The organism is Paenibacillus sp. MCAF9 (genome assembly GCF_052114265.1).
Taxonomy (GTDB): domain Bacteria; phylum Bacillota; class Bacilli; order Paenibacillales; family Paenibacillaceae; genus Pristimantibacillus.
This window is the reverse complement of record NZ_JBFREL010000026.1, coordinates 1-57,671: the sequence shown is the minus strand read 5'-3', so window position 1 is coordinate 57,671 and position 57,671 is coordinate 1. Positions and strand designations below refer to the sequence as shown.

The 57,671-nt window shown below is 45.9% G+C and carries 42 protein-coding genes and 2 pseudogenes (1 of these 44 running past the window's edge); 7 read left to right on the top strand and 37 right to left on the bottom strand.

What is annotated here, in order from left to right; all coding sequences use genetic code 11:
* The 5 genes in view from araA to AB4Z45_RS25925 are tightly spaced (at most 35 nt apart) and all read right to left on the bottom strand, a layout consistent with a single transcriptional unit that may run on beyond the window.
* Window positions 1-791, bottom strand: partial view of an L-arabinose isomerase gene (araA, locus tag AB4Z45_RS25945; protein ID WP_441912471.1) — the 5' portion only. 709 nt of this gene lie to the left of the window's left edge; the window shows 791 of its 1,500 coding nt (coding positions 1-791); the start codon lies at window positions 789-791; the stop codon falls past the left edge of the window.
* Between the two features lie 24 nt (window positions 792-815).
* Window positions 816-1,856, bottom strand: coding sequence for an aldose 1-epimerase family protein (locus AB4Z45_RS25940; protein ID WP_441912470.1), 1,041 nt, complete (start codon window positions 1,854-1,856; stop codon window positions 816-818).
* A 23-nt stretch (window positions 1,857-1,879) separates the two neighbouring features.
* Window positions 1,880-3,034, bottom strand: coding sequence for a Gfo/Idh/MocA family protein (locus tag AB4Z45_RS25935; protein WP_441912469.1), 1,155 nt, complete (start codon window positions 3,032-3,034; stop codon window positions 1,880-1,882).
* Window positions 3,035-3,039: 5 nt separating this feature from the next.
* Window positions 3,040-3,876 carry a class I fructose-bisphosphate aldolase gene (locus AB4Z45_RS25930; RefSeq protein ID WP_339208100.1) on the bottom strand — a complete coding sequence of 279 codons (837 nt, stop codon included), beginning with the start codon at window positions 3,874-3,876 and terminating at the stop codon, window positions 3,040-3,042.
* Window positions 3,877-3,911: 35 nt separating this feature from the next.
* On the bottom strand, window positions 3,912-4,787 hold the full coding sequence (locus AB4Z45_RS25925) for a class II fructose-bisphosphate aldolase (RefSeq protein ID WP_441912468.1): 876 nt from the start codon (window positions 4,785-4,787) through the stop codon (window positions 3,912-3,914).
* A gap of 281 nt (window positions 4,788-5,068) precedes the next feature.
* Between AB4Z45_RS25925 and AB4Z45_RS25920 the strand changes: the two genes are divergently transcribed.
* Complete coding sequence (locus AB4Z45_RS25920; protein ID WP_441912486.1) at window positions 5,069-6,553, top strand: FGGY-family carbohydrate kinase; 1,485 nt, start codon at window positions 5,069-5,071, stop codon at window positions 6,551-6,553.
* A gap of 428 nt (window positions 6,554-6,981) precedes the next feature.
* On the opposite strand, the gene AB4Z45_RS25915 is transcribed toward AB4Z45_RS25920, so the two are convergent.
* The 5 genes from AB4Z45_RS25915 to AB4Z45_RS25895 all read right to left on the bottom strand — a co-directional run bounded on the left by AB4Z45_RS25915 (window position 6,982) and on the right by AB4Z45_RS25895 (window position 12,812).
* On the bottom strand, window positions 6,982-7,722 hold the full coding sequence (locus AB4Z45_RS25915) for an S-layer homology domain-containing protein (protein WP_441912467.1): 741 nt from the start codon (window positions 7,720-7,722) through the stop codon (window positions 6,982-6,984).
* A gap of 304 nt (window positions 7,723-8,026) precedes the next feature.
* Window positions 8,027-8,896 (bottom strand): YitT family protein, encoded by an 870-nt coding sequence (locus tag AB4Z45_RS25910; protein ID WP_441912466.1) that lies wholly within the window; start codon window positions 8,894-8,896, stop codon window positions 8,027-8,029.
* 937 nt (window positions 8,897-9,833) lie between these two features.
* Complete coding sequence (locus AB4Z45_RS25905) at window positions 9,834-10,157, bottom strand: hypothetical protein (protein WP_441912465.1); 324 nt, start codon at window positions 10,155-10,157, stop codon at window positions 9,834-9,836.
* A gap of 72 nt (window positions 10,158-10,229) precedes the next feature.
* The gene (locus AB4Z45_RS25900; RefSeq protein WP_441912464.1) at window positions 10,230-11,213 is read right to left on the bottom strand and encodes a formylglycine-generating enzyme family protein; all 984 of its coding nucleotides are present in this window, start codon (window positions 11,211-11,213) and stop codon (window positions 10,230-10,232) included.
* Window positions 11,214-11,354: 141 nt separating this feature from the next.
* Window positions 11,355-12,812, bottom strand: coding sequence for a sulfatase family protein (locus AB4Z45_RS25895; RefSeq protein ID WP_441912463.1), 1,458 nt, complete (start codon window positions 12,810-12,812; stop codon window positions 11,355-11,357).
* Between the two features lie 226 nt (window positions 12,813-13,038).
* On the opposite strand from AB4Z45_RS25895, the gene AB4Z45_RS25890 reads away from it, so the two are divergent.
* The 4 genes from AB4Z45_RS25890 (at window position 13,039) to AB4Z45_RS25875 (ending at window position 17,916) form a co-directional block, all read left to right on the top strand.
* Window positions 13,039-13,842 carry a helix-turn-helix domain-containing protein gene (locus AB4Z45_RS25890; protein ID WP_441912462.1) on the top strand — a complete coding sequence of 268 codons (804 nt, stop codon included), beginning with the start codon at window positions 13,039-13,041 and terminating at the stop codon, window positions 13,840-13,842.
* A gap of 706 nt (window positions 13,843-14,548) precedes the next feature.
* Window positions 14,549-14,710, top strand: coding sequence for a carbon storage regulator (locus AB4Z45_RS25885; protein WP_076269473.1), 162 nt, complete (start codon window positions 14,549-14,551; stop codon window positions 14,708-14,710).
* A gap of 478 nt (window positions 14,711-15,188) precedes the next feature.
* Complete coding sequence (locus AB4Z45_RS25880) at window positions 15,189-15,389, top strand: carbon storage regulator (RefSeq protein WP_441912461.1); 201 nt, start codon at window positions 15,189-15,191, stop codon at window positions 15,387-15,389.
* A gap of 157 nt (window positions 15,390-15,546) precedes the next feature.
* Window positions 15,547-17,916, top strand: coding sequence for a flagellin N-terminal helical domain-containing protein (locus AB4Z45_RS25875; RefSeq protein WP_441912460.1), 2,370 nt, complete (start codon window positions 15,547-15,549; stop codon window positions 17,914-17,916).
* 282 nt (window positions 17,917-18,198) lie between these two features.
* Here AB4Z45_RS25875 and AB4Z45_RS25870 read toward each other — a convergent pair whose 3' ends face one another.
* The 17 genes from AB4Z45_RS25870 to AB4Z45_RS25790 form a co-directional block, all read right to left on the bottom strand.
* A complete protein-coding gene (locus tag AB4Z45_RS25870; RefSeq protein WP_441912459.1) occupies window positions 18,199-18,906 on the bottom strand; it encodes a response regulator transcription factor in 708 nt (235 codons plus the stop codon).
* 18 nt (window positions 18,907-18,924) lie between these two features.
* Window positions 18,925-21,066 (bottom strand): ATP-binding protein, encoded by a 2,142-nt coding sequence (locus AB4Z45_RS25865; RefSeq protein WP_441912458.1) that lies wholly within the window; start codon window positions 21,064-21,066, stop codon window positions 18,925-18,927.
* A gap of 467 nt (window positions 21,067-21,533) precedes the next feature.
* Window positions 21,534-22,082: a hypothetical protein gene (locus tag AB4Z45_RS25860; RefSeq protein ID WP_441912457.1), complete on the bottom strand. Its 549-nt coding sequence runs from the start codon at window positions 22,080-22,082 to the stop codon at window positions 21,534-21,536.
* A 281-nt stretch (window positions 22,083-22,363) separates the two neighbouring features.
* Complete coding sequence (locus AB4Z45_RS25855) at window positions 22,364-22,603, bottom strand: hypothetical protein (RefSeq protein WP_441912456.1); 240 nt, start codon at window positions 22,601-22,603, stop codon at window positions 22,364-22,366.
* A 36-nt stretch (window positions 22,604-22,639) separates the two neighbouring features.
* Window positions 22,640-23,308 (bottom strand): TOPRIM nucleotidyl transferase/hydrolase domain-containing protein, encoded by a 669-nt coding sequence (locus AB4Z45_RS25850; RefSeq protein ID WP_441912455.1) that lies wholly within the window; start codon window positions 23,306-23,308, stop codon window positions 22,640-22,642.
* 342 nt (window positions 23,309-23,650) lie between these two features.
* Window positions 23,651-24,679: an S-layer homology domain-containing protein gene (locus AB4Z45_RS25845; protein ID WP_441912454.1), complete on the bottom strand. Its 1,029-nt coding sequence runs from the start codon at window positions 24,677-24,679 to the stop codon at window positions 23,651-23,653.
* A gap of 53 nt (window positions 24,680-24,732) precedes the next feature.
* Window positions 24,733-24,858, bottom strand: coding sequence for a hypothetical protein (locus tag AB4Z45_RS25840; protein ID WP_441912453.1), 126 nt, complete (start codon window positions 24,856-24,858; stop codon window positions 24,733-24,735).
* A 33-nt stretch (window positions 24,859-24,891) separates the two neighbouring features.
* Window positions 24,892-30,717 (bottom strand): sugar-binding protein, encoded by a 5,826-nt coding sequence (locus AB4Z45_RS25835; RefSeq protein ID WP_441912452.1) that lies wholly within the window; start codon window positions 30,715-30,717, stop codon window positions 24,892-24,894.
* Window positions 30,718-31,159: 442 nt separating this feature from the next.
* On the bottom strand, window positions 31,160-31,897 hold the full coding sequence (locus AB4Z45_RS25830; RefSeq protein ID WP_441912451.1) for a carbohydrate ABC transporter permease: 738 nt from the start codon (window positions 31,895-31,897) through the stop codon (window positions 31,160-31,162).
* Between the two features lie 91 nt (window positions 31,898-31,988).
* Window positions 31,989-32,873, bottom strand: coding sequence for a carbohydrate ABC transporter permease (locus tag AB4Z45_RS25825; RefSeq protein ID WP_441912450.1), 885 nt, complete (start codon window positions 32,871-32,873; stop codon window positions 31,989-31,991).
* 76 nt (window positions 32,874-32,949) lie between these two features.
* On the bottom strand, window positions 32,950-34,317 hold the full coding sequence (locus tag AB4Z45_RS25820) for an ABC transporter substrate-binding protein (RefSeq protein WP_441912449.1): 1,368 nt from the start codon (window positions 34,315-34,317) through the stop codon (window positions 32,950-32,952).
* A gap of 202 nt (window positions 34,318-34,519) precedes the next feature.
* On the bottom strand, window positions 34,520-36,127 hold the full coding sequence (locus AB4Z45_RS25815; RefSeq protein ID WP_441912448.1) for a response regulator: 1,608 nt from the start codon (window positions 36,125-36,127) through the stop codon (window positions 34,520-34,522).
* Window positions 36,128-36,202: 75 nt separating this feature from the next.
* Window positions 36,203-37,999, bottom strand: coding sequence for a cache domain-containing sensor histidine kinase (locus AB4Z45_RS25810; protein ID WP_441912447.1), 1,797 nt, complete (start codon window positions 37,997-37,999; stop codon window positions 36,203-36,205).
* Window positions 38,000-38,153: 154 nt separating this feature from the next.
* Window positions 38,154-38,282, bottom strand: coding sequence for a hypothetical protein (locus tag AB4Z45_RS25805; protein ID WP_441912446.1), 129 nt, complete (start codon window positions 38,280-38,282; stop codon window positions 38,154-38,156).
* A gap of 113 nt (window positions 38,283-38,395) precedes the next feature.
* On the bottom strand, window positions 38,396-44,491 hold the full coding sequence (locus tag AB4Z45_RS25800) for an endo-1,4-beta-xylanase (protein WP_441912445.1): 6,096 nt from the start codon (window positions 44,489-44,491) through the stop codon (window positions 38,396-38,398).
* Window positions 44,492-44,818: 327 nt separating this feature from the next.
* A complete protein-coding gene (locus AB4Z45_RS25795; RefSeq protein ID WP_441912485.1) occupies window positions 44,819-45,196 on the bottom strand; it encodes an endo-1,4-beta-xylanase in 378 nt (125 codons plus the stop codon).
* Window positions 45,197-45,837: 641 nt separating this feature from the next.
* Window positions 45,838-47,226 carry a family 4 glycosyl hydrolase gene (locus AB4Z45_RS25790; RefSeq protein WP_441912444.1) on the bottom strand — a complete coding sequence of 463 codons (1,389 nt, stop codon included), beginning with the start codon at window positions 47,224-47,226 and terminating at the stop codon, window positions 45,838-45,840.
* A 175-nt stretch (window positions 47,227-47,401) separates the two neighbouring features.
* Here AB4Z45_RS25790 and AB4Z45_RS25785 point away from each other — a divergent pair, with 175 nt between their 5' ends.
* Entirely contained in the window at window positions 47,402-48,253 is an 852-nt protein-coding gene (locus tag AB4Z45_RS25785; protein ID WP_441912443.1) for an AraC family transcriptional regulator, read from the top strand.
* A gap of 271 nt (window positions 48,254-48,524) precedes the next feature.
* Here the strand turns inward: AB4Z45_RS25785 and AB4Z45_RS25780 are convergent, their stop codons facing one another.
* From AB4Z45_RS25780 to AB4Z45_RS25750, 7 genes and pseudogenes are all read right to left on the bottom strand, one after another.
* The gene (locus tag AB4Z45_RS25780; protein WP_441912442.1) at window positions 48,525-49,646 is read right to left on the bottom strand and encodes an NADH-dependent flavin oxidoreductase; all 1,122 of its coding nucleotides are present in this window, start codon (window positions 49,644-49,646) and stop codon (window positions 48,525-48,527) included.
* Window positions 49,647-49,872: 226 nt separating this feature from the next.
* Window positions 49,873-50,898 (bottom strand): LLM class flavin-dependent oxidoreductase, encoded by a 1,026-nt coding sequence (locus tag AB4Z45_RS25775; RefSeq protein ID WP_441912441.1) that lies wholly within the window; start codon window positions 50,896-50,898, stop codon window positions 49,873-49,875.
* A gap of 103 nt (window positions 50,899-51,001) precedes the next feature.
* Entirely contained in the window at window positions 51,002-51,166 is a 165-nt protein-coding gene (locus AB4Z45_RS25770) for a hypothetical protein (protein ID WP_441912440.1), read from the bottom strand.
* A 36-nt stretch (window positions 51,167-51,202) separates the two neighbouring features.
* Complete coding sequence (locus tag AB4Z45_RS25765; protein ID WP_441912439.1) at window positions 51,203-52,180, bottom strand: TIGR03571 family LLM class oxidoreductase; 978 nt, start codon at window positions 52,178-52,180, stop codon at window positions 51,203-51,205.
* Window positions 52,173-53,297 (bottom strand): NADH:flavin oxidoreductase, encoded by a 1,125-nt coding sequence (locus AB4Z45_RS25760; RefSeq protein ID WP_441912438.1) that lies wholly within the window; start codon window positions 53,295-53,297, stop codon window positions 52,173-52,175. Before AB4Z45_RS25760 ends, AB4Z45_RS25765 begins: the two co-directional genes overlap by 8 nt.
* A 166-nt stretch (window positions 53,298-53,463) precedes the next feature.
* The gene (locus AB4Z45_RS25755; protein WP_441912437.1) at window positions 53,464-53,766 is read right to left on the bottom strand and encodes an ArsR/SmtB family transcription factor; all 303 of its coding nucleotides are present in this window, start codon (window positions 53,764-53,766) and stop codon (window positions 53,464-53,466) included.
* Window positions 53,767-54,038: 272 nt separating this feature from the next.
* Window positions 54,039-54,354, bottom strand: a pseudogene (locus AB4Z45_RS25750) (DEAD/DEAH box helicase); the annotation flags it as partial.
* 314 nt (window positions 54,355-54,668) lie between these two features.
* Between AB4Z45_RS25750 and AB4Z45_RS25745 the strand changes: the two are divergent.
* Window positions 54,669-55,115: a GlcG/HbpS family heme-binding protein gene (locus AB4Z45_RS25745; RefSeq protein WP_441912436.1), complete on the top strand. Its 447-nt coding sequence runs from the start codon at window positions 54,669-54,671 to the stop codon at window positions 55,113-55,115.
* 127 nt (window positions 55,116-55,242) lie between these two features.
* Here AB4Z45_RS25745 and AB4Z45_RS25740 read toward each other — a convergent pair whose 3' ends face one another.
* The 3 genes and pseudogenes from AB4Z45_RS25740 to AB4Z45_RS25730 all read right to left on the bottom strand — a co-directional run.
* On the bottom strand, window positions 55,243-56,382 hold the full coding sequence (locus AB4Z45_RS25740) for a zinc-dependent alcohol dehydrogenase (RefSeq protein WP_441912435.1): 1,140 nt from the start codon (window positions 56,380-56,382) through the stop codon (window positions 55,243-55,245).
* 152 nt (window positions 56,383-56,534) lie between these two features.
* Window positions 56,535-56,621, bottom strand: a complete 87-nt coding sequence (locus AB4Z45_RS25735; RefSeq protein ID WP_441912484.1) for an IS3 family transposase — start codon at window positions 56,619-56,621, stop codon at window positions 56,535-56,537.
* Between the two features lie 696 nt (window positions 56,622-57,317).
* Window positions 57,318-57,521: pseudogene (locus AB4Z45_RS25730) on the bottom strand (amino acid permease); the annotation flags it as partial.
* Window positions 57,522-57,671: the final 150 nt, after the last annotated feature.

The window sequence follows — 57,671 nt, the reverse complement described above, 5'->3', positions numbered from 1 at the left end:
TTTAATGCTATCTCGATACGTGCTTGTTCCCGAATCGCATCACGCTCGGTGCCTTCACGTTGGCCGTTCTCTGTGAAGTCATAAAGCTCTGTGTACTCATCCATCAATTCCTTGACTTGTCCATCCGTGACATCCTGCACACGTTCCGCCAGATCACCTGCAGGATAACCGTTCACCGACCAACCGAACCTTATTTGTCCTTCTACTTTATCGCCTTCCGTGACGGCGACATAACGCATGTTATCACCGAAACGAGCGATCTTCATCGTTTGGCTTTCCGTAAAGCCGGCAGCCGTTCTCATCCAAGAACCGATTCTGCTCCGTACTTGCACGTCTTTCCAGTGACCTGCAATGATTTTACGGGCTATGCCAAGACGGGCTCCAATAAATCCGAATTCTCGGTCGCCATGTGCCGCTTGATTCAAATTCATGAAATCCATGTCAATGCTGTCCCATGGAATATCTACATTAAACTGCGTATGAAAGTGAAGCAACGGCTTACGCAGTTGGGTAAGGCCTGAGATCCACATTTTTGCTGGCGAGAACGTATGCATCCAAGTAATGATTCCCGCACAATGATCGTCTGAATTCGCTTCCAGACAGACACGACGGATAGCTTCCGGCGTTGTTACGACTGCTTTAAATATGATTTTATAAGAAAGAGCATCGTCTTGATCCAGCCCAGCGACCATTTCCTTCGCGTTGTCCTCCACTTTCGACAAAACTTCTTCACCATACAGTCCCTGACTTCCGGTTACGAACCAAAATACATAAGGCTTAGTCTGCAGCATACCTTTATCCTCCTTAGAATGTGTTTAAACAAATCGCAATTCCAATCGATAATCGACGGTTTCACTCGGCTCTAATATACGGAGCGATCCTCTCTCCCTTTCATCCGTCCTTCCTCTCGTCCAGCAATTAGACGGCTCCAGTCCGAGTACATGCTCACCTGACCCTGGCATTCGCCACTGAACGAATTTCGGAAGTGTGACAGGATCCCATTCCAATTCTACCGATAAGCCATGTGAATTGGTGTTTGCAGGACGAATCGGGAATGAGGGACTCTGAATACGTGCAAAGACCGCATCCTTGCTTTGATCAGGTTTATGATAATACACTTGTTCTCTAAAGGTAGGATCAGGGGATTGCCATAATCCCATCCTTCTCATATCCATATCACTGTCGCGAGTTGACGTTCTTCCTTTGGGAAGTTCCACTGTTGTGTCCTCGGCAAGCAGCGGGAACCCGAAGTTGAAATGATATAGCATCATATGAGGCGCAGGACGGAATCCAACGTTCTGAACGGAATCTAGGATCGTTATGCGATTTTCACCTAAATGGCTAGTTATTGTTCTAGTCAGGCGTAGATGCTCTCCAAAAATCGTGGTCTCCTCTATGACTCCACGGACTCGCAGCACATAATCATCGCCCGCCCATTCAGACCAAGATGAAATTTGACGTGCTGGCGTATGATGAATTCGGCCATGAAGACCGTAAGCACCGTCGCTGTCTTTACCCGGCGATCCAACCTGTGATAATCCGCAGGTCATAAGCAATCCACCAGATGCTGTTCGCAGCCATTCCGTTTCTCGCTGATCGTAATAAGAAGGGTGAGGCTCTCCATTGCACGAGGTCCAACTAACTGGTATGCCATGCATTTCAGCAAGTGAGATGTCCATTCCCTTGCTTGGCGTTACCCAGTAACATAACCCCCCTCCGGTTCGCACTCGGAATGTGTCTACTCCCGCTTCAGGCCCTTCACTTCTTGTATAACGTTCAACACCGCCAATTTGCTCAATGCGGCCAACTCTCGCTTCCAGCTCGCGACGTTTCCATTTCCTTCCGTAAAGCTCCACGTTTTCATCCCCCTTAAGCAGTGCTATTCCCAGTTCAGCGAAACCGTATTATCTGTTTTCTCTGACTCCAAAGCCGCCGTGAATAGTCGATGGCTCATGGCAGCTTCTTCAGGTTTCGCACATTGGAAGGAAGATTGGTTGTTTTTTCCATTTGCGATCTCATCGCAGAAAGCTGCCCACATCTGTAATATCGAGTCCGAGAAACCGAATTCGAAAATACCTCCAGTAATCGTTCCATAGGTTGATTTATATGGAACATCTGAAATATGCCATGCCTGCTCGCCCCCTGGCTCGTATGGAAGGAATGCGACTTGCTTCGGGTTCTTGGTCGTGAACTCTGCAGAACCTTTTGTGCCGTTAATGCGGATAAACCAAGTATTGGCATGACCTGGAGCAATCCGTTTCATGGAAAGCACCATCGGGAAATTATACTTATCTGTTTTGACGTCACATGCCAATATCGCATTATCCCATGTTTCACAAGCGGCCATGCCGCCTTTACCATCCGGACGTTCCTGCACGATTTTACTAAGCAGTGACCTTACGTTAGCTGGCTTCCAACCGAAGCGGAACGGCAGATGTGCGACGTGCATGCCCAAATCACCCATGCAGCCGTATTCACCATTAGTTCCGATACGACGCTTCCAATTGATTGTTTTGTTCGGATCGAGGTCACTGCTATGCCAGAAGCCGGCTTCAACCTCGATAATTTGTCCGAATTTTTCTTGATTAACCCATTCGACAATCAGCTGTGCTCCAGGGAAGAATGGAAATTCAGAGGAGCAGCGAACGATCACGTCCGGATTCTCCGCGATTGCTTTCATAATTGACTGATTGGCTTCTGCATCGATGCCAAATGGCTTCTCACCAAGCAAATGTTTTCCAGCTTTAATGATATCTATATATAATTGCTCATGCAGGTTATGCGGCACTGCGCAGTAGACAGCATCCACTTCCGGATCCGCAATGAGCTCGCGGTAATCGGAAGTGGTTTTCTTCACGCTAGGCACGTTATTCTCGAACCATTCTGTCGCAGGCAGATGCGCATCGCATACATGTGTAATCTCAGGAATATAATCCACATTGCTCAAGTGGCACCAACGCGCTGAGGCGCTTGCAAATTCTTTTCCCATTAATCCACAGCCGATAACGCCGAAGCGAATGACTTTTTTCGCCATGCCGATTACGCTCCTTTCAAAATAGCTAATGCTTGCTCAGGCGTCGCGCCTTGGTGAACTACAGCCATAAATGCGCGAGTCATCGCCTCTGGATTATTATGTTGGATGACATTGCGTCCATATACAATTCCTGAAGCTCCCTGCTGCATAAGCGCGTAAGTTCTCGACAATATTTCTTCGTCAGAAGCCCGTCCGCCGCCACGCGGCAATACCGGCTTGCCTGATGCCGCTTCTACAACCTTATGATAATCCTCTACGTTATCGCATGGATCGGCTTTGATGATATCCGCGCCAAGCTCCGTACCTTGACGAACAAGCGGAACGATCTTCGTAATGTCACCGTCGACCATATAGCCGCCTTTTTGCTCATTCGGAAGCATAACGAGCGGTTCAACCATAAGTGGCATGCCATAACGCTCGCATTCCGTTTTCAGCTTTGATATATTTTGCACGCATTGACGATGAAGCTCCGGTTGTCCCGGCAGAAGCAGCAGATTTACAACGACACATGCTGCGTCCAGGCGAACTGCTTGTTCAACCGGATTATGAATGAGTTCACTGAATAAGTGTGAAGGAAGCTTCGTGCCGTATACGTTAGCAACATCTGTACGCAGCACGAGTGAAGGCTTTTCTTTGCCTGGAATAGCTTGAAGATGCTCTGCTTGACCAACGCTAAGCTGTATCGCATCGGGATTGGCACGTACAATGGTCTCGATTGCTGCTTTCATATTCTCAATGCCAGCCAAGAATGAATATTCATTGAAAAAGCCATGATCGATCGCGACATCAAAGCACTTGCCTTGTTCACTAAATAAACGATTTAAACGAGCGGTAACGGACATATTTGACACACCCCATATACTTGTTTTATTGGTGATTACGCTTTGTTGCTGCTGCGGAACGTGCGCATAATATGCTGCGCATCTTCTTTAAAGTCCTGAATGACATTCATCATGAATTCGTGATAGAAAGTCTTCTCTTCGGACTGGATAAAACGTTCTTTAGCCCGGTCAACAACCTTAAGCGCCATCCCTGTGTAATAATTAATTTTAGACGCACCGTGATCGATCGACTTATGGAAGTCTTCCTCCGACAATCCAGACCCACCGTGCATCACAATCGGAACACCTGCCGTATTCCGAATTCGCTCCAAGCGCATTAAATCCAAAACTGGTTTTTTCATATAAACGCCGTGCACAGTACCGAATGCAGCGGCAAGCGCATCAATACCGGTTCGCTCAACAAACTCCCTTGCTTGCTCGGGATCGGTATAAAGCGAAGTATCGTCAATGATGGAATCATCATCTTCACCTTCCGCGCCGCCGCTTTTTGGCCGAGTTACGTAGCCAAGCTCTCCTTCCACCGAAACGCCAAGCGTTTTAGCAATCTTCACGACCTCTGCGGTTCTGCGAACATTTTCTTCATACTCATACTCCGAACCATCAAACATGATTGCGTTAAAGCCTAAATGCATCGCATTCGTTACCGCGGAGAAGCTCTTTCCGTGATCGAGAAGGATGCTGACCGGTACCTTGGCACGGTTCATCGCTTCTACCATAATGGGTGCAATCTGCTCGAGCGGTGTATACTTAAAATGAATTTCAGCATGGCATAGGATGACTGGCGACTGTTCATCCTCAGCGGCCTCAATGATTCCGCGAACCATATCTAAATTTATCGCGTTAAAGCATGGGACCGCATAGCCCCTACGAGAAGCATCCCGCAGCATTTCACCCATGGAGACTTTAGACAAATTACCTTCCACCTTTCTATCAGTCTATATTATTTAATGTTCGTTTCAAACATATTATAGTTAATTCCTATGTAATAAGCAACCATGAAGTTTAAATAATTAAATTCGTTTTTTTCGAATATAGTATTTGGAACAGCAAAATTCCATTAATATCGCTGTATATCAAAGTTTTCAGCTATTTTGTTTAAAAGATTATTTTCAAAATTTCTATTATACAAACAAACAAAAATTGTTTATAATGAACATACACTTATTATTGGAGGGATTATAAATTGTCACTAATGGGACTCGACATCGGAACGACTGGATGTAAGGCTTCGCTCTTTGATGAGGGCGGAACTCTTCTATCAGCCGCGTATATGGAATACCCTTTGGAACAGCCTAAACCAGGAGCTTTTGAGCTAAATCCAGAACGAGTCTGGGAGTCCGTCAGACGGGTTATCGCGGATGTGCTCTTAGCTGTTCCCGGCGTCAATGTTCACGCCCTCAGCATTTCTTCCTTGGGCGAGACGGTTGTTCCCGTCGACCATCATGGAAATGTATTAAGCAATGCCATTTTGTATACGGATTCAAGAGGTATAGAGCAAGCTGCAATCATTGAACAAAAAATCGGTAAGGAACGGACGATGGAGCTTACCGGAGTCCCGCTGCATCCGATGTTCTCCCTTCCGAAGGTCATGTGGATCAAACAATACCAGCCTGAGATTTACCAAAAAGTATGGAAGTTCATGCCGTTTGGCGATTTCATCGCTTTTGTACTCACGGGTATTTCGGTTACAGACTACACGTTGGCCTCTCGCACAATGGCCTTTAATGTGTCCAAAAAAGAATGGGACTCTGATATGTTTAATGCCGCCGGAATTGAAGTACACAAATTTCCTGACCTCATTCAGTCTGGTCAAATCATTGGCCCCATTCGCAATGAAATAAGACAATCGCTAGGCTTCCGTTCAGAAACGTTAGTTGTAGCCGGCGGCCATGATCAAGCCTGTGCAGCTCTCGGTGCAGGAATACTACATAACAATCATGCGGTGGACGGTATCGGGACCGTGGAATGTATTACGCCTGCCTATTCTTCACCAATTCTGAATACGAAGATGCTCCAGTATCAATTCAATTGCGCACCGCATGTCATTGAAGGTTTATATTTGACATATGCCTTCAATTTTACTGGCGGTTCCCTTATTCGGTGGTACCGAGACAAGTTCGGTCAAATCGCCGAAGCAGAAGCCCGCAAATTAGGCATTAACGTTTACGACTATTTGAATTCAACATCTGCAGCATCGCCTACCGATTTGCTCGTGATTCCTCATTTTGCCGGATCGGGTACGCCATACATGAATCCCGAAGCAAAGGGTACGATTTATGGATTATCATTTGATACAGATTCCACCCATCTGTACCGAGCCTTAATGGAAGGTGTTACGTATGAAATGCGCTACAACCTCGAATGCCTTGCGGAAGCGGGCATTCCTATTGAGTCGCTGCGCGCGGTAGGCGGTGGGGCTAAATCCGACCTGTGGCTACAGATTAAAGCTGACATTATGAATTGTCCTGTAGAGAGATTAAACGTTAGTGAAGCTGGAACGATGGGTAACATCATTCTCGCTGGAAAAGCTTCAGGGGTTTACCAAACTTATGAGGAAGCCGTAAACATACTTGTCAAACCGCTGCGGATATTTTACCCAAGTGAATCTAATACGTCCCTCTATCAGGATCGCTATGAGAAATACAAAGTACTTTCACGAGCGATTTCAACCTTATAATTTTGATAATTAAACATTCCAGGTAGCAGCAACCAGGCTGCTAAATCTGGAATGTTTATTATTTTAAGTTTTATATTGTATTCATTGAATGCAAACCTTAATTGGGCGAAAGCCATCAGCGTGAGTCCTCTTCGCCTTACAAAACTCATAGGTTCTAATCGAATGGCATCCAATGTTTGGTACGAAATTCGCCCCGCTTCGTGCCCTCCCGCGAACCAAACTCTCGGGTCGGAATCCATATAACAACTCATACAAGAAATGGTCAGAGTCTGCCTAAATCGATAATGAAGGAGTATCATTCCATGAAGCTGGCTCCAAAGAGGAACACTCACTTTTATAAAAAAGTTAATACTCATTAAAGTCAAAAATAAGCGATCCCCCATGATCAGGGAGATCGCTTATTTTTGAGAAAACCGATTTTGTAGATCTTATTTTGTTCCTGGTATTTGTAGACTTGTTGACGATGGTGATCTTTTTGAGTTTGTTTCTGATTCTAGATCTGGTTGTGGCGATGGAGCGGGATGTGCCTTAATGTATTCGAGTACATTGTAGATTTGTTCCGCTGCCTCAGCGCGAGAGATTTCAGCTTTAGGATGGAAGTTCCCTTGTTCATCTAATTTCACTACGTTATAAGCAAGCGCGCGCTGGATGGATCCATCATAATCAACGGTTATATCCGTGCTATCGTTAATCTGGGCAGGAACAAGCTTAATCTTTGGTAGATTGCTATGCGTTTCAATCGTGCTAATAAGCTGGTGAGTGAACTCTTCACGCGTCCATTTCTTGTTAAGATTCAGATCGGCTGGCAGTACGACTCCATTAACGCTAGCCGTAATTAAGGCATTCGCATACCAGGCATTGTTGTTTGCGTTTTTGAAATAATCCGTAGCTTTAGGTTCTACAAGGAATCTTACTAGATCTAGATTCAGATTCGCAGCATTAACAATAAGCTGAATACCCTGTGCCGCTGTGATGGTTTCATTCGGGGCAAATAAGTCGTCTGAAATACCATGGACTAAGCCTTGTTCTTGTAAGGCAACAATTTTATCCTTTACCGCGATATTCGTTATATCCGAGAAAGGGTTAGCAGCTGCATAGCTGTGACCTACAAAGGTTAATGATAATGCGGTAATCGTGGACATCGTAATCATTTTGAATTTTGTTTTCATTTCTTTCACCTCGTAGAGTTTTTAGTTAAAATTCAATTATTCTATTCGTTGTTTCTGATCTCGCCCTTACATTAGAAATACAATCGAAGGGCCTATTATTTTTCACACTAAAAATTTTTTTATGGACGATAGATTAAAAAAGAGTGCTAAGGCTATCGCCGCACTCGAGATGAGCTAGTGAAGGCAAAATAAAAAGGAATGAGCCCGGTACAGTACCGAACTCATTCCTTTTCATTTCGCCTAATAAAATAACCTGTCCAACTTTTTGGAGTCACTTCAAAAGGGGATTAGAAATTAAAATATTTTAGTGGATGTCCTTTTTCTTAAAGCTGCCACCTTTTACTTCTGCAACCTCATACACCATGATGAAAGCATTCTCGTCAATCTCACGAATAATTTCTTTCATTTTCCGCTCTTCCAGACGGTTAATGACGCATGTGATTTCTTTAAAATGCTCATTTGAATAGCCGCCTTGCACCACACTATACGTAGCGCCGCGACCCAAGCGATCGCGAATCGTTTCAATCATGCTTTCAGGATGCTTGGTAATGATCTTAAACGTTTTAGCTCCGCTGAGGCCTTCTTCGACGATATGTATCACCTTGGAAGCTATAAAATAAGCTATACCCGATAGTATAGCACCCTGCAAGCCAAATACGGTCGAGACGACGATAAATACGAATACGTTCAGGAATAAGATAAGATCGCTTGTACCGAAAGGAAGCTTCCGGGAAAGCAATACCGCCAGCATATCAATGCCATCCAGTGCGCCGCCGTTCCGAAGAGCAAGACCCATTCCCAAACCGATAATGATGCCTCCGACAACAGTGACGAGGAGCGTATCACCTTCTACGATCGGAGTAATATGGTGCATAACGACGGTACCCACGGCCAGTGAAGCAATACCGATCACGGAATATATCGCGAAGCTTTTTCCAATCTGTTTATACCCTAAATATACGAACGGTATATTCAGAATCGCAATGAGAAGTCCCAAAGGCAACCCGAAAAGATTCGATCCTACGATGCTAAGACCCGTCACGCCGCCGTCCGATACGTTGTTCGGAATTAATACTGCCTCAAGGCCATAGGCCGTAATAAAAGCACCAATGACAACGATGAGTCCTCGCAGCACCGCGACCAATACTGCTGTCTGTTTATTTTCTTTCTTCATTTTAAACCTCATTTCCTAGTCTCGTTTCTGTAACTTCACTAAATGTAAACATTTTTCCCTTTAAAATTCTAAATATCTATTTGCCTAAAGTCAATTATTACATTCCTATAGCGGCTCGTCCACCCTATGCAATCCATATCAAAACGCAACCGAATAATAAAAAAAGTGCAAATGCGACCTCGAACTAGATTTCTAAACCTACTCACCATACAAAAGCCTTTAAACACCCGATATGCTGTGTTTAAAGGCTTTAATTATTATGGATTCCGCTGGGTTCGAACCTTTGACTTCATCGTTGCCAATGGGATTGCAGCGTTATGTATTTGAAGTGAAATGTGGATAAGTTCAACTCATCACTAATATCAGCGCTAGAAATAAATTGGAGTTTAATAATGGATAACATTTGTTATTCCTGTATATTAATGAACGACTCCACTTGCGAGAGCTAAAATTAAAAAATACATAGGAGGAAGCTATTCATCTTTAAGCAAAACCGACCGCTCCTAATTCATTAAATCATAAGTGGGCTATTTGACATTACCAAGGAAACTGATTGGAAGGCAAATAGAGGAACACCATAAATAATGACCATCAGCATGGGGGAGCCACAGCATCTCTTGACCTCTATGCATATTACGGGTATGGATTCTGGCTAATGCCTCCGCAACCCTTGGCGACCAATTTACACCAGGTGGAGGAGATTTAACACTTCCCAAATCTTCTATCGCCATCCATCTAGGTTCATCTGTTTCTAAACTTAGTCGATTACATTTTTCTAACTCCTCACTTTCTCATTATTTTTAAAACAAAAAAGGACAGAAATGAACATATCGTTCATCTTCTGCCCCCATAGGGAATTGACTAACGGATAACATGATTTCTCCATTCAAACAATTGTCAAAACAAGGCAGTAGGTACAGCCGACATGTCCGCGACCTCATACACCTTCAGATGCGAATACAGCAGCAGTAGCTTCGCTTTTTCGATTCGGAAAATATTCAAATAAGTAGCAAGCGGCTCTTTCTTTCATCTCGATTATGATGCCTTGACCATTGCTCCAACAGTTGAAAAAACAACCCTGAATTAGATCGATATCCTTCTCATTCTCCAGCGCCAACCTCTGGTAATCAGGCATGATATTTTCCAGTTGATTATTTAATTTATTGGAGAAAATTCGCAGCAGGCTCGCCTGCGCGCCGAACGCTTCAGCACAAGAGCGACGACAAAAAATCCTCCGGTTAATCGTGATTTTAAACTCCATGATCACATGGCATAATATTCACCGTTACCGTGAGGGTATTAAGATACTCCATTTATTCCGTTTCGATAGCCGTTAAGTTACTTTAGGGACTAGGTCCGCGGCCACGCGGAAGCCAATGTTGCCCGTTGAGCTGTCTTGTGTATTGCCGCTTCTCGCCGCTACCCTGTAGCGGTTGCAGTAGGAGCGATGGCACAGATACGAGCCGCCTCTCATCGACCTTTTGCCTGTATCATGTGTGTATCGTGGATTCACAGAAGACGTTTGACGGTGATAGGCAGGACTGAACCAATCCGCACACCATTCCCATACATTTCCTGCCATATTATACAGTCCGTAACCGTTCGGATCAAACGACTGAGCAGGAGCAGTACCGATATAACCATCGCTTGCATTATTTTTAATTGGGAACTTTCCCTGCCATATATTGCACATATGCCTACCGTCCGGCTTGAGCAGGTCCCCCCAAGGATAGGTCCTGCCTTGTAAACCGCCTCGTGCCGCATATTCCCACTCCGCTTCCGTCGGCAGTCTTGTCCCAGACCAGGAGCAGAACGCCGCGGCATCATTCCAAGAGACATGAACGACCGGATGATCCATACGACCCTCAATGCTCGAATCCGGCCCTTCCGGGTTGTTCCAATTTGCTCCATCAACGACAAGCCACCAGGGGACTTGCCGAGGTACATTTTTAACCCTGATGTTCGTTTCGTCTGATACCAGCAAATGGAAGACATATGACCATCCATAGCTTTCTGCTTCAGTTCGATATCCGGTTGCATCCACGAATGCCCGAAACTGCGCGTTCGTCACGGGGCAAGTCGAGATTTTGAAGGCTTCGAGTTCCACCCTCCGAACCGGACCTTCACCATCGCTTGGAAACCCTTCGCTAGTCATTGTTCCCATTTCGAAGGAACCGCCTGGTATGATAGCCCAATCCAAGTCGATGTGATCCGGCTCCGGAACGGCAGTTAGTGACGGTGCTTTGACCGCTATAACACTGTGCTCAATGTTCGCTTGCAGCCTGCTTGCCGCACAGCAGGATTTCATTTGTTCCACTCCTTCGTCTCCCTCCACATGAAAGCCACCAGAAATCCTTCAAATCATTTTTTCACTAAAGTGAACAACTCTCTCATGAAAATTGATTTAAAAGGACTGCTGGCGTTTCTTCAAACATTAATTTTTTCAACATTTTCACTGCTAATTCTCTTGTGGATGTCTCTTTCTCAATTCCTCCACATAACGTCCTCTGCCCGACTCGATAAGTCTTTCGGCATATTCGCTGAGATTGCCCTTGGCATGATAAGGCCCGCCTTCTCGTATGACGGTCCAGAGCGGGTCAACATCGTGCTCCATCGACATCATCATCTGATCATGCCAGTCGAGCAGGCGGTATGCAGCCTCTCTGCATATGTCAGGGCGGGCGGGAGCCAAGTTATGCAGCTCATGAATGTCATCCTTGATATGAAACAACATCTCTTTGTCGAACAAATGATAGCCATCGTGGTAGGTTCGGATGTAGAGCCAATCGTCGAACCTTACGCTGCGCTGGCACACATGTGCACATTGCGAAATAATGAGGCTGTCGCGTCCCGTATCTTCACCCGTCAGTATCGAGTCGGCATAACTGCGGCCGTCCCAGCTCGGCGCCTGCTGAAGTCCCAGCAGCTCCGCCATCGTCGGCGGCAAATCCAGATGGTAGTGAAGGCCTTTATCCACATGACCGGCTTTGCAGCCCGGCCAGCGGATGATCATTGGGATCCGGCATGTCGCTTGGTCTGCCGTACCATGCTCGCCATAGATGCCAAGCTCGCCCATATTCTCTCCGTGATCAGCCGTTATAATAATTACGGTATCGTCCAGAATGCCTTTCTTCTCCATCGCGTTCAGAATCATACCGATGTTATCGTCCATATGGCGCACACCGCAATCGTACCCGTCGATCATACGGCGGAGATCATTGCGGTCCACAAGCTCCCCGGGATGACGGGGATATTGGGGCGAGACACGGTTGTTATACATGTTGATCTCGTGCGCGCTATGCGGTCCCACCTTTTCCCGGTGCGCTGCAAATATATCATCGGTAATCCACTCCGGGAGCGGATCGTCCTTGAACGGGTTCCCGAATTTCTCCGGCGCACGATATGGCGTATGCGGGTCCCAATAATTTACGTAAAGCATCCAATCATCCTGCTCGGCATTACGCTCAAGCCACTCGAGCACGACCGGCGTCACCTCCTCGGCCGACTCCATGCCGCCCTTGCCCGTATTGTAAATTTCATTGAAGCCGGCATAGAACGTCCAGGCGGTGTGCCTTTCTCCGAACGGGCTGACAAGTGAGGTTTTCATCCCCGCGCTGCGGAACAGCGAAGGGAAGCTTTCACTGGCCAGCCTGCTGCGGAAATCGCGGGATTCGCCTTCATGGCGCACATCCGCAGCTGTCCCTCCGTGACCGACAACCCCGTTATGAATGCCGAATCTCCCTGTCATAAGCGCCGTTCTAGAGGGGAAGCACGGTGCATCGGACGTGTAATAATTATCGAAGCGGACTCCTTCGGCGGCGATCCGGTCAATATGAGGTGAAGTATTCCTATGGTATCCGTAACAGCCAAGATGGTCAGGTCTGGTGGAATCAAGATCAAGCAGCAATACTCGCATCGTTCAATCCCCTTTACTTCGATTATTAGTCGTTCGTCCCTGCAACTGCTTTCTTTAAGCGTTATCTTCAGTATAAGAGTCAGCCCTTTTCTTTGTCGATGTACATAATCTCCGGAAGATGTACATTTCAACACTAAATTGAAAATTTCAGCACGTTTTCGTTTACAGTGTGATAATCATCAATGCTATAATAAAGGCAACTATTTTCACAAAACGGGTGATGCTTATGCTGACAATTAGAGCTGTACATTTTGACGATTTCATCCCGAATTGGCGTACGCATTCCGAGGTTATTAATTACAATGTGCTTGTTCTTGTCATGGAGGGCAAAGTTACTTACAGGATCGAAAACGAAGAATATACCGGTGAACGGGGAGACTTTTTGTTTATCCCACATGGCTCGCGTCGTTCCGGAGAAAATCACCCTTCCGGCCCACACCAAAAATTTACGATCATCTTCAACTATGAAGTTGATGCTATGCCATTCATTCCTTTTCTTCACGATAAGAAATTTGTACATTTCAAGCTGTGGAGGCTCCAGTACTTGCATAGAAGATTTGAACGTTTATATGAGGAAATGCGGCAGGGGGAGAACTTTAGAACCTTCATTTGTCACGGCATCCTGCAAGAGCTGATTGGCGTCATCGCAAGAGAACTAGAGAAGCCCGAGGTTATACCGATCAAAATGAAATATGCCGATATGATAAAACACTATTTGCTAGACCACTACCGCGAACAGATTGAGATCAAGGATCTGGCACAATTAATTCAGCGTTCACCGAACTATACGATTGCCGTATTCCGAGAGGTTATCGGACAATCGCCGATCAAATACATCCATCAATTGCGCGTGATAGAAGCATGTAACCTGTTGTTGAACTCCGACATGTCCATCTCCAATATCTCAAACTATTTAGGCTACTATGACACCTCTTACTTTTTCCGGGTATTCAAAAAACACACCTCGATGTCACCTACAGCCTTCATGACCTACGGGAACCAGCAGGACGTGGCCCAGTTGTTCACCTGAGCTCTGTACCATAGCATAACAGCCCGCAGGTATCTGCGGGCCCTGTTATAAAGAAGGAAACTATCCATTGTCGCTATCCGTGACGACGCGAAACCTGATACTCCCCGATAATCCCCTCAATTCCATAAACTACACACAATTCCCTCCGCGTGAAACCAAAACATCCAAGGCTAATTTAGCCAAGTACCAATCCAGCATGTCATAACGTGTACGAGCGATACAGCTACATCTCAACCATTGTTAGCACCTTCAATATTAAACACTCCACATGTCCCGTATGCGGGAAGCGACCGCTTTGCCGCGACATCTGTTACAATCGCTTCATATCGTATCGAATCTACGTTCTTACAGCCAATTATCTTTGTAATCTTTTTCTTTGGTATGCTTTATATCTAGCACGAACTTAAAGTTTTCTTTGAGTTTCATTAATGGGCTAATCTATCATGATAATATACATGGAGGAAAAACTTTATGAAAAGGCGAATGGTCAGCTTGTTTTTAGCGTTGCTACTGAGCTTCCCCCTCCCTGCTGCCTATACAGCAAGCGAGAATACAAAGTCAGACTCTCATTAAGGGTTATGGGGATGGTAGAATTTTAATGCTGCAGGAGGCAATTTGGAAACTTCAATTGAATTGAATAAATGATAATTCTCGTAAAATAAGTTCAAATCATATAAAGGTCCTTCACTGTAAAGGAGTGAGTCTGATGCTGGTTCTTGGAAGAAAACCCGGACAATACATAGTAATCAACGAAAAAATTATCATAAAGGTAATTAAAAGTGAAGAGGGGCACTTACGCTTGGCTATTGAAGCGCCAAAAGATATCTCTATCGTTCGTGGAGAATTACTTCCGGAATTTTCCGACTAAATAATTCTAAAGATTTATGCAACAGTAGTGACCCTTCTATTTACTTGCAGCTTTCCTTAGATATTTAAACAAGGACTTGCTTCGTATGGGCAAAAGCCTATGAGATGCCCTATCCCATTTTTCACAAACAACTGAAACCATAGGCTTTCGTAATTTAGGATAATAACTTTCAAATTTTTTTTTCAAAAAGACTAAACATTTCAAATACATTGTCGATATATAAATTAATCTCATATTCGATTACTCATGGACGAGTAAATACGCATGTAGTTTCAAGGAAGAACATTTGAAACAGATGCCTATTTATTCGTCTTTTTGCTGTTTAAATGTAGTTTTTTACAAATGAATACTTATTTAATAATTACGAGACTTAGGATGAGCAAATGAGTCGCCGTCATTCTTCAGGAGGAAGAATGACAGTGGTTTGTTTGCTCATTTTTTTATGTCAATTTACTGAGCGGGATAAGGGGATGAGCTAATGCTCATGTTAGGGAGAAGACCCGGAGAATATGTGCTGATCGACAACAACATTATGGTAAAGGTCATTAAGAGCGATGAAGGCCATTTACGTTTGGCGATTGAAGCACCAAAGCATATTTCTATTGTTCGTGGAGAGTTATGGGAAGAAAACAATATAGCCTTAGAAACGGCAAAAAAGGTCGATGCTCCTGCCACTTAAGGACGAGTGGTGAAGTCAAGGAAGATAACAGTTTGACTTACAAATCCTTGTTTTGGATTAGCGCGCAATCCATCAACGACTTGTGAGTACAGGGTATGCGCTTCAAAGGATGCCAACGGATAGGCACCTAAAACACACCACATGGAGGTAATGAGAAATGAGAATTAACCACAACATTGCAGCACAGAACACCCATCGGCAATTAGCAGGCAACACAGGAGCAGCAGGAAAATCTTTAGAGAAATTGTCTTCCGGTCTTCGTATTAACCGTGCGGGCGACGACGCTGCAGGTCTTGCGATTTCCGAAAAAATGCGAGCACAAATCCGCGGATTGGATCAAGCACAGCGCAACGCGCAAGATTCGATATCCCTGATTCAGACGGCGGAAGGAGCTTTGACCGAAACACATAGCATCCTTCAACGTATGAAAGAACTCGCAACGCAAGCTGCCAACGATACGAACACTGCTGATGACCGCGGTGAAATTCAGAAGGAAATCAACCAATTATCAGCTGAAATTAACCGTATTGGTAATACGACCGAGTTCAACACGAAAAAACTGTTAAATGGGGATATTTCGGAAAAATCCGGTGTTGTAACGATTGATAAAACCACTAATCCTTTCAATGCGGGAACGACGACTATTTCGAATCCGGACTTAGATAAGAACAGTTCTCTGAAGGCAGGAAATTATACAGTAGATGTTACAGACACTGTAACGAAATCCGCAACCCATACTGCTGATAATGCAATTAAAAACGTTAGCGTTGGGGCAAACTCAAGTCTTAACAGCGGCGATTATGAAATTCGTATTGGCCAAACGCAAACGAAGAATGCATTGCTTGATACTCCGGTCGGCTCTGTAACAGGCGTTTCGATTGCTCCTACTTCTACTTTGGCTAACGGTGCACATGAAGTAACAATTACAAGAACAGATTCTGTTGCAACCGGGGCATTCACCGGTGCCAATACAGGCCTTACGGCCGATGGTATTACGGTTACAGGTAACAACCCAGTGTCTGGAAGCTTTGATATAAAAACTGTAGGCGTTTTAGGTGCGGTAAACAATGGTACTGTTGCCGCAGGTGCGGCTGGTGCCCTTACTTTGAGTTTAGATAATTCTTCGGCACTGAGCAATGGAGTAGGATATCAACTTGCTTATGCAGATGAAGGCAACGGTATTTTTAGTGTTCAATTAATGGATACCGACGGCACTACAGCTTTAACAGACAAAGTTATTCTTGATAACAACGTACAAAATTATCAATTCAAGGCATTGGGAACATCTAATGACTTCGGTGTAAGCTTTAAAACCGCTACTGGCGTTAATACCACATTAACTGGAGCTAACGCAGCCGGAAATCACCAAACATTTGATGTAAGCAGCACGGTTACATTAAGTCAAGGCGGCAGCACTGTAGGTACTACATCTATTGCTGCAGGTGCTGCTGCAGGTAGTGTAACAATTGGAGATTTCACGATTGCCCACGGCGTTGGTAACACAATTATCAATGGAACTGATAGCTTTACTGTCACTAATGAGCTTGCAGCATCATTTGACGGCGGACCTGACGTAACCTTTACTGCCGGCAGCACAGTTACCTTCGCAAACGGAGTAAGCATTGATACACGTGCTGATAGTACAACGTATAGCGCTTCTAACACTTTTGACCTTACCGTTGGTACCGCAAATGCTTATACTGCAACAGTCCACGATGCCAATGGCGGCGTTGTGGTTGGCACGCAAACGTTAACGTTTGAGGATGGCGGCACTTATAACCTGGGTAATGGCGTAGATCTTACTATCGGTACACTTACTGGCCCTACAACACATGGATTTAGCGTTACTGCCGCAACAACGAAAACCGCTACGCTGACAAATACAACAACTGGTGATACAACTAAGAAATCTGATATTGCAGCCAACTCCACGATCGATTTTGGAAATGGCCTCAAAGTAAATATTGGCGCAAACACGAATGGTCAAGCCGCTTTTACAGTTGAAGGCGGTGTTGAGGACAAATCCTTGTCGATGCAAGTCGGAGCAAACCAAGGTCAGTCCTTGTCCATGAATGTTGCAGACATGCGTGCAAGTGCTCTCGGTTTAACTTCTTCTGATACATCTGCAGTAATTAAAGATAAAAGTGGAAAAGTGATTACAGGCGCTGCTTGGACAACTACGAAACAAACCAATAATGGCACTGATAACGTTAATGTTGAGTACTCCCTTGATGTTTCGGATGCTACTAAAGCTTCTGGAGCAATTGCAGTACTAGACAATTCCATTAATGCTGTATCCGCCGAACGTTCCAAATTAGGTGCATACCAAAATCGTTTGGATCACACCATTAACAACCTTGGAGCTGCTTCTGAAAACCTTACTGCCGCTGAGTCGCGTATCCGCGACGTGGATATGGCGAAGGAAATGATGGAGTTCACTAAGAACAACATTCTTACTCAAGCAGCACAATCTATGTTGGCTCAAGCCAACCAACAGCCGCAAGGCGTACTGCAATTGCTACGTTAATTTCCCAAAATCCCGAAGGGGCTTTCCCAAAGGCCCATTTATAACTTTTCGCTTTCCACTTATTACTAATTTTTCATATAAAAACAACCTCCATCTCCACTTTATCATAGGTGGACTTGGAGGTTGTTTTGCATGAAGTCTGGGTTTCTCTCCAGAACGTCTGCCACGGATTTCGCTCTATTTATGATACGGTTGAGCTCACTACACTTAAGGCAGCTTGGTTCTATCCCTTCTAGCTGTAGTGTGTTAGCGGCAGTCGTGGTCACACTACCAACCTTAACGCTATGTTCTCGCTTGCAACGCACTTCTGGCAACCAGCATATATCCGGCCCCCCGAATCGTAATGATTCTCTCAGGATTGACAGGGTCAGCCTCGATCTTCTTACGTAAGTTACTGATGTGTACAGCGACGGTTCTCGTATCCTCCAGACTCTCCATTCCCCAGATGAGCTGAAACAACATATCAACAGTGACGACACGGTTAACGTTTTGTGCCAAATAGGACAGTAGACTGAACTCTTTTTTCGTTAAAAAAATAGTTTCACTACCCGTGATGACGGACTGTGCGTAGTAATCCAGCGTCAAACCCGGTAACTCTAGCAGTTGTTCCCTTCTGCCCGTCGACACTCTGCGAAGGTGAGCCTTGATCTTGGCCATGAGTACTCCTGGACTAAACGGCTTGGTCACATAATCGTCGCCGCCATAGGATAATGCGCTGATTTTGACCTCGTCCTCCTCACGGCTGCTCAGAAACACGATCGGCGCATTCGTTAAGATACGTGCGTTTCTGCACCAATCTATGCCGTTTTCATTAGCCAACAATACATCCAGTACAATTAAATCCGGCTCGAACGACGCAAGCAGTTTCATGGCTTCTGCCCCGCTGTAGCTGTAGGAGCATATGAAGCCTTCACGCTCGCAATACACCTGAACAATCTCGCATATATTGGGATCATCATCGACGATCATAATTTTGTGCATGTCCATCATGCTGTCACCTTCTTTCTTCTACAATACAAGAATACAAGGAAGCGATACATAGAATATTGCCCCCGTCTTGCCGTCGCTCTCCGCTCGAATCGTCCCTCCATGCGCTTGGACGATTTCCCTGCAAATCGCCAGCCCGAGCCCGCTGCCCTCTATACCCTTCTCCAGGCCCGGTCGATCATACCTGTAATTGCGATCGAAGATTTGCTCGAGCTGCTCTGGGGGAATACCTATGCCTGAATCTTGCACGCTAATGATTGCACGGCGGATATGATCCTCTTCTTCAACAGCTAATGCAATACGCACCGACCCACTGCTAGAAGTGAACTTCATCGCGTTCGACACTAGATTAAACAATGCCTGCTCTAATCTTTGCGCATCCATTTCGACAACAAGCACGTTAGGGCGTTGATCTTCCATATCTCTGAAATCCAGCGTGAAATCCAACCCTGCGTCACGCACAACTAGCTCATATTGTTCATAGAACCGGCGCAAGAAGTCAACCACATGAACCTGCTCCATTCGGTACGAGACTTGTCCCGTCTCCAAATGCGACAAGAAGGACAACTCCTCGATCATGCGGTTAACCCTTATCGTGTTATCCCGGATATACTTCAAGTACTGTTCATTACGTTCCGGCTTGACCCTGTCCTGCACAGCTTCTACATAACCAAGCATACTGGACAGCGGCATACGCAAATCGTGCGTTATATAGGCAAGGAGCTTCTTCCTCCCTTCCTCGGAGTGAAGCAACCGGTCATACGACGTGCGGAGATCATCATGAGCAGTGGATAAGGCCTGTGTGCGCTCCTGCACGGTTCGTTCCAAATTCATATTCATTTCGGTCAGCTTGTTGTTAGCGTCCTGCAGTTCACGTGCAATCCTCTCCTCGTTGGATGCCGCCCTCGTAAATCTCGAAGAAAGCAGAATCATCTGTGCGATCGTAAACACCAACAAACCAAGCGGAGATGTATTTCCGATCAGCGACCATTCGTTGTAATATAAAAAATCGTTGACGACAGTAACTAAACCAACCACCGACACGAGCAGGAAGATTAGCGCTCCCTCCATACGCCGCATAGCCGCTTTGACTAGACCAACCATCAGATAAACCATATGCAGAAAAACCATCACACCGATCATCATTAACATTTTGGTATATAGAAGTGCAGGGGTCACCACAACAACGATACAGAATGCGCCGGTAACGATCCGCGTGACAAGATGAAACCAACGCGACACATAATTCGGAAAAATGCTATCAAAGTACATCGTCATGATATAACCAATGCTGCAAAGAATCAGGTATTCGATCTTGAACTGCAATCCCCATGGAAAAGATGGCCACAATTGTGTGAGTAAGAGCTCGCCGACCAGCAAGGATCGGATACCGGACAACGTGGTGAACAGACCAAAATACAATGGAGCCCTGTCTTTGCGTCGCAGTCCGAACAATAGCAGATGATATACGCCAATCACAAGCAGGCCTGCGGTGGTGAACATTTCTGCGGCGATTCTCAGATTTGTCCTAACCGTTAACACATCACTGCCGCCGAGCTCTATATACTTGGTGATGCCGCCTCGCTTATGATGGAAGTTGGCTACTTGCATAACCAGCTCTACCCTGTCATTTTCGGGCTGAAAGAACACCAGCTTCGTTGCCAGATGCGGTGTCACGCTGCTCTTGTCCTGCCCAACCACACCAACCTCTGCCAACAGCTCGCCATTAACCCATAATTTATACGCATGAAAGATGGTAGGCATCCGCAGAGCAAGCCGCTCATTCCTATCCTGCTCGCTAAGCTTTATGACCACCCGAAAGGTTGCAAAGCCTGTACCGTTCAGCCGCTGACCATCTAATTGATAGCCTAACCATGAGCCAGGGATGCTGATCCAGCGATCATGATTTCCGTCCCTTGCTAAGCGATTCTGTATGTCCTCAGGCGACAGCAGCTCTTGCCAATAGAACGCCCACTCCCCTTTTAACTTTACCGGGTTCTCACTGACATGAGCCTGCGTTAAATCCAGAATGCCTTTTTCACTTTGGAACTTAGGGGAGTCCGGTGCAGGGACGACGACATAGCTTACAACCGAACCAAAAACAAGGGCAGCAATTATATAAAACAAGATAGTACGAGAACCGAATCGGAGAATTCCCCTCATTATGAACCAAACCCCAATCTGCAAGAGCACAATAAGTAAGTAGATTATCTAAATCATATCATCATTATAGGAAAATGTACCCTGCAAATATCTATGAGGCGTTGAACACAAACATCACGATGAGGTCCTTTTTTGAACGTAAGAAAAACCGTCCACCCCCGGACGGTTAATTAACGTGTAAACCCCTGTTTTAAGCAAGAAGAATATAACGGGTAACGAAGCAGACTCACCGATGCAGATCATAGCGGTAGATTCAAATACATTCGAACTTCAATATACAAGTAAATGCGGCTCTTAACTACTACTTCCTTACGAGCGACACTCAGCACTCCACATGACTTGTGTGTCGGTTTCTAAACTTTTGGCTTAATAAATATCTGTATCCGAGATATTTGGTAAGGACGGCCCTACCGATATGTGAATTTAATGATTCCACGTCTACCCAACTAGAAATTGTCGACATGCAATCAGGGAGCATAGACCTCCGGATTATCGTCTCGCCAGGCACCTATGCAGCCAATTAAACAGGCCGTGTAGCTTCTCATCACTCTATCAATCTCACTATCCGCATATTCAATTACGATATTTATGCCCGGCTTGCGCCATGCCAAAATTCGACCGAAAAATCCAGGCCAGTCACATTCTTCATCCAGTTCAGGTTGACCATATGCCTTTATCGACTCATCCGGTATTGAGCTCATCGTGATTCCATTGGGAAGCTTTCCGGGAAACGGAGCTTTAATTCTATCATCCGACCCGGGTGCAAGAAAATGTAAGGCGCCAATGATCCATCCATCTTGAGTTGTATATTGAAGTCCAGTTAGATCATTTATTTTTGGAGCGCGATAAATATCGATGCGTATCGATGATTTCACCGACCAAATGATATCATCGCTGAAATAGCTGTTCGGAGTCGGCATTCGCTTGACGCCGAATGATTGCAGCAAAGCTTGAACATTCTTAGGATTGTACGGATGGCCAAGCATCTCAATGAGCTGTTCAGATGGTTCTTTCATGCTTAATTCCATTCCTTTCGCTTCACTCAATGCACACAACGTGATGAATTCGTTGCGTGTGGAGCAAACTTTTTTCTGATAATAACCGTCCACCGTCTCGATGGCTTCTGAATATGACGTTATTGAAAAACAAAAGTATTTCGTTCCTGTCGCAGGCTCAACATGTCCCCAAAGGGAGCAAAGGCTTCTGCCCTAATGGCCGTATGTATAACGACTAATATCCATTAATCGCAAATCAGCTTGGAAAGAACGTTCAACCTTTGTGTCGGTTCGGCAATGCATCATGGGCAGAGGCCATATTTTCGCTTGCCGTTTGTTGGAACAGCCAACTTCAGAAATTGAAACCTTTCCCCCTCAAAGGCTGCCGTCCACATGAGGCCATCCAAATAATAGTTATCCAACTCCTCGGCTATCCTCGTGGGTGTGCCCTGCTTGGCTTCGATCTGGGCTCTTGAATCACTTTGTAACAATCCATAGGGAAGCGGACCGACATATTTTCCATGTTTCTTATCTTCTTCCATGATCTCATAAAATAAGAAAGCGTGCCTACTTTCAGACTACTCGCTTGCAGGTGCAGCTTCCCAAATTCTTGATATCTCTTCCAATACGACATCCACGGATTCTTGTCCTTCATTCGAGCTGAAAAATATACTTTCTACAATTTTTCTCCAATCTTCAGTAACACTTTCCCAATCTTGATTCCAAGTAGTTAAGATATGTTTATACGCTTTGACTGGTTTATTACTTGAAGGAGCAGGATATCCTAGCACATCTTCAATGCAGTTTGCTAGTGGAAACACGTGAATTACACTTCCAACGGCTACTTGGATTGGTTCATTAAACTTCATAGCATGTTCCGTTCCAATATCTAGGTCATGAACTACGTACGGTTGAAAGCCCATTGCCTTCAAATACTTTACAAGAGAAATAATAGTCGCTTTACCTCTTGCTTTAACTATTTCCCAATTATAAGTCACATCTTTCCTTCTATCCTCGCTCATTCTATTGATTGTCTCTCTGAACACAATATCTTCTGTGTCACCCTCAATTATTAGTATTTTCCTAGCGAAAAAGACCTTTGCAATTGAATCATCTATTTTAAATAGCATTTTAACGTAGGTTTGATCGTCTTCATGTAAAGATTTAAATGCCTTACTTATGTTAAAAGGATTTACTCTGATAGATTCAACTTCCAAAGTTTTTTCGTTTTTTTGAACTTTTTCCAAAACAAATTGTAAGCAATTCAATATTTGTGATGATTTTTTTGAATGAATGTAGTTTCATACTTATATCCCCCTCGAATAGTTCAAATAGTCCGATAGCCCTATTCATATATTCGAGGGAAATTCTGGTATCCCTCTTCTTCTACATAGTTTTACAATTTCAAACAGAAATTTCTTTCCACTTGTATGGTATTCACATAGTTGAACATTTGAGCAATACTGTCACATCTCAATTAATCGCTTCGAACCATCAATATTAAGCACTCCACATGTGTCGAGAGTGTAAACAGTAAAAAAATCAAACGACATTTCTGCCATTTAGTTTCATTTACTGAATATCAAGTATCACCTCTTTGCATCAATCAGACGAAGCAGCATAATCGTCGCTTCAGCCCGAGTAGCAGAATCCGTAGGCGCGAAACGATTACCGTTCTTGCCCTTAATTATTCCCAAATCAGCGGCGGCAGCGACGGACGGAAGCGCCCATGGTTTAATATGCTGCTTATCGGCAAATGAGACCTTAGCGTTCGGGTTAAGCTCGCCGTCGTACAGCCTCATAATCAGGACAGCCATTTCGGACCTGCTAATCAATTGGTTCGGACGGAAGCTACCATCCGCGTAGCCTTTAATAAGTCCAGCTTGCTCCGCTTCCGAGATATATGACCTTGCCCATACAGGAATCTTATCTACATCGCTGAAATTTAGCGACATACCGCCTTTAGCTTCGAAATCAAACGCCCTCGCGGCCATGACAACGAACTCCGCGCGCGTAATCTTCAAATCCGGACGGAAAGTTCCATCACCGTAACCGCTTACAAGTCCCATATTGACAGCGCGTTCTATCCCTTCTTTGGCCCAATGACCAGCAATATCCTTGAATGTTCCGGAATTTCCCGCTGCTTGCACTGTGATGTCTACTTTCGTTGTCGGCTCGACAACAGTATCAGTAAGATCGCTTTTCACCAGCTTCACGCGCGTTAATTCTACTGTCGTCTTTGCCGTATTATTGCCAATTACTTCGAACGTGATTGCTGCGAGCTCGACTTTTCCCGATAGGCCGTCAACCTTGCCAACCTTCGTATGCGCGAACACGACAAGGCCAGCCTCAGGAGCAATCGGAACGGAGAACCCTTGCAGCAAGCTTGCGCTTTTTTTGTACAATAGTTTGTTTTTATCGTACTTCAAATTGATTTCGAAGCCATATACATCGGTAAGATCCGATCCCGTCACCGTCACCACAACTTGATTTCCCTTAATGGATGCATGAGTGGAGACTGATAAGCTAAAGGAGGCGTCCTTGGCCATTGCGTACGCCGGCAGTACGGAAAGTGCAAACCAAGCAGCTAGAAGCATCATTACGACTCGATATTTCAAGAGAATCCCCATCCTTTCGAGATTTAAGATTTGATCAAGCTAATATTTGCGATTCAAACCTCACGCTCTGCCGCAGCAAATCCGTCAACTAAAGGGTTAGTTGCAAGTGCCGTATCGTACATCTTTTTGTCAATTATGAAGCCAAAAATAAAGAAATGGCGGCTCAGAGTTACCTTCAACCAAGGCCACCATTTCTTTATTTTTACATGCAATTAATTCAAAATTTTACGAGCCAGAATCGAGATATCAACGATGTCAATTTTACCGTCGCCATTCAAATCCAACCTTCTGTACTCATTCCAATTTGAATCTTGATCATTTTTACCATAAGCTGAAGCAACAATCGCAAGGTCACCAACACTTACTCTATTGTCGTTATTGTAATCTCCATCGATTGCTTTAATTCTTGAATCATTGAAGCTTTGCAGAGCTGCGTGCAGGTTCTTGATCGCCTCTTCAATATCAGCCTGGCTTACTCCCTGAGTTGACACCACCACTTTAGCGGTATCAATTGCTGCCTGTAGAGTTGCTCTCGCGCCTGATGGATACTGGCCAGGATTTACACCTTCAATTGCTGCATCGTGCGCGCTTTGCGCTTCCGCAATAAGAAGCACCAAGCCCAACTTATCCATCTTATTAATTTGGACTGTGTGGGTTGCACCAGCCCAATCTGCCTCTTGGCCCGCGCCATTAGCAACCGTTAACTGAGTGACACGAATGGAAGCGATCTGCGAATTATCCGTTGCAACAGCTTTAAACTTCAGCCTAATCAATCCATTCGTCATATTCGTATTTCCAATATTAGTCGCGATGGTTCTAAGCTTGCCATCCGTATTAACTTCGCCAACTAGCTTGAAATCTTGCTGGAGCGATTCCATTGATACAAAATCCAGCTTATCCGCATCATAATTAATCGTAATATCTAGCGCTTTGACATCTTCTTCAGAATGCGCCAAGCTGAAATCAACATCAAAGTTTTTGCCGCCTTCAATCGTCCCCGGTCCGGTCAGCAACGCGCCTTCTTGACCGCTGATTGAGATCAGCACGCTGCCGCTCAAACTGGACCCGATGGCTTTCGCCGTTACTTTCACGACGCCATTCATTTTGGCTGACAGCAACCCCGTCTCGCTAATGATCGCCGCATTTGTCTCCGAACCGTCTTCTGCGGTTACCGACCATACGGCGGGCACTCCCGCCAACATTTGCAGCGTGCCGTCTTTCGTCGTGATGGAAGTCGCTCCGGCCTCGCCGGAGACTGCCAGCGTAGGCTCGTTCACAAGTGTAACCACACCCCATTGTGAGCCGTTGGCATAAGACTGTCCAGTCACGTCGTGCCACATGATAATATCCTGACGGCCACCAGATGCTTTCGCGTCATTGATCTGCAAATCAAATCCAATGACATGATTAACCGCAGGAACAGCCGCTTTAAAGGGGATCTTAGTTTCAATGTAATAACCGCCATCCACGACCTTGGCATAAGACTCAACACCTGCACTGATACTGCCTGGATTAAAGCTTTTCTCATTCAGATAGTTAATACGGTATTGTCCCATTCCTGTGCCGTAGGAGGTTTGTTTACTGTTGGTCTCATCCACAAAGATCTCGACTGAGTCCTTCTCATGCGCTTCGCTGCTGCTGCTGTTCAGCACAGGGTCTTTTACACGCACCAGAACATACAGGTTAGTATCGTCCCATAGCACTTTAGCGGAGCCATCCGTCGGACCATTCACCATTGTAAGATGCTTAAGGATCGGCAGCGTAGCGGTCGTATTCCAGCGTGGGTCGAGCTCGGAGCCGCCGAGAACAGGCGTACCGTATACGGCTGTCCCAACTCCGCTAGGTAACAGCTGAAGCGCTTTGATTGCGTTACGCAGAGCGTAATATGAATGATCCGCTGCTGCCTGCCCAATCTCACCATTTGAGGCGGCAGTTTTGGCCTCACTTAATGCGCTTGCGAAAGCGTTCCACGAAGAGACTGTATGAATTGCAGCGTCCTTATCCTTGACGCTCTCAATCAAAGCGGTCAGCAAGGATTTGTCGACCCCCACAGGAGCAATCGGGTTCGCGGACCCACCGCGGCCGACTTTGACCTCGTTAAAATAAGCTTCTACTTTCGCAATTTCTTCTGCTGTCAGCACCCTGTCGTAGATGAGGATCTGTACGACTCTACCCATGAAGCGGTAAGGGGTTGCAGCCGCCATTGTGTACCCAATGCCCAGATCCGATCTGTTCCCTGTAAGCGCCTTAGCATTAGTTCCAGGGGTGCCGATGACGTTGTTATTAACAAAAACAGCTCTATTGGTTCCGTTTAGCTGCGCCCGAACGCTGACCAGATTGTCAGTGGCTGCGGTTGTAATTTGTTGCCCGCCCCCCGATACGCCGCCATCCGCGTTACCAAAGCGGACGTTAACTCTGTTTATTCCTATACCAAGATTAATACCACTCCAGCCGTCGTTGGCGGCCCATGTTTGGTACGACTCGTTCAATCCGAAATAAACAAGGCCATTTTGATCGCTGGAGTTGTTGGCTGTGCTAGTTGGCCTAACCAGCGTGTAGATCGTCATCTGCGTACTGCCATTATAATCTTTGAAGCCTGCAGCTTTTAGCGGCCTTGAGTTCGCCGTGAATTCTACATAGTCGTATACATCTTTTTTTAGCGAGGGGTTCCCGTTTGGTGTTCCAAGATTATCGCCGCCGCTGCCAGGGACGTTCGCCGGGACAAGCTTCGCTTCAACGCTTCCCATATTTGTCCAACCAATCACGTTGCCGCTGCTATCTTTTTCCACTCCTTCATCGGCCTTGAGCCATAAGTCAAGACCATTTCTAGGAATATCAGCAGGTGCCGTATCGCTGACCACAACACGAGCGTGCGACTGACTTAGCACTTCGCCGTCTGCCGCCAGTACATAAATAATGTAGGGACCTGGTAACATAGGTGCAGCCATTCCGAGCATGTCGCCAGAGGTCACTGTTTCATCGTCGCCGCCATCAAAATGTCCGCCGCTCGATGAGGAAATCCAAATTTTCTTAGTCGCATCGTTCAAATCGTGCGCAAACCTGACTGTCCCGCCAGGGGCTACTGTCACGTTAGCCGGGAGCAACTTATTGGCCACTGATACTGTGGTTGTAAAGTTGAAGGTTATTGCAGGCATCGAAGAGCTGCCTACCAAGTTCCAGCTTCCTGCAGTGCGGATTTCGTACCCATTCGCCACGGGCTTGCCATTAAGTGTAAAGCTGTAATCATTACTCAACGTCAATTTAAGAGGCTGTACCGCTGAAACTTCATAGCTTTTCCCATTTTCCACGTTGGTGGCTGACGCGCTCGCGTCGACGTATGCCGTATGCTTGGAAGTGGCTGTTGCTCTGCCGTCTCCATATACGATATAAAGTTTGTATTCGCCTGCGGCAGACGGAGCAAGGATTGACGTTTCGTCGCCGGCAGCTTTTGTCATCGTAGTGCCTTCTTTAAAGACCGTTGTGTTCGCAGGCGCAAGCCAAACCGTATCTTGCGCTTTTAGCAGACCCCTGCGGCTCAGTTTTTCACCTTTACCCATGATGACGTTGGAAGCCAGCTCAAACTCGGTATCGGCAATGAGAATTCTTGGAATCATATGCGTGTATTCGTTGGTAAGACCCGAATTCAAAACGATTTCGTTGCCCTTAACCGGCCATATGCGGTCTTCACTTTTGTAATTATCGTAAGTAATCCTAGGGCCGCCATTCTGGTTGTTATTCCCGTCCACATAACCTTCGACAGCAATCATATCGCTTTTGCGCTTCCAGTTGTTAAATTCATAAAGACGGCTCTGTCCAACAGCATGGGAGAGCTTTGACTGCACGACGTTGCCGATCATTTTGATGAACGTGCTGCCTTCGTCGGGATGGAAACCGTTCGTCCAGTTGTTGGAGGTCGTAGGTTTGCCCGTTGGATTCGGATCAAGGAAGTTATAGTTCATCTCTGTGAAATTCGTCCAGTTGTCAGAATGCCAGTTACTATTCTTGTCGGTGACAGGGTTGTTTGTCAGATCGTTGACGGTGTCCCATGTTCCTCCGCCCGGCAAATTCCCCGGATCGCCCTGCCGGCCCAATGAGTAAATGGCTCCGGAGTCGTTAACTATCGTGCAAATTTCCTCTACCCGGTTATAGTTTATTTTGTTATTTCTGGAGGTTGTAGAGATTACTGGGGACCTCGCGAGACTTGTTTCATGCGTACCGTGGTACGGGCCGCCGGTCTTGTTGGACCCTTGGGCAGTAAAGCCGAATCCATCGTATTCATCCCAGCCCCAGCCGATGCTCAAGGCGCCGTAAGTGGCGTCATAGAAGTAGTTGTGCAGTACCTGCATGTTCGTTGTATAGAATGAGGTTAGGGAGTTGGCCCCCGGGAATCCGTAGCAGTTCCTAAACAAAAAGTTATTTGTGATAAAAATATTTTCCGGTACAGCTTCCGTACCCGCCTTAAATTTCTCCTTATCAACGCCGGCCCAGTTCCTTATTGGCGTGCCAGAGACCGAAATACTAGATTCATGCTTAATCGATTCATCGTTTTCATAGATATGTTGCGGATGTCCGATTACAACACCAGAAGCGAGCGTATCTGCGATATAGTTGCCTGTGACTTCGATGTCCTTAACATCGTTCTCTACATGGATGCCATTAAATCCGGTAAGCCCGATCTCGCCGTTCAGCACTTTGATGTTCCTCGCCGCGTTAATCATAACCGCTGCTGGCGGTATGTCATACCCTCGGTAGAAAGTCTCATGCCAGTTGATGCTGCTTGGGAAGTAAACGGTGTTCACGATAGAGCCTTGTACTGACGCGAAGCCGCGGGAGCTGGTCGTTACCGGACCGGATCCGTCGCTAAGTGTATAGGTGCCCGTTAGTTCAAATAGCTTGTAGTCGGTATGGGCAAACTTCAGCCCGTTAAAGGTTATGTGTTTGACACGTCCATCGTCCGAGCCCTGGGCAGGCTTCAATCGATCTCCTACAGCAATCCCTCTTATGTCGAGGACCTTCTCATGCCTTGGAATGACCACGTCAGCGGTATTGATATCCTCGCCTGCAAGCGGGATATAATAAAGTGTGCTTTCCGCCTGGTCGAAATAGAAATCTCCGCGTTTATTGAAAAATTCAAAAGCGTTGCGGATGACTTGGTTGTTACCTGGATTGTATTGCGTGTTATTACTTAAAGACTGTGAAATCGCACCATATGGCATCTGGAAACGGAGCATGACACCGCCGGGCTTATTGCTGGCTGCCGGCGCCTGTTCGATCGACGCGAAGGTGACAAAAGGCCTCGACCATCTGGCTGTGGAGCCGCCCATGCTTTCCGCTTCGATGTTTTGGGGATTTTTCGTTGCCGTCGTCAGACCCACGCTGGCATCGAATACGATAGCCGCACGGATGTTGCTGCCGCTTTGCCACGCCCAAGGGTTATTGGCACCGGAAAAGCTGGCTGTCGGGGTGCCGTTGACGGTTCTGTTGGTCGAAGCGATTTGCGGGCTCAGCGTCATGTTGGCGATCTTATCGTTTACATAGATCGCGCGCAACTTATCGTTCCGGTTAAGGGTCGTTTTGTACGCCGTTAAGCCGCCCGTCTGGGTTAGGCCTAAAGCCTCTGTCCATACGCCTTTTTCCAGCATTTCACCAGCGCTGATTACCGGCTTCGCACCCGGCGCCGCCTCATAGCGAATCGTGCTGCTTGCGCTTCCGGAATCATCCTTGTTAAAAACCAGGGTTTCATCAAGCGAATAATAGCCATCTGCAATTTGAACAACGATATCACCGCCGGTCTTAGGCAAAGTCCTTACTACTGCTTTTGCCTTGGCAAGCGTTTTGTACGGCTTATCTTGTGTTCCCTCACCTGTGTGATCATCGCCATTTGTAGCAACATAGATAGTTGCGCTTGGTGTAGTGTCAGCCGCGTTTGCAATTGGCGCACTGTCAGCCGCGACTACTACCGACCCTGAGAATGGTAGCATGGGAAATACCATTACCAAAGTCATAATCCAAATGAATGCTCTTTTTCTCACTTTCATAAAACCTCCCTGGATATAAGTAAAATCTTATACACATTGCCGCCTAAGCGGTATTAGTCCCGGTTTCTCTGCTGTATTTGTCAATAATAAATACAGCCCGTAACTTCCACGAAAGGTAGTTTCTTCTGGTTGCCATTAGGTAAAAATGTTGAGCAGATTCCGAACTTTATTTCACCCCCCTTGCATTACCATCCTTGTTCATGGAGCAGAATTCTGGCTGCAAACCTTAACATTCCCTTTGACTGAGCAATTCTATTTCCAATAATGGAAGCGCTGTCAATCAATGCTTTTATGATACCAGCCTCTAAGAATATTCCCAGAGACTATTATTGGACTGTAAGTAAAATTCACGGGACAATAAGTAAACATAGTGCGCTGCGCCAACCTGAAAATACGGAGAAAAGACACCTTATCAGATGTCCCTTCTCCCACTTCACATGCGTCACTTTAGAATTGCACCTGCAGTCAATGCATTTTCGATCTTTTCGTTGCCTATTAAATAAACGATGATCATTGGCAAGCTGGACAGCAGCATACTCGCGCCGATGAGTCCCCAATCCGTAACTCCCACATTGATAAAGAAACCAAGCAACCCGACTGTAAGCGGCCTGAATTGATCCTTGGAAGCAATAATAAAAGCAAGCGGAAATTCGTTCCAGATTCGAATGAATATAAGAACGCATTGCGTCACGAGCGCTGGCATTACGATTGGAAATATGATTTTAATATACGTTTGATAGACATTCGCTCCATCTATGCATGCTGCCTCTTCCAGCTCCTTAGGCAATGAACGAAGAAAGGCATACAGCATCAGTACGCAGGAAGCGATGGCGAAGCCGGAATACGGCAAGATAAGGCCCAAATAACTATTTTTGATATGCATCCATTTAACGAGCTGGAATAAAGGAATAACGACTACTTCGATTGGGACAATTAAACCCATAGATACATAAAACAGCATTATCGAATTGAATTTCCACTGCATGCGGCTGAGGCAATAAGCAAGCATGCTGCCCGTTGTCAACGTAATGGCGATTGTGCCTGCGGTATAAATCACGCTGTTCTCGAAATACGTATAAAAATGATATTTGGACAGCGCTTCGCTGAAGTTCAGCCAGTCCAAGGAAGACGGCAATCCAAAAGGATTGTCGTAAGCTTCGCTTTTGGACTTCAATGACATCGTTACCATCCAGTACAAGGGAAACAAAAACGTGCATCCCACGGCTACCCAAAACACTCGATTTAATAATTTCAGAAAGCTCCCCCCTAGCTTAAAACTCCAGTTTTTCTCTGGCAACGTACCTTTGAATGACAAAGGAGATCAAAAGGCATTCCAGAATAAAAATAACGGCGATCGCAGTACCCTTGCCAAATTCGGAAGTATCAAATGCCGTATAATACATCTGGTAGATGACCGTCCTGGATAGATCTCCTGGGCCTCCTGCCGTCATGACTCGTACATGCGAATAAAATGCCATTGAGCCTAATGTAGACAGAATTAGTACGTATTTGATTACATTCTGCAGCAAGGGGATCGTAATTCGTAAGCAAACTTGAATATAATTAGCACCGTCGATCAAAGCCGCTTCATAGTAACTCTTGGGTATGGTCTTGATTCCTGTATAAAACAGCAACGCGTTCAGTCCAATATATTGCCACAGGAATGTCACTCCGATGCTGGGCATTACTGTTTTCTTTTCCGTTAACCACGAATGCGTCCATGAGCTGAGCCCTAACGATCGGAGAATCTCGTTAAATAAACCCCAATTTGGTTCGTAGAACGCTAACCAGATCTGTGCAACAACCGTGACCGACAAGATAGCAGGGAACATCGCCACCGTCTTGAAGAATCGACGAAACTTCGGTGTTTGAGCATCCATAAAAAGCGAAAGCATCATGGATAGGGGCAGCCCCAGCAATAATGAAATGGCTACAATGAGATACGTATTCTTATGAGCGGTCCAAAAGGATGGGGAAGCCATCACTTCTTTGTAATTATTTAAACCAACAAAACCCAAGTTTCTAAATCCGTCATGCTTATGCAAGCTCATCCAGATCTCCGGAATCAAAGGGTATACGCAGAATAAGGAAAACAGCAGTAATGCCGGGAAAGCAAACACAAATATAGACACTTTGGTGCTAAAGTACTTGTTCATCGCTCTCTCCACCATTTAGTTTGTGTCTAAACCCCCTTGGATCAATCCAAAGGGGATTTAGCTGTTATTGCATCTTTTACTTGTCAAACCACGTATTTTCGCTCCAGATCTTGTTCATCGCCACATTAAAATCATCGGCTGCGAACTCACCCGTTAGTAAATTCGCTCCTTGCGTAGATATTTCGGATGACGTCCTCGCATCTAGGGAATTAAGAGCCATGGACGCGATTTTATTAGGAATCGGATTGTACCAGTCAACGAACTTCTGCATAAGCGGGCTCCTATCCATCGCCTGGTTGCCTGTCTGCAAAGATATGGGAGCACCGGTAGACTCGAAGTATAGCGCATCCGCCATGGCTAGAAATTCGGCAAGCTTGACGGCCTCTTCCGGGTTCTCTGTTTTGCCGTTGACTGCATAACCGTTAAGCGGGGAACCCCAGAACTGCACGGTCTGTGCAGGGTTATACTTATCGCTGGCACTTGGGAATGGGAAGAAATCAACCGTTTCGTCTTTTGCGAGATTTGGCAGCTCCCAAGTAAACATCCATAACATAGCCGCTTTTTTGGACGTAAACATTTCCATCGCCGGACCGTAATCCACATTTGCAATACCGTCTGGGAACACGCCTTCCTTGACCAGCGTTTCGATGCGAGCCGCTCCTTCCTTGACGGATGGATTGTTGAAGTCCGTTTTGTTGCTGACAAGGTCTGCCATCGCCTGCGGATCTCCGATTTGAATCATTTGCTGCAGCATAAAGAGCTTCGGTCCCCACCCGTCCTTGCCGGGAGTCACAGCCGGTACCATGCCCTTGCTCTTGAGCGTCTTCGAGATTTGAATCAGTTCATCGAACGTGGTAGGCACTTGAACCCCCGCTTCTTCGAACATATCTTTATGATAGAAGATAACAGGGGTGAAATACGTGTCCGCTCCGGAAGACAAGCTGTAGATCCCGTTATCGACATGCTTTAACGCATCCGGCACCGCATATTTGTCCAAGAAACCGTCTTTCGAAATATAAGGTGACAGATCCAGAATGCTGCCAGTGCTCTTGAGCGGCGTAAAGTAGCCCGCATCATTCCAGAATACGTCCGGCATATCCCCAGAAGCATTCAACGTCTTCAATTTGTTTGCCATATCCTCGCCGCCGCCGCCGGGCTCAAACTCGACTTCAAGATTGGGAAGCGCTGCAGCAATATTCGGTTTGATGAATTTTTCCATAATGTTGTTGCGATTCTCGTCCGTCGTAAGCGTTATGACTCTCATCTTGATTTTTTTGCTGTCCGTCTTCGTCGTATTCTTGTTATCCTCCTTGCTTGTTGCCAAGGGCGACGGATTGTCGGACGGCTGGTTGGACTTGGTTTCATTCCCGCTGCTGCATGCCGATGAAACCAGAAGAGTACTTGCCATAAGGAACATAGCTGCTGCCTTTAACTTCGTTTTCATTGTTTACCTCCCCTATTTGTCAAAGCGGATATCGGATTGATTTTAGATATTGAAAGCGGTATCAACCTTGAGATAATTTTACGAATCTTCCCATATTTAGTACAGAGACTATTCTCGGGCTAGCAGTAAAATTAACGGCAAAAAAATAGACGATAGAGGCAAAGTTTTCACTTTCCCCCTAACGTCTGTATTGAAGTATAGGCTATCGGATTTGATTCACATATTTGCTAGGCGTGATTCCCATATATTTTTTGAAGCATTTGCTGAAATAGTTGGCGTCCGCATATCCCACCCGGTTCGATACGTTTTGAATAACCTTCTCTCCCTGATCAAAAAGTTCCTTTGCTTTAATAATCCGTATTTCAGTCAGGTAGTCATTGATCGTAAAGGTCGTTTCTTTCTTAAACACGAAGCAAAGATGATTGTAATTCATATGAACACTCTTTGCGATATCTTCAATTCGCAGTTCTTCATTGCCGTAATGCCTCGTAATATACGATTTGACCTCCTCTATCACTTTGACGGCTCTATTCGTTTTGCGACTATGTACATGATCCATGGACTTTAGAATTAAAGTACGTATCCAGTCCTCCAACTCGTTGAAGGTTTTCATCCGCTGAACGTGTTTTATCATATCGGGTTGTGTCGTATTTCGGAAGACATCTTCAAAGCTTTGCGACGCTTCGGCCAAAAATTCCAGGCATGTGGATACGAATTCGATTCCGGCGAGAAGCAGCATTTCCATAGACGCTTGTTGGACGCGAGTATCATGAAAAAAACGCGAGAGCCATTCTTCTGTCTCGGACATGTTCCCGATTCGCATGAGCATCAGCAAGCCGCTTCTTTTTTCCACCGAGAACAATCCGACCTTTATCCCGGTTTCCGCAATCAAGGAATGAGCGAACACCTTGTTGCCACCCCATACAAACCGCTGCTTCAAAGCAATTAACGCTTCCTTGTATGAAACTGAGATCAACTCAAACGTTTCGCAGCCATTCCCTAAGCCAATCGTTACCGTACAGGCCAAATCGTTCTCTACGTTCAATCGAATCTGTTCGCAAATCGATTCCAGCTTGTTGAAGGAGCCGTCAGGCGATCCTATGATCAGAACCAGACGATCATCATGATCATGACAGCTGACACACTGAAAGGCGCCTTGCATATCATTTTGAGCGATTTCTTGTACCTTGGCTTTACGAATCAGCATACCCTCCTCAAGATTCCTCTCCTCGCTTGAATCCAGGTCGATGACAATTGCCAGGTAATGCAACCCTTCCAACTTTATTCCCAAATCATGTAATCGATCCCAATCGGAACTGGATCTAGTAATAACGTTGCCTTGCAGCCAACCGTTCAGCACTTGCTCCTTCATGACAGACAAGCCATCGCTTGCCTGCTTCCTTAGATCGTCCAACTCAAGCTTGCCCAAACGCTCCGATCGTATGAGCTCCTTTATATCCAGTAAGGAGCTTTGAAGTTCTTCTTCGTTAATGGGTTTCAGCACGTAATTAGAAACGCCCAATTGCACGGCCTGTTTGGCATACACAAATTCGCTGTGACCTGACAACACCAGAAATTTTGTTTTCCGGTCGCGCTCCTTGGCTTTGTGTATAAACTCCAATCCATCCATAATCGGCATATTCATATCGACCAACACAACATCAGGCTCTACCTCGGTCATCAGTTCCAGCGCTTCCGCCCCATTTTTTGCCTCCCCCGCGATTTGAAAGCCCAGCTCACTCCATGGTAGCGAAATCTTTAAGGCTTGTCTGAAGTAATATTCATCATCGACGATTAGCACTTTGTACATGCTCTTTCCTCCTATTCTATTCATTTCTTATTTTGCGGATAATAGATATGCCTGTCTCATGGATGCGGGCAGGAGCTAATGATGACGAAGGGGCAGTACAATTATAATTTTCGTATAAACGCCGTACTCGCTTTCAACTTGCAGACCGTATCTTTCCCCGTACAGCATTCGAATTCGATTAAATACGCTTGTGATCCCAAACCCGCTGGTTTCATCAGGAATGCTGTATCCTGCCATTATCGCCTTGGTTTGATTCTTGTCCATACCCGCCCCGTTATCGTAAATCTCGATTTCCACATTGTTCCCGCTGCGCTTTCCTGTAATGCGTATGATTCCTTTTTCCTTTTTGAGCTTCAATCCGTGATAGATGGCATTCTCCACGATTGGCTGCAAGGTCAATTTCGGTATCGAATAGGACAAAATTTCATTGTCGATTTCCATCGTATACTCCATATATTCCACATAACGCAGCTGCTGAATTTCCAAATAGCTTTCCGTTAAACGCATTTCTTCGCCTATCGATATGATATCGTTGCCTTTGCTTAACGAAATCTTATAGAAATTCGCCATATATTGGGCTGCCTGTATGGCTTGCTTCCCGAAGCCCAGCTTAATGAGCGAAATAATAGTTTCAACCGTATTGTACAAAAAATGTGGCTTCACTTGCGATTGCAGCAATTTGAATTCGATCTCGGCCTTTGTCCTTTGTTTCTCGACGTTTTCGGTCATAAGCGCCTCAATGCGATCCATTAAACTATTGAAGCCCTCGCTTAAATATCCGATCTCATCTTTTGATTGGTAGGAGCTTCTGACTTGCATCTTTCCCGTCCGGATTTCTCTCATGGTCTTGGCAAGCCGGAAGATGGGTCGCGTGATCGACCGGGACAATAGGAAGGACACAATTAATGCTAGCAGCAAGCATGCTGCGCCGATTCCTATAATCAATTGATTGATTTCTTTCCGATCAGAAGAAATATTATTCATCGGGATAGCGCTTACAATTGTCCATTTCAACGGTTCGAAGCGATGGGTGAATAGCAACATTTCTTGGCTTCCGCTGCCCTGGGTAAATGTTGTGTCTTTACCATTCTCGGGAATGCTTATGGAGACAGCTTCCTTAAAATCCCGGTATAACATAGCTTTATTTTGTGAAGAGATAATTCTGCCCGCGGAATCGACGATATAAAATTCGCCGCCCTTGTTTTTCCCTTCCTCATAAATCGAGGCAATAGTCGTTTCTTTCACGTACAAAAAAATTCTGCCTATCATTTTACCGGTATCTTTGTGAATGACCGTTTTAGAAACCGCAAATACGTTGTCTTCACCTTCATACAAGAAGCCGAACTTGATCAAACCTGTCCAAGAAGGTAAATAGAAACGATCATCCGCTCCATAACCATCGCCGAATATGCGGGAAGCATAAGCGTTATCGGCAAACCCGACGTCCACCCAGTGATGATTCGAGGTGAGAATGCTTACCGCTTTGATTTTTGTGTTAGGCTCCACAATATTGCTGATCGTCTCTGAAAGAGTTTTTTTCATCGATAGGTTATTTAAACCTTCAACCGGCTTGCTCGCATAGAACTCATTATTTAATAATAAATCGTTATACAGCACGTTCTGCAATCGATAATCGCTGGCTAAAATTTTTGAATAATCTTCCATTGTAGAAATCAGGGTGTGAAGGTTATTTTTGATGAGCACAAGCTCTCGAGATGAATTATTGATCTCTTTCTCAATAATGGCCTTTTGTGAAATCGTGTTGGAAAAATACGACTGAGTGGAAATAAATACGACAATGATTAATAAGTTAGCGATGAATATTTTATTTTTAATGGAAATACCGCCTATATACTTCGAGAACCCTTTCATAGCGCGATTGCTTCCTTTCTCTTCCATAAATCGTTTTTTGTGGGAACCCTGACTATGAGAGTAGGCTAATCTGAAGGGTGTGGAGAGGACGCCTTTATGCATAAGATATTTATGTGGGGGATTACTTTTAAGAATAGCATAGGTTTAATAAGTGTCAATTTGAATTGCTTGTGTTTTTACTCAGTTTAAATTTACTAACAGCGGACTTCAATCCAATTCGACCGCTCTCAATCTCTTGCACGATGGCTAATTTCTCTGAGGCGCTAAGTTTATTTTCGGACATGAAAAATACTCCCCTCACAGCAAACAGGTTATATATTATTTCACCTGTCTACCGTATGGGGAGCATATCAAGATTCAATCTGCAGAGCAGCCTCTTTAGGCTATCTGAAACTCTTATTTACTCCAAATGCGTTGCAGGATAACTGCCGCTTCGGCGCGAGTGAGAGAGCTGTTCGGCGCTAGTTTGCCGCTCGATCCTTGCACGATACCGGCATTGACCAGTGCTGCAACGCTGTCTTTCGCGTAAGAAGCTACCGAAGCCTCGTCGCTGAACGCATCCAAAGTGCCGCCTGTCGGCAACGCTTTGCCTGCGGCTTTCGCCGCGCGCGCCGCGATGACCATCATGTCTTGACGCGAGATCTTGCTGTTTGGATCGAACAGATTGCTGCCCGTGCCTTGAATGATGCCGAGCTGCGCAGCGATCTTGACCGCTTCGTAGTAGTATGCGGAGGAATCCACGTCGGAGAACATCGTTACGGAAGCATTGTTACCTTTAAGCTCCAATGCGCGAACGAGCAGCGACAGGAAGTCCGCTCTCTTGATGGAAGCTTTCGGATCGTACGCGTTCTCACTCGTGCCGTTAATGATGCCACGAGATGCCATCGCTTCGATTGCTTTCTTCGCCCATGGTACGGACTGAAGATCTCCGAACGATTTCACGACGAATACAACTGCATAGATACTGAAGTGAGTCGTCGAGAATTTGACCGTACCGCTTGCTGCATCGTAGCGGGCATTCGGCACAGGTGTCGCTTTGCCGCTGCCGTCGATGTACCAGATGATGATGTGATCCGGGTTGCTTAGCTCTTCAGCCGTCGGCGTGTAAGGTACGGATACCGTTACAGGCGCGTTCGGGTTGTTCCAAGCGACAACGGAGTCGCCTGCCAAAACTTCGAGGCTAATGACCGGATGGTTACCGATTTGCTGGCGGAGATCATTGCTGAGTGCTTCAGTCGAGACCTTGCCCAAGCGAACCGATACGAACTCGGAGCTGCCGACTCTCGTGCCTGCCAGCATGTTGCCAGGAAGCTCGACCGTGCCGTTCACCGTCTTGATCACAAGTACTGTCGATCCGGAATCTTTCAGACTTTGAAGCGGCAATTGCACGTCGTATGAATTTGCGCCTGCTGTTGCAGGAATGTTGATCGTAACTTTTTTCTTGCCTGCAGCGTTAGTTACAGCTTGATCGAACGCTTTCTGTAGATTGGCGGCAGAGATGTTGGACGATGCCTTACCGTTATTCACAGTAACTTTTGGTGTGATCTGGCCATTTTCAGCCGGTTGTTCAGTCACCGGAGAAGGCGTGTCTGTACCGGGTTGAGGCGAAGCGTCGCTCGTTGTTGCAGTCACAACTGTGGATGCATCCGACACCAATTCCCCTTTAACTGCCTTCACGTAGTAATAGTACTTCGTCGAAGAGGTCAAATTCGTATCCGTGAATTCGGAAACCGGTACGCCGGAAGCGATTACCGTGAAAGAACCGGATTCGGACGTTCCGCGATATACCGAGAATATTACGCTCGTGTCTGAAGTGGTGTTCCAATTCAGCTTGATTGAGGATTGGCTTTGAGCATCAGCCTTCAATCCCGTAGGTGCCTCCAAAACCTCCTCAGGCGGCGTTACAACCAGAGGAATCGTCGTTGCATTTGCGACTGTGGATGCATCCGATACCAGTTCCCCTTTAACTGCCTTCACGTAGTAGTAGTACTTCGTTGAAGCATCCAGACCCGTATCCGTGAATTCGGAAACCGGTACGCCGGAAGCGATTACCGTGAACGAACCGGATTCGGACGTTCCACGATAGACGGAGAACGTTACGCTCGTGTCTGAAGTGGTGTTCCAATTCAACTTGATCGAGCTAGCGTTCACGGCAGAAGCCGTTACGTTCGCAGGCGCCACCGGTGGCGTTGCAGGAGGATTCTTACCGGAAAGCGTAAGCACTCCAAAAACGGACGTGTCTTGATAACCTTGGCCGGTCAAATCGTTCCATACGGCAACGCTCTGACGAGCACCGTTTTTACCATCGTTGATTTGCACGTCAAAGCCTAGCTTCATGTTGTTTTCCGGTGTGATCGATGTTAACGGTATTTTCATTTCTACCGTGTAGTTCGTTCCGGAAAGAGAGGTCGCTGACTCGAAACCAGCTGCTTTGCTTGATGGATTGAAAGATGCCTGGTTGTTATAGTTTACTCTGTATTGTCCATCATCCGATTGATAGGAAGCTGTCTTTCCATTATTCTCGTCTACGAACACTTCGACGGAATCTTGTTCATGCTCGTTAGGGCTAGTGCTGTCCAGTTCCGCATTACCAGTAACTTGGATTAGCATATACAGGTTGTGATCATCCCATAGCGCTCTGGCTACACCGCGTGCACCTTGCCAGGCCATCTGGAACTTCTGGATCGAGACTTCAGGCGCATCGCTCCAGATCGCGTCAATGGTACCGTCTATGACTGGCGTACCATATTTAGCGGAAGTTTGACTAGCGGTTGCCGAAGAAGGCGGGTGCTCCGCTATGAACTTGCTCGGATCGATAACGCCATAATAGGCTTGCTTTGCTTGCAGGTTGTTATCGAAGAGCAACGGCGGTTGTTCTTTTCTCCAGCTCGTCGAATCATTCAGACCCCAGAAGGTGACTCTTGCGATATTCGCGGCGTGCTCTTTGTAAATTTGGAATAGCTGCGCGTACAAGTAGCCTTGCGCGATTGCTTCCTTTTCGGTGATCGTGCCGCCGTTGCCGGCCGTTATGTCCAGTTCGGTAATGCTGACTTCAACGCCCAAGGAGATAAACCGCTCCAACGACGCTTTAACGTTGTCAGGCTTCGTGTTGACGTTGTAATGCGCCTGCATGCCGACGCCGTCGATCAGCTTCTTGCCAGGATGCGTAAGTGCGTACTTGTCGTTGAGCTCTTTGACCATATTGTAGATGGCCGTAGCTTTGTTCTGGTTATCATCGTTGTAATCATTGTAATAGAGCTTGATATCCCAAGACGGGTTCGCGTCAAGCACTTCTCTTGCCGCCAAGAACGCTTGTTCCACGTAATCGTTACCGATTGCCGTTTTCCAAGGAGAGGTGCGCAGGGCAGCAACCCAATCCGTCGGATTAGAGGGATTGTCGTTCATCGCTTCGTTGACGACGTCCCAAGAAATCAAATTGTTTCCATATTTTTCTGCGTAGTGCGTCATAACCGTTTGGATGTGCGTTCTCATATTGGCGAGTGCCTCGTCGCGGCTCAAAGGCGAACCGTTCGAAGTAGTCATCCATGCAGGCGTCTGCTGATGCCATACGAGCACATGGCCGTGTACTTTCATCCCTGCGGCGATCGCTTTATCGATAAGCGAATCCGCATAAGTGAAAGTACCTTTCACCGCCTGCGTTGCATCTGGTTTCATGGCGTTTTCCGCCGTTACGACATTATGATGCAATTTGAGAAGCTCCAGGCGAGTGCCATCGAAATCCGCCGCGGATACCGCGTTGCCGATCAAGAAATTGTCTTGATACTTTGTCTTGATTGGCGTCAAGTCTTTTTGTACGGAGATAGGGATCGAGCCCGTGTTCACAAAGCTGATATCGTCGATGTAGAAAGAAGCAGTCTTGTTGCTGGAGCTCTCGACGTAAATGGTCAAAAATTCGTCGCCTACGCTGGAGTAACGATAGGTGCCTTCAAGCTTCACCCAACCGTCGGCAGCATTCACGGTTTTTGCTTGTATGGTGTTGTAGCTGGCGGTGCTGCCGTTGCCGACTTGCGTGGACAACTGAAGCTGCGAGCTGGTCGGCGAGATCAGCTTGACCCATGCCGTTACTTTGTACTCGCTGCCTTTGTCTACGTTCTGCTCGACGCGAATCGTCGGACCGTGCCAAGAGTCTGTACGATCTGCTACTTTCAAAGCATAAGAACCGTTGTCGGTATGGTTGGCTTCATTCGTAACGGTCAACGTTTCTGTTTTAGCGCGGCCATCAAAGCCGCCCTGCGATTGATCCTCGAACGTAATAGTAGTGAATGGCACAGCTGGAGTTCTTGGAGGTTCGGCGCCAGGCGTAACGTCTTTAATTACGAATTCGTCCATATAGAAGTCGGCTTTCGCTGTGGCGGTTTCATCTGGACTGTAGACGTTAGCTTCGATCCAAACTAGGAATTCGGTCGTGCTGGCAGGTACTTCGTAGCCTTTCAGTTCGAACGTCTTCCAAGCGGAGTCCGTAACGGCTTGGTTGCCGATAATCCATGGGTAGTTATCCGTACCGTCGGATTTGACTTTCGCGCCTAAGTGATAGTTATCGGTTCCTTGAGCGGACCGGAGTTTGAACGAGATATCGTATTTATGACCGGATACCAACTTGCTGGTCAAATTGAGTGATACGGCGCTCTTTCTGTCCGAACGGTCCTTATACAGAAGCGATTTCGTTCCCTCGGATGCGTAGTCAGACGATACTACCGCAGTACCGGTGCCGTTCCATCCCAGATCCGTCCAACCGCCGAGCTGACCATCCTCAAAGCTTTGGGACAGGACGAGGAATCCTGGAGGAGGAGCTGCGCTTTTCTGGGTAATGACGATGTCGTCGATCGCGAAGCTTGTATTTTTACCGGCGTCTTCGGATTCGAAGTAGAGTTTAATTCCCGTAGCGGCGGTGTTATACGTATAAGTACCGCTCAGTTTCACCCAAGCACCGTCGGTGACCGTCGTCAACCCGATTACTTCCTTAAACTGGTCGTTGCCGGTTAATCCAGATTGCTCAATCGATGCCTTTAGCTGCGTAGAAGCCGCTCCGGTATCCAGCTTAGCGTAGGCGGAAATTTCGTATTCAGCGCCTTTTTCAAGCATATTCGTCAACACTAGGCTAGGCCCGTGGTAATTTTGGGCGCGTCCCGTCACGAGAAGCGCGTTCGATCCGGAGTGGGAGACAGCATTCGTTACGGTCGCCGTAGCGCCGTTGCCGGTCCACCCATTTATGCCGTTTTCGAATTTCTCGACAAGAACGGCCGGTTTGACGACTTTCACTTGGAAATCGTCGACGTAGAAGCTAGCAGTTTTACTGCTGCTGCTCTGTAAGTAGACTTGCAGGGCATTGGCGTTCATGTCGTATGTATACTCGCCTTTGACTTGTACCCAAGCATCGGCTGTTACCGTTGCCGCGGAGCCTGGATTCAGGTACTCATTGGCTGCCCCAGTCTGTTGAGCGCCGAATTGAATGGTCTCGGAGCCGGTCGTTCCCTCTTTGAGTTTAACCCATGCGGAAAGCTCGTAAACTGATTCCTTGTTCAGTTTGCCGGTGGCGGCGAGGTTAAAGCCCGGGCCGTTCCAGTTGTCTGTTCTTCCTTGCACTAAGAGACTGCCAGTTCCGCTATGAGCGGTATTGGTCGAAGCTGTTACCGTCTCGGTACCGCGCTTAAACCATCCTTGCGTGCCGTTCTCGAAGTCGTTCGAAACGACGACGTTCCCGATCGCTTCCGGTGTGGGAGACGTAGGTCCGCCGATCGCGGCTGCGAAGGTATTTAAAGTATCGTCTTTCTTAATGAGAATACGTCCCATCGCCAAGGCGTCGTCATCGCCGCTCCAGGCTTTGAAACCGACTTTAATTCCGTTCTCCGTCGCGGCTGCTTTTACGTCCGCGTTGTAGTTGCCGTAAGGATAGGCAAGAAGGATCGGATCTTTGCCAGTAATTCCTTTCAGGAACGTATTAGCGGATTGGATTTCCGCGGCCGCGGTCGCTTTGGTGATGCTAGTCGTCCACACGGCTTGATCATGCGTCTTTGTATGGTTTTGAAGACTGATGTTCGGGTTGTTTTTAAGCGTGTTCAATTGGCTCAGCGTCATTCCCCAAGAACCGATATTGTCCTGGATGACGAAAGATACCGCTTTCATATTGTACTGCGTCAATACTGGAAGCGCGTTTGTAATAAAGTCCGGTGTTGCGTCGTCGAACGTCAGCAGGATCGGTTTCGAAGGAGCGGTTGCCCCGTTCACGATAATGTCGACGTACTGTTCCGCGGATACGGTGGTATAGCCGTTATCGTTCAGATACTTCATTTGTTTTTTGAAGTTGGCTGTGCTGTATTGATAATCTCCGGATGGATTATCGGTGATTACATGGTACAGGATGACAGGTACCGTTGCGCTCGCTGCATTCACATTTGGAGCATACCAAATTTGCGGCACTAACAGTGCAGCGGCTAACAGTGATAGCAATAGCTGTTTGAAGCGTCTACTCATTTGATGTCCTTCCCCCTATAATGGATTTTGATGTCACCTAAAGCGCTTTCATTCTTGGTGTTGAATGGCTTCTCCTTCCCGTATCTTCAATTATAATGAGCGTTTTAATAGGGCGGCACCTAACGAAGTAGAGATTCTACTATAAAAATTAAAGAAGATATTAGATCCGAACATATGAACCACCAGCTAAATACAAATAAAAGGATATATGTAATAAATGAACATCATTCAGTAGTTATTGCTATTTCATTTTGAAAAATATGAAGGCTGTAACAGACCTCAACAAATGAGGATGGCGCGGAAACAACCTTCTCGCCATCCTCATTATTAGTTAATGAAACTTTTATTTACTCCAAATCCATTGCGGGATAACTGCCGATTCGGTGCGAGTGAGGAGGCACTCGGATCGTACGCGTTCTCGCTCGTGCCGTTGTTTTTATTAGCCTTATCGAATGCATTTTTCAACATCGCTTTTTTAACGACGTCCCACGAGATGATGTTCTGCGTGCTTCTCTTGTTTAACTTGCTAAAATGCGTGAGAACCACGTTAATATAGTCATTCATGTTTGTATACGTCCCAGCCTCGGTCAGTCCTGGGTTGGACGGAGTCAGGTCGGATTCAGAGATCTTAGCGTTGTTCAGCCACGGAATCGATTGGCTTTCCCAGACGAGCGTATGCCCATGTATTTTTAGGTCATTGTCGATCGCGCTTTGAATTTACGTGTATGCTTCTAATGGATCCTCTTCACCATCGCCAACCCCAAGCTCCCTAAGAGCCTCAGTATTAGCGATAAACTGCGGCAGAGTTACTGGTCAGCATGTTAGCTACACCTCTAGTACCACGTCCACTCAGCATGTTTGACGTTACAAAGAACCAAGCATTTGATTTCATTTTAGTAATTATGTAAAATAATTGCTGAATTTCAGCATACATACCTAAACTGTTCAAATGTTCTCAGTTAGGGATTTGAAATATCCAAGAAATAAAAAAACGGCATCTCTGCCGTTCTGATAATAAGGTATGGTGGAGCTAGGCGGAATGAACCGCCGACTGATCGTTGCCAGCGACCTATTCACTCCTATCTATAACCCCATATTTAGTAGTTAACTCGCCGTTTTTATGGGTGTTAAACTGGTAATGGTGTTCTCCCAGCTGAGCTAAGCCCCCGTGTTATTTCTTCACCTTACTCCGTCTTACTTTTAGGGTAGTGTAACCAACCAGCTCGTGCTCCCAACTGAGTTAAACCTAACAAAAATAGCTCATGCAATTTCAGCATGAGCTATTTCAAGTCTATTGTTTTGAAAATATTGTTTAGGCATTCAGATTGTATGTTTGCCGTACTAGTTTACTCATACCAATATTCGGGAATGATCTCCCTTTCCTTTTCCAACAACTCTTTAATAATTGAATCCGCATCATGTATGGAATTCACAAGCGGATCGGTCATCATCGCTCTTCTCAATTTCGTGAAGCTCCGTTCAACAACAGCCTCCGCAGTCAGTTCGTGCGTATCCAGCACCAGCTCCTGCATGCCCCGGATTCCCCTTGGCATTTCACCCACATGAAGCGGTTTAATTCCATCCGTGCTTACTTCGCTTAACAACTCAAGGAACGAGTCGTTATTCATGTTGGTCACCGCACCGTTATTGAGCGTATTAATAAAGAAACGCTTGTTCAAATTCCCCACCATGTTTTCGATAATATCCGTAGCGTGATCGGGTCCGAAAGATTTCATATAATCGGCGATAGGATTTTTCCCTGTGACGAAGTCATCCACTTGCCGCCACATTTCCTCATGCCGTTTATACCGGTCTTCCGTTTCCCAAATCGATAACGGCGGGATGGCGTCTTCCGTCTTGCCAAGTCCCTGCCAATACCGGACGTATTCTTTGGTATGGGCCGTACATGTTGGAATATACCCGAAAATGTTATAAAGCTCATAAGTGATTGCATCGTTATAAAGCGCCTTTGCTCCCCTATCTCCACCGTTGTTTTCCGTTCCTGCCGACCTCCTTAATGCCTCGGCAATCGGAGCCATAACATTCTTTCCGTCATACTCCGCCTTAAGCAGCCAGGTGAAATGATTGACACCGGCAACGCGGAAATCAAATTTCCGGTCGATCTCCTCATTGAATTCGCTTTGATCCTGAATGATACCCGCTCTAATCGCGTAGTAAGCTTTCTTGTTCGGCATGTGATGGGAGTCGCAAAGCGCAAAGGATTTAAGTTTCGGAGCATATCGGCTTAACGCGATCCCATGTACGGTAGATGGATTGATGTAATTGATAACCCACGCATCTGGACAAAGCTCCTCAATGTCTTTAGCGCATTCCATAATGACTGGCAGCTCTCTCATTGCCCTGAATATTCCGCCTGGACCGATGGTATCCCCAGAGCACATCCGAATTCCATATTTTAAAGAAACCTGGCAATCGATGCCACGGTATTTGACGGTATCCTCAGCAAAGCTGAGAACGACGAAATCAGCTCCCTTCAATACCTGTCTCCTATTCGTCGAGCCTTCCACTTTAAGAGATACATTGTTTTCCTTTGCAACCATTTCAGCGAGCCTTACCATCTTGGATAGTTTTTCTTCGTCAGTATCTACTAAAGAAAGTGTTCCGTTATTCAAATATTTAGAGTGAACCATTTGCCAGATTGACTGCCGCCCAAAGAAAAGACTCCCAGCACCAATGATAACTACCTTCGGTTGTGACACATTCGAATCCATCATGATCAATTCCTCCTAACTGGTTATAACCTAATTATAGGAGAATGGTTTAAAAGTAGAATATGAGATAGTTTGACCTTCATGTCAAATAGTACGAATATTTGTGATTAATAAATCCAGTGATATACTAAAATAATAAGAGAAATGTCTTCTGGTTAAGGAATGTAGAGGGATGCCAATGGATAAGAATATGACGGATATGGGAATTCTGAATGAATTGTCGGAATTGATCTCGCTTCGAATGAAATCGTTCTTTGAGCTTACCCACGACACAAAATGGATTGAACACAAGGCACATACCGACTATGATCTTTGGTTCGTTCAATCCGGAATCGTTACCATTACTATCGATGGTTTTGAACATACCGCAAACCCGGGAGATGTGGTCTTTTTTTACCCAGGGGTTCCCTATATGGCAGCAGCTAGTGATAAGGGGTGCCAGTTTATTTACACTCATTTCGATTTTGAAATCGGCAAACAGCAACGAATTCTAAACGATTTTCAGCTCTCGGGGATCATACCGCAAGAGCTGATCCGGGAAGAAGTCATTTTGTTCGGCAAAGCCTTTACGCAATCGAATTTATCACGAAGCATGCCAGGTAACCGTTTGTATTTAAAGGCTTGTCTGACGGCCGTTATTGCCAAAAGTATTGAACTCTACGGTCATGGCCAATATACCGGCTCATTTCTGAATGGGAGAACGTCAAGAAAAGTAGAGAGCACTTTGGACGTGTTGCAGCCGGTATTCAAATATGTTAATAACAATCTGCACAAATCTATTAAAATAAATGAGCTTGCAGCGTTTGTAGGCATATCAGAAAAATACTTTATCACTTATTTCAAGAAAGCCTTGGGCATTACTCCGGGACAATATATTTACCAGATTAAAATGAACAGGGCAAGAGACTATTTGAACGAAAAGAAATATACGATTCAACAAATTGCTAACCTTCTGGGTTATCCTGATCCGTTTACGTTTTCGAAATCTTTTAAAAAATACTATAACGTTGCACCTTCAAAGTTCGAGTAAAAAGCTGTCAGAGGACATGTCCCCAGACAGCTTTTCGCCTCCCGTTTCAGTTCAGGCACAAAAATAACTTGTTTCTCATTGACCCGATAGCGATCGCCGAGGTTCAAGCGTAATTTATATGAATATCATCAATAAATTGATAAGATGGGGATCCTTCATCAGCATCTAACTAAAATTAAAAAGCCATTTTGTTATGTGTTCTGGCTCTGTCCAATATCTCCACGCTTTTTCAATGGACTTAGAGAAAGATTTATATTTGCTCTAACTCTGCTTAAACGATGGGGAACCAACCTGGTATGCTTTTATAGTATTCCCACATCTGATCTGAAATCACCAGCTCTTTTTGATCTTCTTTTGATAAAGTGGTACGAATTTTTTCTTCTTCACCAGCTTCTACCTTCTGTACCCAATGCGGTTCCATAATCAGTTCCCGCCCTAAAGCGATTAAAGGTATCCCTGTTTCCAATGCTTTCATCACTTCATCGGGTGTGCGCAGCATCCCAACACCCATTACTGGAATTCGATCACCAACTCGATTATGAACCATTACACCACGCGATGTTTGATCATTTGCATCACGGATCGAGCCGTTCCAAAATGCTCCCACCGAAATGTGGAGGTAATCCAGTTGCTGATCAGCCAATCTGTCCACTAAATGCAACGTATCATCCATGGTGATACCCGGATTCTCCCTTTCTTCAGGAGATAGACGATAGCCGATGATGAAAGGTTTTTTTGCATGTTCCTTAACGGCTTTCTTAACTGCTTCTACAACAGCTAGCGGGAAAGCCATACGCTTTTCGAGCGTGCCTCCCCATTGATCCGTTCTTCGATTTGAGTGTGGAGAAAAGAATTGCTGAATTAAATACGTATTGGCACCATGAATTTCCACTCCATCGTATCCTGCTTCGATGGCTCTTCGAGTTGCTTCTCCAAAGGCCTTAACCATATCAGTTATCTCTTCAGCCGTCATTTCACGCGGTTCCACAGCATCCTCGCGTTCCGCTGCTACAGCACTTGGGGCAATGGGCTGAAGATCGGGCAGTAGCTCAGGCGGACACATTCTACCGCCATGAAAAATTTGCAAGATGGCCTTGGATCCTTTTTCTTGGATAGTTGTTGCTACCCGTTTTAGACTAGGAATTAAAGAATCAGAATCCGCTCCAAATTCGCCAGGGAACCCTTTTCCGTTTCTGGTTACGTAAGTGCATGCGGTAATCACGATGCCCACACCACCGGCACGCTCATGATAATAGGCAACTTCTTCATCTGAAACCTCACCATTTTCATGGGAAGCAGTATTGGTCATGGGTGCCATCACAATTCGGTTCTTTATTTCGATGCCAGAACGGAAAGTAAATGGTTTAAAAGCAACTTCAAATTTAGAATTCATGTTTGTATTTCTCCTTTTGTGTTATTCAGGTAGGTTAACGCTGCCTAAATATTTTCATTTCTAACTTGATTATCTTCAGCTTTGTTCGAGACCCGACTATAGCAGCACCATATCAAGTCAGAGAAACCAACGAGATAAAACAATTAACTTGATAACTATCCTCTGTGTATCCTACCATTTTTATGCTACCGACTAGCATGGTTTAGGTATGATGCTTACTAGTGGGTTACGGCTTGATGATATCTGCGAGGATTTCGTAGGAACGCAGGCGTGCCTCGTGGTCAAACACCTGGGCGATGACCATTATTTCGTCAGCTTGGGTATCGTTCAAGAAAGATTGCAGCTTTTCTTTCACCGTTCCAGGACTGCCGAAGATGGATGAGCCGAGCTGCTGCTCCAACGCTTGTTTCTCGTACTCACTCCATAAGCTGTCCATGCTGTCCACAGGCGGTTGCAGCTGCACTTCCTTGCCACGGATCAGGTTTAGAAATTGCTGCTGCAGCGTCGTTCCCAAACGGTTCGCTTCCTCATCCGTATCGGCGGCAATAACGTTGACGCCGACCATCGCGTATGGCTTCTCCAGTACTTTCGAAGGCTTGAAAGAACGCCGATATAATTCCATCGCCGGCACGGTGTTGCCGGGCGAGAAGTGACTAGCGTAAGCAAACGGCAGACCGAGCTGACCGGCCAGCTGTGCGCTGTACCCGCTGGAGCCGAGCAGCCAGATGGGAATAGTTAGGCCCTCCCCGGGGATCGCCTTGACATGCATAGTGCCTGATGCTAACGAGGGATCGAAATAGGCCCGCAGCTCATCCAATTGCTCATCGAAATCCTGGCCGTCATTCCTGCCGTCGCGACGCAGCGCGCGAGCGGTACGCTGATCAGTACCGGGTGCCCGTCCAAGACCGAGATCGATGCGTCCCGGGAACAGTGATTCAAGCGTCCCGAACTGCTCCGCGATCACTAGCGGCGAATGATTGGGAAGCATGATACCACCTGAGCCTACCCGGATTGTGGATGTGCCAGCCGCCACATGGGAGATCACAACGGAAGTGGCGGAGCTGGCGATAAAAGGCATATTATGGTGTTCCGCGAGCCAGTATCGGTTATAACCCCACTTCTCTGCATGCTGGGCAAGGACCAGTGTGTTGCGAAATGACTCGGCTGGACTGCCGCCGGCGACAATAGGAGATAGATCTAGCACGGAGAATGGTATATCACTCAGTCTTTTGTTTGTTTTATTTGCAGACATATCGTCTTCCTCTTTTCATAATTGTTATTTTGCCGCGTTCGCCAAAATTTCATAAGAACGCAAACGGGCCTCATGATCGAAGATTTCGGTGTGCGCCATGATTTCATCCGCCCCGGTTGCAGTCCGTTGACGGATTAGATTTGTAGCCCCATTGTTCGGCTTTCTTTGCCAAAAGAAGGGTATTGGCAAGTGACTGTTCAGCCGAACCACCTTCAATGATAGGTGAGGGATCGAGCACGGATAATGGCGTATTCGCAATGTTTGACATGATGGCATATTTCCTTTATTCATTATTGTGTGAGATTCATGTTGTAATGGTCATCTGATGGGTAGGGAAATAAGGCAATACCTCTTCACCCAGCTCCTGGATGACCTCCTCCGGAGGACGCCAGGAAAAATACAGGACAAAAGCGAGATGGTTGACGCCTATTCGCTGAAATCTATGAAGCAACTCCACCAAATGATGGCGTCCGAGACGATAGCCTAATGGAATTTCCTCCGGTGAATCATCAGGATTTTCCGATAAATCAATAAATAAAGTTTGAGAGAATGGTTTAAATACGCCGGGCGCTTTCATCTCCGTCAATGTGCGATAATCCCGGATAAGCATTTCCTGTTTATCAATACTTCTGGGGTACTGTATCCAACCATCGCCATGTTCAGCAATCCAATTCATGGATTGTTGGCTGAATCCCGTCACCATCGTCGGAATTGCTGTTACGGGACGGGGAATCAACTGCATATCACTGCCGTCAAAAACGCCTAGGTTCGATTCAATCGCTGCATTCTCATTCCGCAGTAGCCCGTCAAGAAATTCATAGCTCTCCCGGAAGAGCTCACCTCTATCCTCTCTTTGGACTCCCAAAGCCGTAAAATCCATTTCGCGATCCCCCGAAGCTACACCCATAATCAATCGGTTCGGAAACAAGCGGTGTATCGATGCGGCTTCCTTTGCAACCCGGACCGGGTGACGTAACGGAAGGACGACACCCGCAGTCCCTAACACGATTTCTTTTGTATGCGCGGCGAGATAAGTTAAATAAATCCATAAATCATACATTTGGCCATTATCGTCTATGTGAAGATTCTGCATGGTTACATCCCGCAGCCAAAGTGCAGCAAATCCATAATCTTCGATTTTGCGAGCAAGATGCAGCTGATTCTCCATGTGCGGCGTCTTTGTCATCTTTTCGGTTGGTAACACAAACCCAAGCGTCAACTTATTTTTCTGATACATTTTAGGGTATCCGTCATACTCCAACTGCTTGCCCACCTTAATCATTTGTAATTACTAATTCCTGTTCCTTTATATTGGCTTTTGGTCCTAAAATTTCTGGATTAAACTCCCGCAGAGGCTGCTCTGTCAGGATGCGCTGAGGCCAGTCATGGTTGGCAAGCGCTCCTTTACCCAAGGTAATAAGATCAGCATCACCACGCATCAATAACTGTTCCGCTTTATCAGGATCTTCGAGATTGCCATTCGCCATCACTGGTACAGTACCGAATTTCTTAGCCAATGCGGCAAGTGTAAGTTCAGTTCCTTCAAATGCCGGCCGAGTCGCATCATATTCGGTTACATGGATATAATCCAGGCCCGCCCTGCTCAAACTTGAAAAAATGATTTCGGCATCCTTTTCGGCCCCAGCCCATTTATGATAGTAATCACTGACTTTCCCTTGAGAGATACGGATTCCTACGACAAAATCAGTCCCAACCGCTTCACGCACTGCGTTAGCGACCTCAATCAGAATACGGATCCGGTTCTCTGTTGAACCTCCATATTCATCCGTTCTTTCATTCATATAATCCGTCAGGAACTCATCAAGCAAATAGCCGTTGGCACCATGGATTTCCACGCCATCGAACCCTGCTTCTTTTGCCCTCTTGGCCGCTTCCGCAAAACCATGAACAACCTCTTGGATGTCTTCTTTTGTCATTTGTTTTGGTTTCTTGTAAGGTCCCTCCCCGACATAGAACGGAAGCTGTTCACCTTTTGCTGTTAAGTCAGAGGGCGCGATGATCTCGCTCTTATAACGATTTCCTTGTGACTGCGCACCTGCATGCATCAATTGGACAATGATCTTTGATCCGGCTTGATGAACCGCCCCGGTTACTTTTCTCCATGCATCGATATGCTTCTCATTTGCAATTCCTGACTGGTTCAGATACCCTTGGCTATACATTTCATCGGGATAGACGCCTTCCGTGATCAAGAATCCAAAACCGCCCTTTACAAAGCTTTCATAATAATTCATCATGATTTTGGTTGCTTGCCCGTCTTCAGATGCGCTAATTCTGGTCATTGGCGCTACACCAATACGATTCTTTAGTTTCAGTTTACCAATCTGTATATCAGACAAAAGACGGGGAAATTTATTTAGGTGAGCAGCTGTTTTCATGTCGATTTCTCCTTTAAATTTGGTTGGTATTGTTTAACAAATTATGCCCCATATTTGGATAATTCATTTGTATATCTATATATCTATTTTTATCGATATATTAGGAAATTAGATACATGGAAGATATCCAATGCAGGGTATCAGCCATGTATGCCTGTATCCGGTCCTATAAATCATCTTTCATAAAAACAGCCAATTCTTGAATAGCCTCTTCGTTTCTTTTGTAATACGTCCATTGACCATAGCGGTTCGCTTGTAACAAACCGGCCCTTTGAAGCAGTAAAAGGTACTGAGAAACGGTCGATTGAGATAACCCTGCCTTTTCCTGAATGTGGCTGACACAAACCCCGATTTTTTTACTGTCACCGCCCTCTTGCGTGGGAAAGTGTTTCTCAGGTTCCTTTAACCAATCGAGAATATTCAAGCGTGTTTCATTCGCCAGTGCCTTAAAGATGAGTATTGGGTTCATGACAATTATTATATCGTTAAATCTCGATATGTCAATGCATTGTGATGCCATAGTTGAAAATACTGTTCTCAGTCCCTTTGTATACCTGTCACCTATTGTTGTGTCAGTCTCCCTCTCGAAAATCCTATCTTTATTAATGATTACCAACACAATTGAAATCTTACAACAAAATGCTGGTCTAATTCTATTTTAGAGCAGTGTATATTACCCATAGAACTAATACCTTCGAGTCATACTGGCACATCTCATTTATTGATTTAGTAGCATCCGTCTCCCTTAATTATTAAATAAACAGATTGCTTTATCCGATCCACGGTTGAAGACAGTCGGCGTAATTTCAACTTTCTCCAATTTAACCAGCAGTGATTTGACTATTTTGGATATTTCCGGCGGCATTGTTGCCGAGAAGAATAGAGTTTGTTTTTTGCCGGGCATTTTTGTAATGATTTTCTTCACATTAATAAAGCCCATATCCAGCATTCTGTCGGCTTCATCAAACATTAATATTTGGACATATTATAAATCAATACATTTTTGATTGATTAAATCGATGAGTCTGCCTGGAGTTGCAATAACAATATCCGCACCTAGTGTAGTATAGTTATCTTTGCTTAAAGCTTTTAAAAATCGCAGGTATAATATTCAACTCCTTAAATGTCATTTTGTCTCCTTCATTTATATATATTAATCACGCAACTTTTAACATTTCCTGTATTGTCTCCACAAACCATTCCTTTCCGTCATAACACTTTAGGATAATACAATAGAGAGCAAGAAAAGAAGCGGAATCTTACCCGCTCCATTCATGGATGTACGAATGCCTATGATGACGGGATCGAATGCATACCTAAAGCGCATAATTCATATCATGTATCGAATCAGTCGAGAGGGAGAGGACGCAGATGTTGAAAATCACTCTAGAAGTCGCCAAAGTGTTGATTCAAGCAGCGGAACTCCGGGCAAGGGAGCTCGGGATCGCGGAAGTGATCGCCATCTTAGACGATGGCGGGAATTTCGTTGCTTCTCATCGGATGGACCATGCCTGGCTGGCCAGTGTCGACATCGCCCATAATAAGGCTTGGACGGCGGTCGCGCTAAAAATGCCCACGGCGAGCCTTGCTCCGTTGGCGGTCCCGAGCGGGGAGCTGTACGGGATCAATACGACCAACCACGGACGCGTTGTCGTGTTCGGAGGGGGGATTCCGTTGTCGTTCGATGGGAGAATCGTCGGGGCGGTCGGCGCAAGCGGCAGTACGGTCGCAAACGACATTAAAGTTGCGGAAGCAGCGGTACGGGCTTTCGAAACCTATCCGAAGGCACGGATCGGGTCTTCTGGGAGCTTGCTGTAAACCAGGCGGCTTTAGCCCTATAACGAAACTAGGTCCCGCGAATATTAGCGAAAAATCAGCTAAACACTTGGGGCTGTCCCTCAGGGTATAATACCCCGTGGCACAGCCCCTCTTCTCATGCCATCATTTAAGGCTTCAGGACGAATTTAATGCATTCGTCCGCATGGTTGTAAAAGGTGTTGTACGCGTTATGCGCCTGATCGAGCGGCACTTTATGTGTGATGATCTCCGTCGGATCAAACTCGCCTGCCATAATTTTTTGATACAGCATCGGCATGTAATGAATCACGGGCGCCTGTCCCATGGTCAGCTTCACGTTTCGTTCCCAAATGTTTCCGAACATGAACTGGTTGTATTTAGAACCGTATACCCCCGTAATCTGAATCGTGCCGAATTTCCGCACCGCATTCATCGCGATGTTGATCGGGCTGAGCGTTCCGCCAACCAGCTTGGCCTTCTGCTCTTCTTGCTCCAATGGCGTCTTCTTGCCGTCCATTCCGACGCAATCGATGACGACATCCGCACCCCCGCCCGTTATTTCTTTTATATGGAGCCCCATGTCTTGGAAATCTTCAAAGTTGAAGATTTCGACTTTATTCATTTTTTTGGCATGGTTCAGCCGGTACGGGATATTGTCGATCGCGATGACCCGTTTGGCCCCTTTCATCCACGCGAATTTTTGCGCCATCAAGCCGACTGGGCCGCAGCCAAGCACCACCACGGTATCCCCCTGCTTCACGCCGCCGTTGTCCACGCTCCAATAGGCCGTTGGCAACACGTCGGACATGAACAGGAGCTTCTCGTCCTCCAGTTCGCATGATTCCGGAATAACGAACGGCATGAAATTGCCATACGGCACGTACAGCAATTCGGCTTGTCCGCCTAAGTACCCCCCGTAACGTTCCGTAAACCCGAAGTAGCCGCCCGTATCTACTTGGGGATTCGGGTTGGAGTTATCGCATTGGCTCTCCATGTCGTGTTGGCAGTAATGACAATTGCCGCAAGAAACATTAAACGGCAGAACAACCCGGTCGCCTTTCTTGACCCTTGTTACCTCGGGGCCTACATCTTCGACGATCCCCATCGGTTCATGTCCGACCACATACCCGGCTTGAGCTTGGATCGCTCCTTGGTAGATGTGAAGATCGGAACCGCATATGGCGGTCGAGGTGATTCTGACGATAATACCGTCTTTTTTCTGAATCGTCGGATCCGCAACCTGTTTCACTTGCATGTTATTTATGCCTTGGAAAGTTACAGCCTTCATAATCGCCCTCCTGTTATGACATGCCTTGAATTTGCATGCATCCTTCTATTATGGAATTGGAGAGTAAGGATCATACATTCGATGTACGGTATTTTCGACAGCCGCGGAGTGGATTCCCCTGATCTCCTTGACACATAGATAAGACCAAAGAATCACCTAGATTGTAGTTCGTACTCCAGAGGCGTTTTATAACCGAGAGCGGAGTGTATGCGTTTGGTGTTATAAACATTTCGATATATTCAAAAACAACACGTTTCGCTTCCCCTGCGGTAGAAAACCCTCCTTGATTCATTAGTTCGCGTTTTCATGTTTTTATGTCGCCAAATACAGAAAACCACCGGTCTGCAAAGGGAGTGAAGTAAGAGACAGGGCGTAGTCGAACTATTTCCCCACCTCTCCTTCCAGAACCGGACTTGCGCCTCTCAGCGCATCCGGCTCTCCATTTAAGTGTTGCTCAAAGCAAAGGCGACTTCATCATAATAGGACTCAATTGCGCGGTGTTTCTCTGAATGCAGAATGTATGTGTTTTCGGCCTGATTTCGCCATGTGAACCACCTTTTGCGTCTTTCTGCCTTCTTCTAGCACTTGTAAGACAGCTTCCACTTTAAAGGCCTTGTCGTACTTTCTTCGTTTCAAAACAAACAACCCCTTTACACAAGTTAATCTTGTGTAAAGAGGTTTGTGGGAAGTCCAGATGCTGGCCTTGTACTCTATTAAATTAAGAGATATGTCCACTGTTCATTACTACATTTTTCTACAAAAATGTTCAACTTCCTTTTCATGCTCTAATAAAATAAAAACTCAAGCAAGATTCTCTTAAGTTTCGTAATATTTGTTTTATGGTGAATGCGGCTCTCAAAAATGCTACATCCTCACGAGCAACACACAGCACTCCACATGACTTGTCTGTCCCATTGCTCATGATTCCCTGCATTCTAGTCAAATTTACAATCTTTAAGAGGAATGACTTTGGTCTTGTACACAAATTTATAGCCTAGCCATACACCTAAAAATAACGGAATTCCGATATAGGAAACAAGCACGCCATACCAATCGATCGTTTCTCCAGTGAAAGCTTTAAAGTTCTGGCCGATAATAACGAACATGCATAATGCAAAGGCAAAAAGTGGACCTAAAGGGCAATGTCATTAAGTTAAGGTGTAAGTTCAATAGAATGCAAAAGAGCAGGTTATCAAAAAGATAGCCTGCTCTTTTTTTGCCCAAATGAGGAAAAAGAACTTGACAGGCGATTGTAAGTGTGTGGCGAAGCCCCTTGAAAAAACGAGGAG

Bases quoted from the DNA above. Each gene is read 5' to 3' on its own strand.
- AB4Z45_RS25935 (WP_441912469.1), bottom strand. From the start codon at position 3,034: ATGGCGAAAAAAGTCATTCGCTTCGGCGTTATCGGCTGTGGATTAATG.
- AB4Z45_RS25930 (WP_339208100.1), bottom strand. From the start codon at position 3,876: ATGTCCGTTACCGCTCGTTTAAATCGTTTATTTAGTGAACAAGGCAAG.
- AB4Z45_RS25920 (WP_441912486.1), top strand. From the start codon at position 5,069: ATGGGACTCGACATCGGAACGACTGGATGTAAGGCTTCGCTCTTTGAT.
- AB4Z45_RS25915 (WP_441912467.1), bottom strand. From the start codon at position 7,722: ATGAAAACAAAATTCAAAATGATTACGATGTCCACGATTACCGCATTA.
- AB4Z45_RS25910 (WP_441912466.1), bottom strand. From the start codon at position 8,896: ATGAAGAAAGAAAATAAACAGACAGCAGTATTGGTCGCGGTGCTGCGA.
- AB4Z45_RS25905 (WP_441912465.1), bottom strand. From the start codon at position 10,157: ATGGAGTTTAAAATCACGATTAACCGGAGGATTTTTTGTCGTCGCTCT.
- AB4Z45_RS25895 (WP_441912463.1), bottom strand. From the start codon at position 12,812: ATGCGAGTATTGCTGCTTGATCTTGATTCCACCAGACCTGACCATCTT.
- AB4Z45_RS25890 (WP_441912462.1), top strand. From the start codon at position 13,039: ATGCTGACAATTAGAGCTGTACATTTTGACGATTTCATCCCGAATTGG.
- AB4Z45_RS25885 (WP_076269473.1), top strand. From the start codon at position 14,549: ATGCTGGTTCTTGGAAGAAAACCCGGACAATACATAGTAATCAACGAA.
- AB4Z45_RS25880 (WP_441912461.1), top strand. From the start codon at position 15,189: ATGCTCATGTTAGGGAGAAGACCCGGAGAATATGTGCTGATCGACAAC.
- AB4Z45_RS25875 (WP_441912460.1), top strand. From the start codon at position 15,547: ATGAGAATTAACCACAACATTGCAGCACAGAACACCCATCGGCAATTA.
- AB4Z45_RS25870 (WP_441912459.1), bottom strand. From the start codon at position 18,906: ATGATGGACATGCACAAAATTATGATCGTCGATGATGATCCCAATATA.
- AB4Z45_RS25865 (WP_441912458.1), bottom strand. From the start codon at position 21,066: ATGAGGGGAATTCTCCGATTCGGTTCTCGTACTATCTTGTTTTATATA.
- AB4Z45_RS25860 (WP_441912457.1), bottom strand. From the start codon at position 22,082: ATGAAAGAACCATCTGAACAGCTCATTGAGATGCTTGGCCATCCGTAC.
- AB4Z45_RS25855 (WP_441912456.1), bottom strand. From the start codon at position 22,603: ATGGAAGAAGATAAGAAACATGGAAAATATGTCGGTCCGCTTCCCTAT.
- AB4Z45_RS25835 (WP_441912452.1), bottom strand. From the start codon at position 30,717: ATGAAAGTGAGAAAAAGAGCATTCATTTGGATTATGACTTTGGTAATG.
- AB4Z45_RS25830 (WP_441912451.1), bottom strand. From the start codon at position 31,897: ATGTCATTGAAGTCCAAAAGCGAAGCTTACGACAATCCTTTTGGATTG.
- AB4Z45_RS25825 (WP_441912450.1), bottom strand. From the start codon at position 32,873: ATGAACAAGTACTTTAGCACCAAAGTGTCTATATTTGTGTTTGCTTTC.
- AB4Z45_RS25820 (WP_441912449.1), bottom strand. From the start codon at position 34,317: ATGAAAACGAAGTTAAAGGCAGCAGCTATGTTCCTTATGGCAAGTACT.
- AB4Z45_RS25815 (WP_441912448.1), bottom strand. From the start codon at position 36,127: ATGTACAAAGTGCTAATCGTCGATGATGAATATTACTTCAGACAAGCC.
- AB4Z45_RS25810 (WP_441912447.1), bottom strand. From the start codon at position 37,999: ATGAAAGGGTTCTCGAAGTATATAGGCGGTATTTCCATTAAAAATAAA.
- AB4Z45_RS25805 (WP_441912446.1), bottom strand. From the start codon at position 38,282: ATGTCCGAAAATAAACTTAGCGCCTCAGAGAAATTAGCCATCGTGCAA.
- AB4Z45_RS25800 (WP_441912445.1), bottom strand. From the start codon at position 44,491: ATGAGTAGACGCTTCAAACAGCTATTGCTATCACTGTTAGCCGCTGCA.
- AB4Z45_RS25790 (WP_441912444.1), bottom strand. From the start codon at position 47,226: ATGATGGATTCGAATGTGTCACAACCGAAGGTAGTTATCATTGGTGCT.
- AB4Z45_RS25785 (WP_441912443.1), top strand. From the start codon at position 47,402: ATGGATAAGAATATGACGGATATGGGAATTCTGAATGAATTGTCGGAA.
- AB4Z45_RS25780 (WP_441912442.1), bottom strand. From the start codon at position 49,646: ATGAATTCTAAATTTGAAGTTGCTTTTAAACCATTTACTTTCCGTTCT.
- AB4Z45_RS25775 (WP_441912441.1), bottom strand. From the start codon at position 50,898: ATGTCTGCAAATAAAACAAACAAAAGACTGAGTGATATACCATTCTCC.
- AB4Z45_RS25770 (WP_441912440.1), bottom strand. From the start codon at position 51,166: ATGTCAAACATTGCGAATACGCCATTATCCGTGCTCGATCCCTCACCT.
- AB4Z45_RS25765 (WP_441912439.1), bottom strand. From the start codon at position 52,180: ATGATTAAGGTGGGCAAGCAGTTGGAGTATGACGGATACCCTAAAATG.
- AB4Z45_RS25760 (WP_441912438.1), bottom strand. From the start codon at position 53,297: ATGAAAACAGCTGCTCACCTAAATAAATTTCCCCGTCTTTTGTCTGAT.
- AB4Z45_RS25755 (WP_441912437.1), bottom strand. From the start codon at position 53,766: ATGAACCCAATACTCATCTTTAAGGCACTGGCGAATGAAACACGCTTG.
- AB4Z45_RS25745 (WP_441912436.1), top strand. From the start codon at position 54,669: ATGTTGAAAATCACTCTAGAAGTCGCCAAAGTGTTGATTCAAGCAGCG.
- AB4Z45_RS25740 (WP_441912435.1), bottom strand. From the start codon at position 56,382: ATGAAGGCTGTAACTTTCCAAGGCATAAATAACATGCAAGTGAAACAG.